Origin of the sequence: Nocardia rhamnosiphila NBRC 108938 (assembly GCF_000720425.1) — a bacterium.
Taxonomy (GTDB): Bacteria; Actinomycetota; Actinomycetes; order Mycobacteriales; family Mycobacteriaceae; genus Nocardia; species Nocardia rhamnosiphila.
In genome coordinates this window covers 56,366-111,810 of sequence record NZ_JOAJ01000010.1, presented here as the reverse complement: position 1 = coordinate 111,810, position 55,445 = coordinate 56,366, and the positions used below count along the sequence as shown (strand labels likewise).

The 55,445-nt window shown below is 68.3% G+C and carries 56 protein-coding genes (2 of these 56 running past the window's edge); 29 read left to right on the top strand and 27 right to left on the bottom strand.

The features are described 5' to 3' along the window. The 3 genes in view from phnC to IG75_RS0129985 are tightly spaced (each overlapping or abutting the next) and all read left to right on the top strand, a layout consistent with a single transcriptional unit that may run on beyond the window. Positions 1-274, top strand: partial view of a phosphonate ABC transporter ATP-binding protein gene (gene phnC, locus IG75_RS0129995; RefSeq protein WP_030524710.1) — the end only. It extends 545 nt beyond the left edge of the window; 274 of the gene's 819 nt are visible here — the last part of the coding sequence; its start codon lies beyond the left edge, outside the window; the stop codon is at positions 272-274. Then, a complete protein-coding gene (gene phnE, locus IG75_RS0129990; RefSeq protein ID WP_030524709.1) occupies positions 271-1,863 on the top strand; it encodes a phosphonate ABC transporter, permease protein PhnE in 1,593 nt (530 codons plus the stop codon). The genes phnC and phnE overlap by 4 nt, the downstream gene beginning before the upstream one ends. Next, positions 1,839-2,852: a zinc-binding dehydrogenase gene (locus tag IG75_RS0129985; RefSeq protein WP_030524708.1), complete on the top strand. Its 1,014-nt coding sequence runs from the start codon at positions 1,839-1,841 to the stop codon at positions 2,850-2,852. The genes phnE and IG75_RS0129985 overlap by 25 nt, the downstream gene beginning before the upstream one ends. 76 nt (positions 2,853-2,928) lie before the next feature. Here the strand turns inward: IG75_RS0129985 and IG75_RS0129980 are convergent, their stop codons facing one another. After that, positions 2,929-3,342 carry a winged helix-turn-helix transcriptional regulator gene (locus IG75_RS0129980; protein ID WP_051715109.1) on the bottom strand — a complete coding sequence of 138 codons (414 nt, stop codon included), beginning with the start codon at positions 3,340-3,342 and terminating at the stop codon, positions 2,929-2,931. Between the two features lie 113 nt (positions 3,343-3,455). Here IG75_RS0129980 and IG75_RS0129975 point away from each other — a divergent pair, with 113 nt between their 5' ends. Continuing rightward, positions 3,456-4,313: an NAD(P)H-binding protein gene (locus IG75_RS0129975; RefSeq protein ID WP_030524706.1), complete on the top strand. Its 858-nt coding sequence runs from the start codon at positions 3,456-3,458 to the stop codon at positions 4,311-4,313. A gap of 39 nt (positions 4,314-4,352) precedes the next feature. Further along, complete coding sequence (locus tag IG75_RS0129970) at positions 4,353-4,850, top strand: VOC family protein (protein ID WP_030524705.1); 498 nt, start codon at positions 4,353-4,355, stop codon at positions 4,848-4,850. Between the two features lie 206 nt (positions 4,851-5,056). On the opposite strand, the gene IG75_RS39380 is transcribed toward IG75_RS0129970, so the two are convergent. Then, positions 5,057-5,521, bottom strand: coding sequence for a hypothetical protein (locus IG75_RS39380; protein WP_156059240.1), 465 nt, complete (start codon positions 5,519-5,521; stop codon positions 5,057-5,059). A gap of 198 nt (positions 5,522-5,719) precedes the next feature. Further along, positions 5,720-7,402 carry a bifunctional metallophosphatase/5'-nucleotidase gene (locus IG75_RS0129960; RefSeq protein WP_030524703.1) on the bottom strand — a complete coding sequence of 561 codons (1,683 nt, stop codon included), beginning with the start codon at positions 7,400-7,402 and terminating at the stop codon, positions 5,720-5,722. Positions 7,403-7,807: 405 nt separating this feature from the next. On the opposite strand from IG75_RS0129960, the gene IG75_RS0129955 reads away from it, so the two are divergent. Continuing rightward, positions 7,808-8,911, top strand: a complete 1,104-nt coding sequence (locus IG75_RS0129955; protein WP_030524702.1) for a class II histone deacetylase — start codon at positions 7,808-7,810, stop codon at positions 8,909-8,911. 159 nt (positions 8,912-9,070) lie between these two features. Here IG75_RS0129955 and IG75_RS36720 read toward each other — a convergent pair whose 3' ends face one another. Next, positions 9,071-9,814: a hypothetical protein gene (locus IG75_RS36720; protein WP_036515562.1), complete on the bottom strand. Its 744-nt coding sequence runs from the start codon at positions 9,812-9,814 to the stop codon at positions 9,071-9,073. Between the two features lie 235 nt (positions 9,815-10,049). Between IG75_RS36720 and IG75_RS39375 the strand changes: the two genes are divergently transcribed. The 3 genes from IG75_RS39375 to IG75_RS0129925 all read left to right on the top strand — a co-directional run bounded on the left by IG75_RS39375 (position 10,050) and on the right by IG75_RS0129925 (position 12,930). Then, a complete protein-coding gene (locus IG75_RS39375; RefSeq protein WP_156059238.1) occupies positions 10,050-10,247 on the top strand; it encodes a hypothetical protein in 198 nt (65 codons plus the stop codon). Positions 10,248-10,479: 232 nt separating this feature from the next. Next, the gene (locus IG75_RS0129940; RefSeq protein WP_081877235.1) at positions 10,480-10,863 is read left to right on the top strand and encodes a nuclear transport factor 2 family protein; all 384 of its coding nucleotides are present in this window, start codon (positions 10,480-10,482) and stop codon (positions 10,861-10,863) included. A 1,047-nt stretch (positions 10,864-11,910) separates the two neighbouring features. Further along, positions 11,911-12,930 (top strand): alpha/beta hydrolase, encoded by a 1,020-nt coding sequence (locus IG75_RS0129925; protein WP_030524700.1) that lies wholly within the window; start codon positions 11,911-11,913, stop codon positions 12,928-12,930. Positions 12,931-12,989: 59 nt separating this feature from the next. Here IG75_RS0129925 and IG75_RS0129920 read toward each other — a convergent pair whose 3' ends face one another. The 6 genes from IG75_RS0129920 to IG75_RS0129890 form a co-directional block, all read right to left on the bottom strand. Further along, positions 12,990-14,432 carry a wax ester/triacylglycerol synthase family O-acyltransferase gene (locus tag IG75_RS0129920; RefSeq protein WP_051715106.1) on the bottom strand — a complete coding sequence of 481 codons (1,443 nt, stop codon included), beginning with the start codon at positions 14,430-14,432 and terminating at the stop codon, positions 12,990-12,992. 611 nt (positions 14,433-15,043) lie between these two features. Then, positions 15,044-17,212: a glycosyltransferase family 39 protein gene (locus tag IG75_RS0129910; RefSeq protein ID WP_030524697.1), complete on the bottom strand. Its 2,169-nt coding sequence runs from the start codon at positions 17,210-17,212 to the stop codon at positions 15,044-15,046. Further along, positions 17,209-18,462, bottom strand: coding sequence for a bifunctional glycosyltransferase family 2/GtrA family protein (locus IG75_RS0129905; RefSeq protein ID WP_030524696.1), 1,254 nt, complete (start codon positions 18,460-18,462; stop codon positions 17,209-17,211). Before IG75_RS0129905 ends, IG75_RS0129910 begins: the two co-directional genes overlap by 4 nt. A 470-nt stretch (positions 18,463-18,932) precedes the next feature. Further along, a complete protein-coding gene (gene thiD, locus IG75_RS0129900; protein WP_030524695.1) occupies positions 18,933-19,772 on the bottom strand; it encodes a bifunctional hydroxymethylpyrimidine kinase/phosphomethylpyrimidine kinase in 840 nt (279 codons plus the stop codon). A gap of 58 nt (positions 19,773-19,830) precedes the next feature. Then, positions 19,831-20,043 (bottom strand): Uma2 family endonuclease, encoded by a 213-nt coding sequence (locus IG75_RS38580; protein WP_081877234.1) that lies wholly within the window; start codon positions 20,041-20,043, stop codon positions 19,831-19,833. Then, the gene (locus IG75_RS0129890) at positions 20,040-20,597 is read right to left on the bottom strand and encodes a TetR/AcrR family transcriptional regulator (RefSeq protein ID WP_030524694.1); all 558 of its coding nucleotides are present in this window, start codon (positions 20,595-20,597) and stop codon (positions 20,040-20,042) included. Before IG75_RS0129890 ends, IG75_RS38580 begins: the two co-directional genes overlap by 4 nt. A gap of 39 nt (positions 20,598-20,636) precedes the next feature. Between IG75_RS0129890 and IG75_RS0129885 the strand changes: the two genes are divergently transcribed. After that, complete coding sequence (locus IG75_RS0129885) at positions 20,637-21,881, top strand: KasA/KasB family beta-ketoacyl-ACP synthase (protein WP_051715104.1); 1,245 nt, start codon at positions 20,637-20,639, stop codon at positions 21,879-21,881. 186 nt (positions 21,882-22,067) lie between these two features. Here IG75_RS0129885 and IG75_RS0129880 read toward each other — a convergent pair whose 3' ends face one another. Beyond that, positions 22,068-22,421 carry a nuclear transport factor 2 family protein gene (locus IG75_RS0129880; protein WP_030524692.1) on the bottom strand — a complete coding sequence of 118 codons (354 nt, stop codon included), beginning with the start codon at positions 22,419-22,421 and terminating at the stop codon, positions 22,068-22,070. Between the two features lie 120 nt (positions 22,422-22,541). Between IG75_RS0129880 and IG75_RS0129875 the strand changes: the two genes are divergently transcribed. Next, the gene (locus IG75_RS0129875) at positions 22,542-23,315 is read left to right on the top strand and encodes a helix-turn-helix domain-containing protein (protein ID WP_030524691.1); all 774 of its coding nucleotides are present in this window, start codon (positions 22,542-22,544) and stop codon (positions 23,313-23,315) included. A gap of 123 nt (positions 23,316-23,438) precedes the next feature. Continuing rightward, on the top strand, positions 23,439-24,062 hold the full coding sequence (locus IG75_RS0129870) for an NAD(P)-dependent oxidoreductase (RefSeq protein WP_030524690.1): 624 nt from the start codon (positions 23,439-23,441) through the stop codon (positions 24,060-24,062). 230 nt (positions 24,063-24,292) lie between these two features. On the opposite strand, the gene IG75_RS0129865 is transcribed toward IG75_RS0129870, so the two are convergent. Then, entirely contained in the window at positions 24,293-25,441 is a 1,149-nt protein-coding gene (locus tag IG75_RS0129865; RefSeq protein WP_030524689.1) for a GTP-binding protein, read from the bottom strand. A gap of 285 nt (positions 25,442-25,726) precedes the next feature. On the opposite strand from IG75_RS0129865, the gene IG75_RS0129860 reads away from it, so the two are divergent. Beyond that, positions 25,727-26,677, top strand: a complete 951-nt coding sequence (locus tag IG75_RS0129860) for a protein kinase family protein (protein ID WP_030524688.1) — start codon at positions 25,727-25,729, stop codon at positions 26,675-26,677. A gap of 151 nt (positions 26,678-26,828) precedes the next feature. Here the strand turns inward: IG75_RS0129860 and thiC are convergent, their stop codons facing one another. After that, entirely contained in the window at positions 26,829-28,457 is a 1,629-nt protein-coding gene (gene thiC / locus IG75_RS0129855) for a phosphomethylpyrimidine synthase ThiC (RefSeq protein WP_030524687.1), read from the bottom strand. Between the two features lie 294 nt (positions 28,458-28,751). On the opposite strand from thiC, the gene IG75_RS0129850 reads away from it, so the two are divergent. Further along, positions 28,752-29,330 carry a Uma2 family endonuclease gene (locus IG75_RS0129850; protein ID WP_245713357.1) on the top strand — a complete coding sequence of 193 codons (579 nt, stop codon included), beginning with the start codon at positions 28,752-28,754 and terminating at the stop codon, positions 29,328-29,330. A gap of 4 nt (positions 29,331-29,334) precedes the next feature. On the opposite strand, the gene IG75_RS0129845 is transcribed toward IG75_RS0129850, so the two are convergent. Genes IG75_RS0129845 through IG75_RS0129835 form a run of 3 tightly spaced genes read right to left on the bottom strand, consistent with a single transcriptional unit; the run spans position 29,335 to position 31,792 of the window. Next, entirely contained in the window at positions 29,335-30,150 is an 816-nt protein-coding gene (locus IG75_RS0129845; RefSeq protein WP_030524685.1) for an exodeoxyribonuclease III, read from the bottom strand. A 51-nt stretch (positions 30,151-30,201) separates the two neighbouring features. Further along, entirely contained in the window at positions 30,202-31,212 is a 1,011-nt protein-coding gene (locus tag IG75_RS0129840; RefSeq protein WP_030524684.1) for an N-acetylglutamate synthase, CG3035 family, read from the bottom strand. Then, on the bottom strand, positions 31,202-31,792 hold the full coding sequence (locus IG75_RS0129835; protein ID WP_030524683.1) for a peptide deformylase: 591 nt from the start codon (positions 31,790-31,792) through the stop codon (positions 31,202-31,204). The genes IG75_RS0129840 and IG75_RS0129835 overlap by 11 nt, the downstream gene beginning before the upstream one ends. Positions 31,793-32,038: 246 nt before the next feature. On the opposite strand from IG75_RS0129835, the gene napA reads away from it, so the two are divergent. The 5 genes from napA (at position 32,039) to IG75_RS0129810 (ending at position 36,549) form a co-directional block, all read left to right on the top strand. Next, positions 32,039-32,386, top strand: coding sequence for a nucleoid-associated protein NapA (gene napA / locus IG75_RS0129830; RefSeq protein ID WP_030524682.1), 348 nt, complete (start codon positions 32,039-32,041; stop codon positions 32,384-32,386). Between the two features lie 70 nt (positions 32,387-32,456). Continuing rightward, on the top strand, positions 32,457-33,014 hold the full coding sequence (locus IG75_RS0129825) for a LytR C-terminal domain-containing protein (RefSeq protein WP_030524681.1): 558 nt from the start codon (positions 32,457-32,459) through the stop codon (positions 33,012-33,014). Between the two features lie 125 nt (positions 33,015-33,139). Continuing rightward, positions 33,140-33,832 (top strand): superoxide dismutase[Cu-Zn], encoded by a 693-nt coding sequence (gene sodC, locus IG75_RS0129820; RefSeq protein WP_030524680.1) that lies wholly within the window; start codon positions 33,140-33,142, stop codon positions 33,830-33,832. A gap of 21 nt (positions 33,833-33,853) precedes the next feature. Continuing rightward, positions 33,854-34,999: a glutamate--cysteine ligase gene (locus tag IG75_RS0129815; protein WP_030524679.1), complete on the top strand. Its 1,146-nt coding sequence runs from the start codon at positions 33,854-33,856 to the stop codon at positions 34,997-34,999. Between the two features lie 89 nt (positions 35,000-35,088). Beyond that, positions 35,089-36,549, top strand: a complete 1,461-nt coding sequence (locus IG75_RS0129810; protein ID WP_081877233.1) for a phosphatase PAP2 family protein — start codon at positions 35,089-35,091, stop codon at positions 36,547-36,549. Here IG75_RS0129810 and mnhG read toward each other — a convergent pair. The 9 genes from mnhG to IG75_RS39370 all read right to left on the bottom strand — a co-directional run bounded on the left by mnhG (position 36,509) and on the right by IG75_RS39370 (position 45,881). Beyond that, a complete protein-coding gene (gene mnhG / locus IG75_RS0129805) occupies positions 36,509-36,856 on the bottom strand; it encodes a monovalent cation/H(+) antiporter subunit G (RefSeq protein WP_030524677.1) in 348 nt (115 codons plus the stop codon). The genes IG75_RS0129810 and mnhG overlap by 41 nt on opposite strands. Next, on the bottom strand, positions 36,853-37,113 hold the full coding sequence (locus IG75_RS0129800) for a monovalent cation/H+ antiporter complex subunit F (RefSeq protein WP_030524676.1): 261 nt from the start codon (positions 37,111-37,113) through the stop codon (positions 36,853-36,855). Before IG75_RS0129800 ends, mnhG begins: the two co-directional genes overlap by 4 nt. Continuing rightward, on the bottom strand, positions 37,110-37,652 hold the full coding sequence (locus tag IG75_RS0129795) for a Na+/H+ antiporter subunit E (RefSeq protein WP_036515609.1): 543 nt from the start codon (positions 37,650-37,652) through the stop codon (positions 37,110-37,112). The genes IG75_RS0129800 and IG75_RS0129795 overlap by 4 nt, the downstream gene beginning before the upstream one ends. A gap of 8 nt (positions 37,653-37,660) precedes the next feature. Then, positions 37,661-39,256, bottom strand: a complete 1,596-nt coding sequence (locus IG75_RS0129790) for a Na+/H+ antiporter subunit D (RefSeq protein ID WP_030524674.1) — start codon at positions 39,254-39,256, stop codon at positions 37,661-37,663. Continuing rightward, on the bottom strand, positions 39,253-39,633 hold the full coding sequence (locus tag IG75_RS0129785) for a Na(+)/H(+) antiporter subunit C (protein ID WP_030524673.1): 381 nt from the start codon (positions 39,631-39,633) through the stop codon (positions 39,253-39,255). Before IG75_RS0129785 ends, IG75_RS0129790 begins: the two co-directional genes overlap by 4 nt. Beyond that, positions 39,630-42,422 (bottom strand): Na+/H+ antiporter subunit A, encoded by a 2,793-nt coding sequence (locus tag IG75_RS0129780; RefSeq protein WP_030524672.1) that lies wholly within the window; start codon positions 42,420-42,422, stop codon positions 39,630-39,632. Before IG75_RS0129780 ends, IG75_RS0129785 begins: the two co-directional genes overlap by 4 nt. A 161-nt stretch (positions 42,423-42,583) precedes the next feature. Continuing rightward, complete coding sequence (locus tag IG75_RS0129775; RefSeq protein WP_030524671.1) at positions 42,584-44,836, bottom strand: AAA family ATPase; 2,253 nt, start codon at positions 44,834-44,836, stop codon at positions 42,584-42,586. 305 nt (positions 44,837-45,141) lie between these two features. Further along, entirely contained in the window at positions 45,142-45,612 is a 471-nt protein-coding gene (locus IG75_RS0129770) for a hypothetical protein (RefSeq protein ID WP_030524670.1), read from the bottom strand. A gap of 107 nt (positions 45,613-45,719) precedes the next feature. Continuing rightward, on the bottom strand, positions 45,720-45,881 hold the full coding sequence (locus IG75_RS39370) for a hypothetical protein (RefSeq protein WP_156059236.1): 162 nt from the start codon (positions 45,879-45,881) through the stop codon (positions 45,720-45,722). 200 nt (positions 45,882-46,081) lie between these two features. On the opposite strand from IG75_RS39370, the gene IG75_RS0129760 reads away from it, so the two are divergent. Continuing rightward, on the top strand, positions 46,082-46,534 hold the full coding sequence (locus IG75_RS0129760) for an SRPBCC family protein (RefSeq protein ID WP_030524669.1): 453 nt from the start codon (positions 46,082-46,084) through the stop codon (positions 46,532-46,534). Here the strand turns inward: IG75_RS0129760 and IG75_RS0129755 are convergent. Continuing rightward, on the bottom strand, positions 46,509-47,555 hold the full coding sequence (locus IG75_RS0129755) for a beta-ketoacyl-ACP synthase III (protein WP_030524668.1): 1,047 nt from the start codon (positions 47,553-47,555) through the stop codon (positions 46,509-46,511). The genes IG75_RS0129760 and IG75_RS0129755 overlap by 26 nt on opposite strands. Positions 47,556-47,814: 259 nt before the next feature. Here IG75_RS0129755 and IG75_RS0129750 point away from each other — a divergent pair, with 259 nt between their 5' ends. The 8 genes from IG75_RS0129750 (at position 47,815) to IG75_RS0129715 (ending at position 53,936) form a co-directional block, all read left to right on the top strand. After that, complete coding sequence (locus tag IG75_RS0129750) at positions 47,815-48,075, top strand: GlsB/YeaQ/YmgE family stress response membrane protein (RefSeq protein ID WP_030524667.1); 261 nt, start codon at positions 47,815-47,817, stop codon at positions 48,073-48,075. Positions 48,076-48,217: 142 nt separating this feature from the next. Continuing rightward, a complete protein-coding gene (locus IG75_RS0129745; RefSeq protein ID WP_030524666.1) occupies positions 48,218-48,943 on the top strand; it encodes a phosphatidylserine decarboxylase in 726 nt (241 codons plus the stop codon). Then, positions 48,943-49,866, top strand: coding sequence for a CDP-alcohol phosphatidyltransferase family protein (locus IG75_RS0129740; RefSeq protein ID WP_030524665.1), 924 nt, complete (start codon positions 48,943-48,945; stop codon positions 49,864-49,866). The genes IG75_RS0129745 and IG75_RS0129740 overlap by 1 nt, the downstream gene beginning before the upstream one ends. Before the next feature lie 59 nt (positions 49,867-49,925). Next, a complete protein-coding gene (locus IG75_RS0129735) occupies positions 49,926-50,684 on the top strand; it encodes a Clp protease N-terminal domain-containing protein (protein WP_030524664.1) in 759 nt (252 codons plus the stop codon). A gap of 171 nt (positions 50,685-50,855) precedes the next feature. After that, entirely contained in the window at positions 50,856-51,149 is a 294-nt protein-coding gene (locus IG75_RS0129730; protein ID WP_030524663.1) for a DUF222 domain-containing protein, read from the top strand. A gap of 375 nt (positions 51,150-51,524) precedes the next feature. After that, positions 51,525-53,150 (top strand): chaperonin GroEL, encoded by a 1,626-nt coding sequence (groL, locus tag IG75_RS0129725; protein WP_030524662.1) that lies wholly within the window; start codon positions 51,525-51,527, stop codon positions 53,148-53,150. A 154-nt stretch (positions 53,151-53,304) separates the two neighbouring features. After that, positions 53,305-53,523: a type II toxin-antitoxin system VapB family antitoxin gene (locus IG75_RS0129720; RefSeq protein WP_030524661.1), complete on the top strand. Its 219-nt coding sequence runs from the start codon at positions 53,305-53,307 to the stop codon at positions 53,521-53,523. After that, entirely contained in the window at positions 53,520-53,936 is a 417-nt protein-coding gene (locus IG75_RS0129715) for a PIN domain nuclease (protein WP_030524660.1), read from the top strand. Before IG75_RS0129720 ends, IG75_RS0129715 begins: the two co-directional genes overlap by 4 nt. 201 nt (positions 53,937-54,137) lie before the next feature. Here IG75_RS0129715 and IG75_RS0129710 read toward each other — a convergent pair whose 3' ends face one another. Then, complete coding sequence (locus tag IG75_RS0129710; RefSeq protein ID WP_030524659.1) at positions 54,138-55,142, bottom strand: SMP-30/gluconolactonase/LRE family protein; 1,005 nt, start codon at positions 55,140-55,142, stop codon at positions 54,138-54,140. A gap of 123 nt (positions 55,143-55,265) precedes the next feature. Here IG75_RS0129710 and IG75_RS0129705 point away from each other — a divergent pair, with 123 nt between their 5' ends. Beyond that, positions 55,266-55,445, top strand: the 5' portion of a protein-coding gene (locus IG75_RS0129705) for a MarR family winged helix-turn-helix transcriptional regulator (RefSeq protein WP_063834212.1). 300 nt of this gene lie beyond the right edge of the window; 180 of the gene's 480 nt are visible here — the first part of the coding sequence; it begins with the start codon at positions 55,266-55,268; the stop codon falls past the right edge of the window.

Below are 55,445 nucleotides of genomic sequence, written 5' to 3'. Positions count from 1 at the left end.
CGCCGACGAACCGGTCGCCTCGCTGGACCCGGAGAACGCCGCGGTGGTGATGGACCTGCTGTTCCGGGTCTGCATCGAGGAGAAACTGACCGTGCTGTGCACCCTGCACCAGGTCGATCTGGCGATGGGCTGGGCGCATCGGCTGGTCGGTTTGCGCGGCGGGACCAAGGTGCTCGACCGCCCGGCCGTCGGGCTCTCCCGCGACGAGGTCATGGAGATCTACCGGCGGGTGGAGCCGGCCACCGCGGGTTCCCACGCGACCGGGTCACGATGAGCACGCTGCTGCGTACCGAGCGCGCCGGAGCGAAACCTCCTGCCCCGGAAGCGATCCGCCGCGTGATGTTGCGGACGCCGGCCGCGGCGGCGGTCCTGGTCACCCTGGCCGGGGCCTGGTACATCGATTTCGCCCCCGCCACCCTGCTCGACGGCCTGGACGAGATCGCCGCGCTGCTGGACCGGATGCTGCCGCCACGGCTCGACGACCCCGGCCGGATATCGGTCCTGGCCGTCGAGACGCTGCTGATGGCGGTCCTCGGCACGGTCCTGGCCGCGGCGGTCTCGGTGCCGCTGGCCTTCCTGGCCGCCCGCAACACCACACCGCACCCGGCCGTCCACGGCGCGGCCCGCGCGGTGATCACCTTCTGCCGGGCCATGCCCGACCTGCTGTTCGCCGCGTTGTTCGTGCGGGCACTGGGGATCGGTGTCCTGCCCGGGGTGCTCGCGCTGGCCCTGCACTCGATCGGGATGCTGGGCAAACTCTTCGCCGACGCCATCGAGCACACCGATCCCGGTCCACGTGAAGCGGTCCGGGCGACGGGCGCGGGCTACTTCCGCGAAATGCTCAACGCCGTGGTGCCACAGGTGATGCCCGCCTGGATCGGCGCGTTCGTGTACCGCATCGATATCAACCTGCGGATGTCGGTAGTGCTCGGTTTCGTCGGTGCCGGTGGGATCGGGTTCGCCCTGCAGGACGCCCTGCGCGGATTGATCTACCCGCGTGCGCTGGGGATCGTCGGGGTGATCCTGGTGATCATCGCCGCCATGGAAGTGCTCACCATCGTCATTCGCCGCACGCTGCTCATCCCTTCGCGCTCCGGGCCGCGCCGGGACCGCCGGACCCGTTTCGCCTTCGGTGCGCTGGCCACCGGAACCTGCCTGGCCTCGCTGGTGGTCCTGGAGATCGATCCATGGGCGCTGTTCACCTGGCCGTGGCAGTCGCTGGGAGTGTTCGGCCGGATGATCCCGCCGGATTTCGGTGCCCTCGGTACCGAACTGTTCGACGCCGCACTGCAAACCGTCGCGATCGGCGTGGTGGCGACCGCGATCGGGGTGGTGCTCTCCGTCCCGCTCGGCGTGGTGGCGGCGGTCAACGTGACTCCGCATCCGGTGATCTACTGGTTCGCCCGCGCCTGGATCCTGGTGGTGCGGGCGGTACCGGAACTGATCGTCGCCGTGGTGTTCGTCGCCGCGCTCGGCCTGGGACCCATCGCCGGGACCTGCGCGCTGGCCATCGGATCCATCGGGTTCCTGGGCAAACTCGTCGCCGACGCGGTCGAGGAGATCGACCCGGGGCCGCTGGAAGCGGTGCGCGCGGTCGGTGGGGGTTGGTGGAAGACACTGTTCGCCGCGGTGATCCCGCAGGCGGTGCCCGCGCTGATCGGCGCGGGGCTCTATCTGCTCGATGTGAACATCCGCACCTCCACCGTGCTCGGCATCGTCGGCGCGGGCGGAATCGGTTATCTGCTCTTCGAATCCATCCGCACCCTGAACTTCGATATCGCGGGCGCGATCGTGATCGTCGTCTTCGTCATCGTCTACACCATCGAAAGGCTGTCCGGATGGATACGGTCACTCGTCGTCTGACCCGCGCGGCGATCTGGTCGGAAGCGGGTGTGCGACTGCGCGATGTGGAGTTGCCCGAACCCGTCCGTGGGGAACTGCTGGTACGCGTGGATCTGGCCACGGTCTGCGGCAGCGATCTGCATACGGTCTCCGGCCGGCGCGCCGCCCCGTCGCCGTCCATCCTCGGACACGAAGCGGTCGGGCGGGTGGTGGCGGCCGGGCCGGACGCCGGCCGGGAGATCGGCGAACGCGTGGTCTGGTCGGTGACCGCCGCCTGTGGGCGCTGCGCCCGCTGCCGGCGCGGTTTCACCGCCAAATGTGCGCGGGTGCGCAAGGTCGGGCACGAGGCGTTCACCGGCGACTGGCCGCTGTCCGGCGGGTACGCCGAACACATCCTGCTGCCCGCGGGAGTCGGCACGGTGGCGGTACCCGACGAGGTCCCCGACGCCGTCGCCGCGCCCGCCGGTTGCGCGACCGCCACCGTCATGGCGGCCCTGGAAGCCGCCGGTGAACTGTCCGGGCGGCGGGTGCTGGTCTGTGGCGCCGGAATGCTCGGCATCACCGCCGTCGCCGCCTGTGCCGATCGGGGCGCGCAGGTCCGGATCACCGACCCCCACCGGGAGCGGCGCGATCTGGCCCGGCGCTTCGGTGCCGCAGCCGATAACGGCGGCCCCGTCGATATCGCGTTCGACTTCTCCGGCTCGACGGCCGCCGTGGCCGCGGCCCTCGGCCGGCTCGACCTCGGCGGGACGCTGGTGCTCGCCGGTTCGGTTACTCCCGGCCCCACCGTGGCCGTGGATCCCGAAGCCGTGGTGCGCGGCTGGCTGACGGTCACGGGTGTGCACAACTACGAACCACGCCACCTGGCCCACGCGGTGCAATTCCTCACCCGCACCCACCACACCCTGCCGTGGCGCGACCTGGTCGCCGAACCGGTCGGGCTGGCCGCGATCACCACCGTCCTCGGACCCACCCCGCGCAATATCCTGCGCGCTTCGGTCGCACCCTGATATCTCGCGTCGCGGCCGAAAGTGGTGCGCCGGTTTCGGGCCGGGAGCGGTCGCCGCGCACAGTTGCCGCGGCAGGTCAGGTGGCGACGTCGCTTCGTGACTCGGCGTGGCGGCGCTGGGCGTCGAGGACTTCGGGCATCCGCGTCTCGAGGAAACCGATGAGTTCGAGGAGCCGCGGCGCGGTATCGGCGCCCAGATCGGTGAGGCTGTACTCCACGTGGGGCGGGATGGCGCGGCGGACCTCGCGGTGTACGAAACCGTCGCGTTCCAGCTGCTGAAGAGTCTGGGCGAGCATCTTCTCGCTCACCCCGTCGATGCGTCGGCGCAGGTCACCGAACCGGAGCGGACCGTCCGCCAGCCCGGCGAGCACCAGGGTTCCCCAGCGTCCGGTGAGGTGTTCGAGCACCGGGCGCGAGGGGCAGGCCCGGGCGAAGACATCGAAGGGCAACGCCGCGGTCGTGCTGTCCGGAGAGGGTTCCGCTACGTCCATACCGTCATGGTAACCACCGGAGAGCACTTACCAATAGTTTGCGCTAACTATTTCACCGTGTACTTTGGTGGTCGGATCCGCGCACTCGAAGCCCGACCGAGAAGGAGCTCCTCATGTTCGTCGTCACCGGTGCCACCGGACAGTTCGGCCGCCTCGCGGTGGACGCCCTGCTGCGGCGGGGCGTACCGGCCGCGCAACTGGCGGTGGCTGTCCGCGATACGACCAGGGCCGCCGACCTGGCCGCCCGGGGTGTCACAGTGCGCATCGCCGACTACGACCGGCCCGAAACACTCGTCCCCGCGTTCACCGATGCCGACAAGCTGCTGTTCGTATCCGCCAACGGTCCCGACGACCTCCGGCTCGTCCAGCACGCCGCCGTGGTCGACGCCGCGGCCCGGGCCGGTGTCGGGCTCGTGGCCTACACCTCGATCGTCGCCGCCGATACCAACCCACTGTCCCTGGCCCGGGTGCACCGCGACACCGAGGCCCGGCTCAGCGCTTCGGGACTGCCCACCGTGCTGTTGCGCAACGGCTGGTACACCGAGAACTACACCGCCGGCCTCGCCGACTCGGTCCGGCGCGGCACCCTCGGAGGCGCCGCGGGCCGGGGCGCGATCGCCTCGGCCACCCGCGCCGACCTGGCCGAGGCCGCCGCCGTCGTCCTGACCTCCCCCGACGACCAGGCGGGCAAGATCTACGAGCTGACCGGTGACACGGCCTGGACGCTGGACGACCTCGCCGCCGAAGCATCCGCGGTATCCGGGAAGAACGTCACCTACACCGATCTCCCCGCCGCGCAGTACGCCGAAATACTCGCCGGTGCGGGCCTGCCCGGGTTCCTGGTCGAACTCCTCGTCGACGCCGATACGCGGATCGCCGAAGGCGCGCTCGCTACCATCGCACCCGATCTGACCGAGTTGCTCGGCCGGCCCGCCACCTCCCTGCACAGCGCCGTCGCCGCCGCGCTCTGACAACTCCGCCCACCAGCGGTCCACACCGAAGGAACCGATATGGCCGTACGCAGGCTGAACCACGCCGTCCTCTATATCCGCGACCTGGACCGCGCAGTCGACTTCTACACCGCCACCCTGCAGTTCGTCGTCGCCCACCGGGTCCCGGGCCGGGCCGCCTTTCTCCGGGCCCCGGACACCGAGAACGACCACGATCTGGGACTGTTCGCGCTGGGTGACCGCGCCCCGGCGCCCCATCCCGGCAGTGTGGGCCTCTACCACCTGGCCTGGGAGGTCGGCACGCTCGGTGAACTCGCCGAAGTCGGGCGCCGGCTGCGGGCCCGGGACGCGCTGGTCGGTGCCTCCGACCATCTGATGTCCAAATCCTTCTACGCGAAAGACCCGGACGGAAACGAGTTCGAGGTGATGTGGCGGGTGCCCCGCGCCGACTGGCCCGATACCGAGGACCTGCGGCCCCACCCGCTGGATCTCGACGCGGCCGTCGAACGCTGGGGCGCGGACCTGGCAACCGGCGCGGCGGCGGGTTCACCGACCTGATCCGCCGCGGGGCGCCGCCGACCGCTTTCGCCGCGGTGGGAGGCTACCGACCTGCTGCGCCGCGGTGGGTACGGCCCTGGATCCGAGACGCCCCCGGGGCCTGATCGCCGGCGGGCCGGGGCGGCACTGCCGCCGGGCGAGGCCCCATAACCACCCGGTGGCAGTGGTCGCGCCGGCTCGGTCACACCCGGCGGCAGCTTCCTCCGCTACTCCGCGGGGCCGTAGTCCTGAAGACTGCTCTGCTGGTCGATGACGGGAGCTTGCTGATCGATGGCCGGTCCCTGCTGGTCGGTGCCGTCCGGTGCCTGCTGGTCGGTGTCGCCCGGTGCCTGCTGGTCGGTGTCGCCCGGTGCCTGCTGGTCCGTGTCGCCCGGTGCCTGCTGGTCGGTGTCACCGGGAGCTTGTTGATCGGTGTCACCAGGGTTCTGCTGGTCGGTGTCACCGGGCGCCGGCTCGTCTTCAGGGTCGTCCTGGACGGGCAGGCCGAGACCCGGAAACAGGTCTTCGATACCGGGAAGGCCCGGAATGCCCAGGAGGCCGGGCCGGCTGTCCTGCTGGTCGACGGTTCCCTCGGTGGGTTGCGCGGTGGCCGCCGGGGCGGCGGCGAGGGCGACCGCGGCGGGGACGGCCAGTGCGGCGAGCGCGGCAGCGGTGGTGGTGCGGATCGACATGTGTAACCCCTTCTCTCTCGGTGATCGGGTGGGAAGTGGTACGCGTGCGGATCGAGCACTCCGGACCATACGGGGAGCCGGGCGCGGTCCGGGGCAGGCCGGTCGGGTCGGCGAGTACGTCCGGAATCGCGCCGCCGGTCCATCGATTTCGCCGGGTCAGGAATAGCTTTCCGGGTTTTCTACGTCTTCGATGCTGCTTCAGCGACGCTGCACGCGTTGCCCGGGCGCGGCTACCGGACCTTCCTCACGAAGATAGGTTTCCAGCGCGTCGAGATCGGTAGGACCGACGGTCGTATCGGTGCCGCGAGTGAAGACCGTGAAACCGTCCCCGCCGGAGGCGAGGAAATTATTGGTGCTCACCCGGTAGGTGGCGAGCTCGTTCAGCGGTTGCCCGCCGATCCGCACCGAAGCGCCGGCCACCTTCGCACCCGGGGCCGCGGACTCGTCGTACGCATAGGAGATACCGGCGACCGAGAGGACCGCCGGTTTGCTCTCGTTGTCCCACTGCTGTTCCAGTAGTTCGAGGAGCTGACGGCCGCTGAGTGTCAGCGTGACGACCTGGTTTCCGAACGGCTGGGTTTCGTAGATGGCGCCGTAGGTGATCGGGCCGGGATCGATATCGGCACGGACCCCGCCGGGGTTCATGAAGGCCGCCACCGCCTGCGCCGACTCACCGGTGACTTCGAGCATTGCGTCGGCGATCACCGCTCCCAGCGGTGATTCACCCGTGGCGCCGGTGCGCGGCAGCGGCGTGGTGGCGGTACCGACCACCCGCCCGGCGCGCGGTGCCGCCTGTCCGGAGAAGAAGTCGATCAGGCCGGTGACCGACGGATCGGGTTCGACATCCCGGGTGACCACCCGGTTCACCGCCGCCGCGGTGACCTTCCCGTCGGCGAAGCGCAGCGTCACATCGGTGATCAGCCGACCGTAGGAGGCGCCCTGGGTCACCACCTTGCCGTCGAATTCGCACACATAGGACTGGTGGCTGTGCGCGGTGAACAGCACCTGGACCGCCGGGTCGGTGCGGGCGGCGAGATCGGGCACTTGCGGGTCGATATCGGCGCAACCGTTGTAATCCGTGGTTTTCGCCGGTGTCCCCTGGGCGCCGCCGTCGTGCACCAGCGCCACCACGGTTTCCGCGCCCGCCTGTGTCATGGCGGGTACATATTTGTTGATCGCCTCGGCCTGATCACCGAACGTGTAACCGCGGATACCTTCGGGAAAAACGAGGTTCACCGTGTCGGGCGTGACGGTCCCCACCACCCCGATCTTGTGCCCGCCGACCTCCAGCATGGTCCAGGGCCGCACCTCCGGGGGCGGCTCACCGCGCGAGTTCGTGAGGTTCGCGGCCAGGAAATCGAATCGGGCCCCCGCGAACGGTGCACCGGGCGAGCATCCGTCCACCGCGCAGCCGCCTTTGCGCAGCCGCGCCAGTTCCATTACCCCGTGGTCGAGTTCGTGATTGCCCACCGCGGATGCCGCCACTCCCGCCTCGTTCAGGAACGTGACGGTCGGCTCGTCGTGGAACAACGATGACACCAGTGGACTGGCGCCGATATTGTCCCCGGCCGAGAGCACGGCACTGTCCGGGTAGGCCGCACGCAACCGGTCCAGGTGAGTCGCCAGATAGGCCGCCCCGCCCGCCGTGTACTCGCCGACCAGACCGTTGCTCGCCTCCGGCGGTTCGAGATGACCGTGCAGATCGTTGAACCCGAACAGATGTACCTCGCCGGGCCCGGCGGCGGGAAGGTCATCGGTGGAGACCAGCGGCACAACCCCCGGAGTCGCGAGGGCGGGCCCCTCCGACCCGGCGCACGCGGCAAGCAGGACGAGACCCAGCCCGGCGGCGCAACCGGCCGCGGCCCGACGCAGAACGCTCATACCGTCCGACTCTGGCACCCCCGCGCGGGCACCGGGCGACGACGCGATGAATTCTGCTCCCACCTGTGTTTTCGAAGAATCTTTCGCGACACCGATGAGTTGCCGTGGCCCGTACCGTCGGTAGCTACCGGGGCGGCGGTCGGTAAATCCGAGATACTCGACCGCCGCCCCGCTCGATTCGGACATGGGTTTACAAGTGCGCGGCTTCGCGCGTTGGTCCACCGGTCCTGGATCGGCGCTTCCGATTGCGGAACTGTCCTCCCCGGGGAGTCCTCCCAACATTCGCGTTCCGGTTGCACGGCCGGACCGGTTGTGGCTCGATGAGCTGGCGCTGTCGATCGATTGCGCGCGGTTTGCCGTCCGGCGCCCGCTCGCGCGGGTAGCGGGACACCAAGGAGTTCGACCATGACAATCGGATATGTCTGGAACACGGTCTACGGATGGGCCGACACCGGTTCGGGGAGCTTGTTCCCCGCCGATGCGACCACCGGACTCCAGCCGATAGGTCACCATCTCGCCCACCCCGATACCAAACGCCGGTTCCACGAACTGGTCGCCGTTTCCGGGTTGCTCGACCGGCTGCGACCGGTGCGGGCGGTCCCGGCCACCGAGGCGGATATCCTCCGCGTCCATACCGCCGAGCATCTGGCCCGGATCAAGGAGGAGAGCCTCCTGCCGAAGGGCGGCGACGCCGGGGACGGTTGTTCGCCGTTCGGGCGCGGGGGTTACGAGATCGCGGCGCTGTCCGCAGGCGGTGCGATCCAACTCGTGGATCAGGTGGTCTCCCGGACCATCGATACCGGTTACGCGCTGGTCAACCCGCCGGGACATCACGCGTACCGGGCCGGTGGGATGGGGTTCTGCATTTTCAACAATATTTCGATAGCCGCCGCCTACGCCAAGGACGTCCTCGGGCTGGAACGGGTGGCCGTGGTGGATTGGGATGTCCACCACGGCAACGGCACTCAGGAGATCTGGTACAGCGACCCGTCGGTACTCACCGTTTCGCTGCATCAACATCTGTGCTTCCCGCCGAACTCCGGCTACCTGGAGGAGCGGGGCACCGGTGCGGGGGAGGGCTTCTCGATCAATATCCCGCTGCCGCCCGCCAGTGGTGACGCCGCCCATGTGCACGCCATGGACGAGGTCGTGCTGCCGGCGCTGCGCGAGTTCCGGCCCGAGCTGATCCTGGTGGCCTCCGGTTTCGACGCGAGCATCATGGATCCGCTGGCCCGCCAGATGGTCACCAGTGCCGGATTCGCCCGGCTCACCCGGCGCGTGCTCGATGTGGCGGCCGAACTCTGCGAGGGGCGGATCGCGTTCGTCCAGGAGGGTGGATACAGCCCGCACTATGTGCCGTTCTGCGGGCTGGCGGTGCTGCGCGAACTGCTCGGCGACCCCTACGAGCCGGACCCGTACAGCCCGATCGTCTCGACGCAAGGTGGGGACGTATTGCTCGATCACGAGGCCGAGGCCATCCAGGCGGCGGCGCACGCTCCCGCGATGTGAGTGGGGCACCCGGCCTCGAGGCCGGGTGCCCCACTCACGCCTCCCGCGGTACTGCGGCCGCATCGGTTACTCGAGTCGACCTCTGGACGACCGGTCGATTTCCCAGCTCCACCGTGTCGAGACCAGTCTCACGATTCGACACGGTGGATCCGATCCGATTCAGGTTCGGTATACGTTCGGTGGAGGACGCTGCTCTTCGACGGCAGCCGCGTGGAGGGCCGACAGGCGAGCCTGCTGCAGCTCGTCCAAGCGCAACTCGTATGCGAAGTTGAGCAGATTATGGGTAGTCGGGAGGGCATCGCCGGTTATCCAGTCGGGGAAGCCGGACCGGGCACTGTCCGCAGTGAACAGGCGTGGGTCACCGCCGGCCGCAGAGACCAGCCGCCAGATCTCGTCCGCAAATGCTGCAGAGGCCAGGCGGTCGGGGTCCCAAAGCATGGTCTTGCTGGGACGGTTCTCCCAGGACGACGCAAGGTCTTCTTCGGCCCAGTATGCGCGGGCCTTGTCCAGCTTTGTCAGAGCACCACCGCGTGGCGCGGTGGTCGGCCGAATATTCGGGTCTCCTCCTTCCTGTGCGGCGTCGGCCCGAGACCTCGGCGTGTGATTCGAGGTCGCGTCGGCGAACCCTCGCTGCTCCCGGACTCCTTTCTCCCATAGGCTCAGCGCCCTACCCCTGGCCGTATCGCCGCCAAGTGCCTGCGCGAGCCGTTCGGCGATGGCTCGGCTCGGCATGGTAGTCCCGGTCAGTGTCTTGTACACCGCCTGATGTGAGTGTCCGATCAGCTTTCCGAGGGCAGGAGTCGACAGATCTCCGTTGTCGGTGACGAGACGCTGCATGAACATGAAGAACTCGTACCGGGCGCCGGGGGGAACGTCAGGGGGTTTGAGCGGTCGCTTCGCCATCTCTTCTCCATGGTGGTTGTCGGCGGGCCGGAGAGCCCCTTTCACCTGTTTTCAACTTCTCTTCACCAGAACATCTTTCGGCGCATGGCGGCTTGACCTGGTGTGAAACCGATTGCAAGACTCTAAGTATCAAGGTTGCGTCATGGTTTAACCATCAGAAACAAACTATCTGTTCATATACAGGCGAAGGTGGCTGAATCTCCGCAATCCAGTTCTCAACCCAAAGGAGTATCGAATGAGCGCATCGCCCGACGTCGAGGCAACTCGTCCTTCGCCGCGAGAGCCACGCCCTGTTCACCCCTTGCTCGCGTTGGTCGTCGCCGTGACGATTGCTGTCGGCGCCGGTGTCCTCGCGGGTTGGGCCGCCGCCGCGACCATCCTGATCGCCATCCTGGGCTTGTTCACCGCGTACCGCGGAGCGAACTTGCCGTAGGTGGACGGGCCGCGCGCCGGAAAGCCCGGCCCGTCCTGCTATCGGGGTTTCCGAGGTTGCGATCTCGGGCTGCCCGGTGTCGACGCGAGAAGTCTGCTCCGTGTGTCGTCGCCGGCCGGCTTTCTCTCCGATCCCTTCGATCCGAGCGCGCTCGCGGTGAACTTCTACTACTGTGTGCTCGCAGTAATCGAAAACCATTCTCTTTTCAGGGAACTCAGCAAGGAGTGGGTTGATGACGTCCGTCCGGAAGGCCGTGGAGGACTACTACGAGCACATCGACTCCGGCCGGTTGGCCGATGCCGTGCAGTTGATGACCGACGACGTGAAGCTGACCTTCGCCAATGCCGACCCCGTGACCGGCCGGGAAGCGGCCTCCGCCTCCATCCGGTACGTGCTCGACCAGACCACCAAGATTCGGCACACCATTTTCCATTGGATGGAGCCGCAGACCGCGGCGGACGGTACGGCCGAGGTCACCTTCGAGATCCGGATCCACTACTGGCTGAAGAACGGTACGGAACTCGATATCCCCGGGGCGGTGTACGCGAGTTTCGACGCGGACACCCAGTGCACCGAGCAGCGGCTCTACGGCGACCTCACCCAGGTGTTCGCCTGAGTCCGCCGCCTACGGTGCGCTGATACGTCGATGGCTCGGACCCGGCCGGTCCGAGCCATCGCCATATCAGCGCCGATTCGTCTCCCGCTCTTGCCTCTCCGGCGTGGCGGGCTGCCGCGTGGTGGATGGGCGTTCTCGCGCCGGGCAGTCCATCGCCTGCCGGTGTGCCGGCACGTTCGCTCGACACGGGCGGCGTTCGCCGTCGAGACCGCCGGGTGGGCTTGTGATCCGGCCCGGGCCGCGTGCCGCAGCAGAGGAGTGCGCAGCCGCTGGGTGAGCCGGGTCGGGTTGTCGCCTGAGGGCGGGGCGGCCGATGCCTTCGAGTGCGGGTTCCGGTGCGGTATCCGACCCAGACACCCGCGGCTTCCTGCGCCTGGCGATGCCGGTTTCTCGCGTCGGCGCCGTGCGTTCGGCGATTTCATCACCGGGCGGCAGCCCCGCCGTGTATCACCCGTCGGGGTTCCGGCGGCGAGCGGAGCGCGTCGCGGTCGGTTGCCAGTTGATTGCCTGTTTCCTGTAACTCAAATTTAGAGGAATTCGTTGCGAGAAAACTGGTCGCTTGTTATGTTGCCTGGGTCACTGCGGGACACCGCGGCCGTGACCGTCCTCTCCGGCTGTAGGCCGGATCCGCGAGGACGTCTCACCCCTCTCGAGGAGTTCACTATGGGTTCGTTGACCGATCTGCTCACCGCGTTGATTCCGGCACTCGGTTCGGCCGTCGCGGGTGACGGCCTCCTCGATGTTTTCATCGGTTCCCTACAGGGAAGCGTCGCCGCCTGATTCGGCGAACGATACACCCACTTTCACCGAAATTCCGATCGGAATTCCGTTAATTCAGCACTGCAAGGAGCACGACATGGGATCTCTCTTCGAAATACTGGGCATGGGCACCGCCAGCGCCGGAGGTGTCGGCACGAGTATCGTCAACGCGCTGATCACCCTGAGCGGGGGCACGCCCGCGCCCGGCAAATAGATCGCCGGTCGGAAAGGGGGTCCACCCGGTCACCACGGGTGGACCCCGTGCTCGAAAGCCACGTATACGAATTGATGATTTCACGTAGCAGGACCGCGCCGGCATATCTGCTGGCAATACTGTTCGTTCTCGCCCTGGGCGCGGCACCACGCGCCGCCGCCACCCCGGGAGCGCATATCGTCTCGCTCGCGCCCGGTGCCGGACGATCGGTCGAGGTCACGGTGTACTCACCGGCCATGCGGCGTGATATCCCGCTGCAGGTCCTGCGCCCGGCCGATACCGGTACCCCCGCGCCGACCCTTTACCTGCTCAACGGTGCCGGCGGCGGCGAAGACGCCGCGACCTGGTCCGCGCAGACCGACGTGTCCGAATTCTTCGCCGGTGAACACGTCAATGTGGTGATCCCCCGCGAGGGGGCCTTCAGCTACTACACCGACTGGCAGCAAGAGGATTCCGGCCTGGCCGCGAAACTGGGCAACAACGGCCGGAACATGTGGGCGACCTTCCTCACCGAAGAACTACCGCCCGTACTCGATGCCGCTTTCGGTACCACGGGCCGGAACGCGATCGCGGGGATCTCGATGGCCGCGACCTCGGTACTCGACCTCACCATCCGCGCGCCCCACCTCTACAGCGCGGCGGCGGCGTACAGCGGATGTGCGATGACCAGCGACCTGCTCGGTCAGGCGTTCGTCACCCTGGTGGTAAGTCTGGGCGGCGGCAACGCCGAGAACATGTGGGGCCCGACCGACGGTCCGGGGTGGCGGGAACACGACCCCTACCTGCAGGCCCACCGGCTCCCGGATATCCCCATGTACATCACCAGCGGCACCGGGCTGGCCGGGCGATACGACAGCGCCGACGACCCACGGCTCGACGGTAATCAGAAGATGCTGTGGAACCAGCTGCTCGTCGGCGGCGGAATCGAGGCCGCGGCCGACTACTGCACCCGGGCGCTCCAGCGCCGCACCCAGGAGCTCGGCCGGACCGATATCGTCTACGACCTCCGTCCTTCCGGCACCCATTCGTGGGGGTATTGGCAGGATGATCTGCACCGATCCTGGCCACTGCTGGCCGGTGCGCTGACCTCCTGAACCCACCGCGGCCGCGGTCTCGCCGGGCCCCGCCGGTATCCGGCGGGGCCCGCGGCGCGTCAGTCGAGGGCTTCCACCAGCTCGCGGAACGATTCCCGCAGCAGCTCCCGGTAGCGGTCGGGGTCCGGCATCATCGCCTTGTCGACGCTGATGGTGAGCACGATCTCCTCGCCCTGGGCCGAGATCAGGTGCCGCAGACCGTCACCGTCCATCGGCGGCAGGACACCGAACGCCCGCAGCACCGGCGCGCCGCGGAAGGTCAGCCCGGCACCCAGCGGCGGGACATTGCTGATCGTGGTGTTGTGCAGCGGTACCGAGGACAGATCGGTGAACGAGCGATGTGCTCGCGCCCGGCCGGCCACCCGCAACAACCACGCCGGCGCGGTCTCGACCCGCGCGGCGTGCCGGAGTACCGCCGGATCGCTGTTCCGGCGCCGTTCCCGGCGTACCGACTCCCGGATCGCCGCCAATCGCGCACGTGGATCCCGGTGACCGGTATGCAGATCGACCGTCATCTGGCACAGCTGATTCGCCGAATCCCATTGCGCGATCCCGCGCATCGACATCGGAACCATCGCCGCGAGTCCCTCCGGTGGCGTCTCACCCTTCTCGTCGAGGTAGGCGGCGAGCGCACCGGACACCACGGTCAGCATGACATCGTTGACCGTGACGCGTTCGGCGGACCGGTCGCGCAATGCCGTCACCTCGGGCAACGGCAGGAACACCTGCTCGATCAGTACGGTCGGGCCGATCGCGCGGTTGAAGCGGGTCGCGGGGCGTACGGGCGCCGGTTCGTGCAGCAGGCCGGCCTCGATCCGGGCGCGCGCGGTGGCGTTCGCCGCCCGGGTACGCGACAGTCCCATTGCGAAACGGCCTATACGGTAGGGAAACAGCGCGGCGGCACGTAACCCCGCCGCCGATCTCGACCACCGATTCGCCGTCGGTGCGGCCGGCGCCTCCCGGCCGCCGAAGAGTTCCAGTTCGAGTTCCCGGGTCGCCACACCGTCGCAGGCGCTGTGGTGGAATTTCAGTGCGACGACCGTGGCCTCTCCCGGGATCTCCGGAACGGCCCGGACTCGGTCGAACACCTGGATCTGCCATGGCGGTCGTGTGAGATCCATACGCGCCATGGTTATTTCCGCGAGCCGGGCGCGCACGGTGTCCCAGTCGGCTCCCGACGGTCCGGCCACCACGTGCTCGGCGATATCGAATGCCGGATCGGGAACCCAGTACGGCAGGTCCAGATCCAGTGGGACACGTCGCAATCGTCGCTGGAACAGGGGTGCGAAGCCCAGCCGTGCCCGCGCCCAATCTCGCAACGCGGCGGTATCCACCGGTTCGGCCCCGGTGGCGTCGAAAACATAGACCGCAACGATATTGGTCGGGTGCCGCTCGGTTTCGTCGTAGACGAACACCGCGTCACGGGGCGCCAACTGCTCTTTCGCCACAATGCCTTTGGCCTTTTTCGTGGCGAGAACTCCACTGTTCCCGTATATCACCATGTTTCCTGCCCAGCGGTACCGATATGAAGAATTGCCTGGTCGTGACAGGCAGCTCGGTCGATCCTAGCGTTCCGGCGCGCGGCGTCCAGGGGAATCCGGCTGTCCGGAACGTCGAAATTTCAGAACTTGGTGAATTATAGGCAATGCGCGGGCGCGTGCCGCTCGGAATTTCCCGCTGTCTCGGACGGCCTGTCGAATAGTGCATTCCGGTCGGTTTTCGGAATTGGGTCCTTGTTTCACGCCCGCGGGCATTATCTCGTTCGCCGGGTGGTTCGATGCCGGCCGGTGCCGCCCGTGGGATCGCCGTTCCCCTGGCGGACGGAGAACCTCGCGTAATAGCGGAGAAGAATCAATCGGAGCAGATCGCCGGATATTTGCTCGAGTCGGCATTGGATCGTGGAAACCTCTGCACCACAGTCTCGTTCCGATAGGCGGTGCGGAGCGCGCCCTGTCCGGCCGGGTCCGCGAGGTCCGACTCGGACAATCGAGCCGGCAGTGGCGCTACGGCGCCTCCGCCGAGTGTTCCGCGGGCCCGACCGGCACGGCGCGTCGGAACGCCGATGGCCCGGACCCGATACGGAACGGTCCAGGCCATCGGCGTCGAGGCCGGCTCACTTCGGCGCGGTGAGGTCGTAGAGCGTGACCCCGTCCACGTCCTTCGCGGTGAAGTTGTCCGCGACCCATTGGGATATCGCGGAGGACGTGCCCTGCCGACCGCCCGGCCCGGATCCGCCACCGATGAAGTAGTGGATCTGCCCGGCGGCCACGTACTGCTGGAACTGCGCCGGCGTGGGGGAGGGGTCGCTGCCGTTGAACCCGCCGATCGGCATGACCGGCAGTTCGGTGGCCAGCTGATATCCGGCGGCGCCGTTGGAGGAGATGGTGGCCGCCGCCCAGGTGTAGGCGTCGCCGTTCTCCCGCAGCAGCGCCACCAGCGCATCGCTGGGACTGCTCGCGTTCAGGAATCCGCCGCCGGGCCCGCCCCGGCGGTTGCCGTCGCGACCACCGTCACCGCCGATCGCGCCCCCGGCGGGTCCGGTCCCGCCGCCGGTCGTCGTCCCGGGCATGCCGCCGGGTCCGCCGTCCATACCAGGCATCCCACCCGTACTGCCGTCGATATTCGGCATCCCCGCGGGTCCGCCGTTCATCCCGGGAAATCCGCCGGTTCCATCGTTCCTGCCGGGGGGCATCCCAGCGGGGCCGCCGGCGATCCCCGGCATCCCGCCCGGACCAGCGTCCATTCCGACCGGGAATCCCTCGCCGCCCATACCTGGCGGCCGCATACCGCCGAACATCCCCGTGTTCGGCCCAGCGGTCGGAATCGCGCCGGCGTGGCCGGTGTTCAGCGTGTCCACTGTGTAGGCGACCGGTCCGGCCAAGCCCACCGCCGCGGCGAGAACCGCCGCCGCCACGGTAGCTCGGCCGGGCAGCGGTACGAGAAGCGCGATCGTCGCGACGATACCGCCGGCCAGTACCGCCCACCGCAGCCACGGCAGGAACTCCGCACTGCGCCAAAGCAACATCCAGGCCGTGGCGGTGGTCGAGCCGACTGCGAGCGCGGCCGCCACACGCACCCACCACCGGGACCGCTCGCGCCAGAACAGCACCGCGCCGATACCCACCAGCGCGGCGACAGCCGGGGCCAGCGCCACCGTGTAGTACTGGTGGAAGATCCCGGCCATGAAGCTGAACACCAGCCCGGTGACCAGCAGCCAGCCACCCCACAGCAGCACCTGCGCGCGGGGAGCGTCGGTGCGGGCCGCCCGGCCGCGCAGCAGCAGTCCGGCGACCAGCGCGACCAGTGCCGCGGGGATCAGCCAGGCGATCTGCCCGCCCTGCATCTGGTCGAACATCCGGGTTATCCCGGTCCGGCCCCACATACCGTTGCCGCCGGGCGGCAGTTCACCGCCCGGGCCGACACTGCCCGTCTCGTTACCGTTCAATCGCCCCAGCCCGTTGTAGCCGAGGGTCAGTTCGATGATCGAATTGTTCTGCGAACCACCGATATACGGGCGCGAATCGGCCGGCCACAGTTCCACGGCCAGAATCCACCAGCCCGCGGCCACCACCATGGCGGCACCGGCGGCGAAGAGTTGCGCGATACGTTTGCCGAGTCGCGGTGGTCCGGCGAAAAGATAGACCAGCGCGAGGACGGGCACCACCAGCATGACCTGCAACTGTTTGGCCAAAAAACCGAATCCGATGAAGGTCCCGGTGAGTACCAGCCAGCGCCCGCGTCCGTCGTCCAGCGCGCGCGTCATCGCCCACACCGCGGCGACCATCAGCAACACCAGCAGCGCGTCCGGATTGTTGAACCGGAACATCAGCGCGAACACCGGGGTCACCGCCAATGCCAGCCCGGCGATCAATCCGGCCGCCGGGCCGAACGAACGCCGCACGATCGTCCGGACCAGCGCCACCGTCGCCACCCCCAGCAGCACCTGGGGCACAAGGATGCTCCAGCTGCTCAGACCGAACAGGCGCACCGACAGCTCCATGAGCCACAGCGATGCGGGCGCCTTGTCCACGGTGATGGAATTCGCGGCATCGGAGGAACCGAAGAAGAACGCCTTCCACGACACCGAACCCGCCTGGATGGCGGCCGAATAGAAGGAGTTGGCCCAGCCGTTGGCACTCAGGTTGTACAGATAGGCGAGTCCGGTGGCGAGCAGCAGCGCCGCCGCCGCGGGGTACTCCCAGCGGTTCGCGCGTGCCGGTCCGGTAGCGGTCGTGGTTGCCGGGGGCGCCCCGGTTCCGGCCGCGGCGGCGGTCGCCGTCATCGAGCGACCTCCTCGGCTACCGGTGCGGGGCGGCCGCTCCCACGGAACACCCAGCGCAGCCCGACGAACCGCGCGAGAGTGGCGATAAGGTTCGCGACGACCAGGACGAACAACTCCAGCTGCACCGCGGCGCCGGGCGCCCAGTGGTGCAGGACGAACAGCGAACCGCTGGTGACCAGCAGCCCGAACCCGAAGATCAGCAGACCCTGGAACTGGTGCGACACCATCCCGCTCTGCCCGCGCACCCCGAAGGTGAATGCCCGGTTGGCGGCGGTATTGCCGACCGCGGTGATCAACAGGGCCGCGAAATTGGCGACCTGCGCACCGGTCATCGGTTGCAGCAGCAGGTAGAGCAGCATGTAGGCGAGGGTGGAGCCGACCCCCACCAGCGCGAACCGCACCAGCTGGCCCACCATGCCGAGCGGCACCCCGGGCACCAGCGGCTCGCGGCCCACCGCCGTGCGGAGCTCGGCCAGCGGAAGCGACCCGGTGGCCAGCGCGCGGCCCATCCGCCAGATGCCGCGCAGGTCCTTGTAGGCGGTATCGACGATATCGACGCGGCTGTCGGGGTCGTCGATCCAGTCCACCGGGACCTCGTGGATCCGCAGCCCGGCGCGTTCGGCGATGACCAGCAGTTCGGTGTCGAAGAACCACTCCCCGTCCTCGACCAGCGGGAGCAGTTTGCGCGCCACCTCGGTGCGCATGGCCTTGAAACCGCACTGGGCGTCGGAGAAGTGTGCCCGCAGTGAAGCCTTCAGCAGCAGGTTGTAGCAGCGGGAGATGAATTCGCGTTTCGGTCCGCGCACCACCCGGGACCCGGAGCCCAGCCGGGTACCGATCGCCAGATCCGAATGACCGGAGACCAGTGGTGCGACCAGCGGCAGCAGCGCATTCAGATCGGTGGAGAGATCGACATCCATATACGCGACGACCTGCGCGTCCGAATCCTGCCACACAGTGCGCAGCGCGCGCCCGCGACCTTTGGCGTCCAGGTGGACCACCCGGACACCGTCCAACTCCCCGGCGAGCAGTTCGGCCACCGCCAGCGTGGAATCGGTGCTGGCGTTGTCGGCGACGGTGATCCGCGCCGGGAACGGGAGCCCGCTGTCGAGGTAGTCGTGAAGCCGGCGCACACACACGCCGAGATCGGTTTCTTCGTTGTACACGGGAACGACCACATCCAGCACCGGCGGCGCCGCGGTGTGTTCCCTGAGGTCCGCCGCTGCGGCGAGGGTCACGGTCTCGGTCATGTGGACCAGAGTCGGTGGGCGGGCTGGGGCCCGGCTCCAGCCAACCTGGGAGGTAGCTGTGTTTATTTGCGGCGCCTTCGGCGCCGCGGGTCGGGGCCCTGTGACCCCGATTCTTCCCTCCTGCGCTCAGTCGCTGCGCTCCTTCGCTCCGTCGGTCCAGATCGGGGGCGGGCCCCGACCAGCGAGGTGGACGATCCGGAATGGGCAGAAGGTCTGTCGGCCGAGGTCACGACCAGTGCGGTTGGGTTGACAGCACTGTTATTGCTCGGTGGACGCCGTACCTGTCGGCGCCGGGCGCCGGACACGGCCGATCGTGAATGCGGATCAGGCGGGAAGGCGGCGCGCCGGGGCCGACCCGTCCGGTGTCACTGATCGAACGTCGTTGTTCCGGTCTCCACGCCATTGTGGGGATGTTCGTGACACCTCGAGTATGGACCCGCCCACCGACAGGTTCGCCGACTCGGCCGACGTCAGCTCAGCCGCCACAGCGGGGAGACCGGACCGTGGCCTTTGCCCAGGTCGTAGGCGGCTTCCAGGCTGCGCCGGGTCCATTCCTTGGCGAATTCGAAGGCGTCGGGGACCGAGTAGCCGTGGGCCAGCGCGCAGGCCAGGGCCGCGGCCAGGGTGTCACCGCCGCCGTGATCGTTGCCGGTCTCGATACGCGGGGCGGTGAACTCCAAGAACCGGTTGCCGTCGAACAACAGATCAGTGCTCTGCGCCGAGGTGCGCAGGTGGCCGCCCTTCACCACGACCCAGCGCGGTCCGAGCCCGTGCAGCGCCTCGGCGGCGATGCGCGCGGATGCCGCGTCGGTGACCTCCACCCCGGTCAGCAATCGCACCTCGTCCAGGTTCGGGGTGACGATGGTGGCCAGTGGGAACAGCGTGTACCGCACGGCATCGAGTGCTTCGGTGTGCAGCAGCGGGTCGCCGTGCATGGAAGCCGCGACGGGGTCGACCACCAGCGGCACCTCGGTGTCGTGCCCGATGCCGACCTCGCGGCAGACTCCGGCCACGGCCTCGATGATGTCCCCGGAGGCGAGCATGCCCGTCTTCGCGGCGCCGATACCGATATCGCCGGCCACCGAGCGCACCTGGTCCGCGACCACCTGCGGGGGAATCTCGTGGAACCCGCTCACGCCCACTGTGTTCTGCACGGTCACCGCGGCCACCGCCACCAGGGCGTGTACCCCGCACAGGGCCATGGTCCGGGTATCGGCCTGGATTCCGGCCCCGCCGCCCGAATCGGTACCGGCGATGGTGAGCACCCGGACCGGGGTCTGCCCGGGGGGCGTCAACGGCAACAATCTCACCCGGTCACCCTACGTGGGCGGGGTTCGCGCCCGGGTGGGTGTCTCGAGTCGGCGAGCCTCAGACCCAGGCTTTGAGCGGTTCGGTGTCCAGGGCCAGACCGACAGGGTCGGGCAGGTCGACGCTGTCACCGATCGAGACGGTCACCCGGCGCTGGTAGCGCGCGCCCGAGGGTTGGCTGAACACCGTGATCTCGCCGAATTCCCGGTCGATCAGAAGGTAGATCGGAATCCCGGTGGCCGCGTAGGCGATCGGCTTTGCCCGACGAGTCAGCGGATGGTGTGGTCGATGATCCGGCGGGCCGCCCGGTCGGTGCGTTCGGTATCGCCGGTGATGAGCCGGTCCTGCAGGATGCCGCGCAACCCGGAGACCAGCACGGTGGCCACCACTTCGGGTTCGTCGTCCGGGTTCAGTGCGCGCAGGCCCGCGGTGAGGGCGGTGACGAACGCCGCGGTGGCCTGGTCGGCGTAGCCGGCGTAGGGGCCGTGGGGCGCGCAGGCCGCGCCGAGGACCTGGAGCATCACCCGCACGCTGACCGATCCCGATCCGGTGGTGTTCGAACGCCAGAAATCCCAGAGCCGTTCCCGCAGCGTGGCGGCGTCGTGTACTTCGGCGAATACGGCCGTGAGATCCGGGCGATGGGTTGCCAGAGCCTGGACCAGCAGTTCTTCCTTGGTTCCGAAGTAATAGATCAGCATTCGAGAACTGGTGCCCAGGGCGGCGGCCAGGGGACGCAGCGAGAGGTCCGCGAGTCCGCGTTCGGCGATGTAGCGCACCACCGCGTCGAGGATCTCGGCGCGTTTGGCGTGGTCGAGTGGACGGGCCATGGGTTGACTGTAGCGAACGCTACAGGTATTCATGATCCCGTGACTGTACCGATCGCTTCAGAAACTCCGTCGGCGGCGCAGGTGGTCGTCACCGGGTACGCGGGCGCCACCTCGATCGCCGGCGATATGGACGAGACCTGGTCGGGCCTGCTGGACGGCCGGACCGGTATCACCACCCTCGACGACGATTTCGTCGCCGAATACGACCTGCCCGTACGTATCGGTGGCAAGCTCGCCGCGCATCCGGGTGCGCAGCTCACCCGGGTCGAACAGCGCAGGCACTCCTATGTCGAACAGCTCGCCCTCGTGCTCGGACGGCAGGTCTGGCGCGCGGCGGGCCGACCGGAGGTGGAGGGCGAACGGCTCGCGGTGAGTATCGGCACCGGGCTCGGCGGCGGCGACGCGCTCATCGACGCGGTCGACGCGATGCGCGCCGGTGGCTACCGCAAGGTCTCGCCCATGGCGGTGCCCATGGTCATGCCCAACGGCCCGGCGGCGGCCGTCGGCCTGGAAATCGGCGCGAAGGCAGGGGTTTTCGCGCCGGTCTCGGCGTGCTCGTCCGGTACCGAGGCCATCGCGCAGGCCTGGCGGCTGATCGCCACCGGCGAGGCGGATGTGGTGGTGGCCGGTGGCGTGGAGGGCCATATACACGCCGTACCGATCGCCGGTTTCGCCATGATGCGGGCGATGAGCACCCGCAACGACGATCCCGTCGCCGCCTCGCGGCCGTTCGACCGGGACCGTGACGGTTTCGTCTTCGGCGAAGCGGGTGCGCTACTGGTGCTGGAATCGGAGCGCCACGCCCGCGCCCGGGGCGCCCGTGTCCATGCCCGGGTGCTCGGTGCCGGCATCACCTCCGACGCCTATCACATCGTCGCTTCGGATCCGGCGGGCGAGGGCGCGGCGCGCGCCATGCGCAAGGCGATCGCCGTCGCGGGTCTCACGCCCGCCGATATCGGGCATATCAACGCCCATGCCACCTCGACATCCATCGGTGACGCCTCGGAAGCGGCCGCGATCGAGGCGGTTACGCCCGACGCCTCGGTCTACGCCCCCAAATCGGCGCTCGGGCATTCCATCGGTGCGGTCGGCGCCCTGGAAACCATCCTCACCGCGCTCACCCTGCGGGAACAGGTCGTACCGCCCACCCTCAATCTCGAGAACCCGGAGGTGGACCTGGATATCGTGCACGGCCGGGCCCGGCCGCAGCGGATCGAGTACGCCCTGACGAATTCGTTCGGGTTCGGCGGTCACAATGTGACGCTGGCGCTGGGCCGCGCCTGACGCGACGGCCGGCGGAGGCGCCACCGGGGGCCGCGCCGACCTCTTCGACCGAGCGCCGCAGCGTGCGGGGCCGGACGCGTTTCGTGCGTACGGCCCCGGACTCGTCACCGCGGAAGGCCGGGCCGGCGCAGGTGACGGCCGAATCGGCGCCCGGCCGCCACCGGGCGCGGATCGGCCGTCCGGGGATCAGCCCGGCACCTTGTCCAGGAAGCCCAGCACCGTTTCGATCCGGCCCTGCTCGTCGGTGACCAGAACATCGAAACCGATGATCACCGGCTCGGCGCCCGCGGGCCCCAGGCCCCACTGGAACCGGACCTGACGGTGGTGGGCATCCGGGTCCCCGACCGGGGTGAAGACGAACCCGGGGAATTGTTCGTGCACCGCGCCGATGGTCGCGCCGATCGCGTCGAGGCCGGCCGCCTCGGCCAGCGGATCGATGTAGGACGCTTCCGGGGCCCAGTGGGTGTTCAGCAGTTCTTTCCGGACAGCCGCATCGGTGGCGTTCCAGGTCTGCAGGTAGGCGGTGACGGTGTCTTTCATCGGAGTTCCTTCCGGGGTTGTGTGAACCAGGTGCCATAAGCATCACCGGGATCGGCGGCCCCGACGATTACCTCGGAGGTAATGGGATCGGTTACTGCGGCGGCTACGATTTCGGATGTGATGATCTCGGATACCGAACCCTCGGTCGGCGGCCTACTGCGGTCCTGGCGGGAGCGGCGCCGGTTGAGTCAGTTGCAGCTCGCGTCGGAGGCCGAGGTGTCCACCCGCCATCTGAGTTTCGTGGAGACCGGCCGCTCCCGGCCCACGCGCGAGATGGTCGAACGACTGGCCGGGCACCTGGACGTCCCGCTGCGCGAACGAAACGAACTGCTCCTCGCGGCCGGTTACGCGCCGAGTTACGGCCAGCGCGAGGTGGACGCACCGGAACTGCGGTCGGTGATGGACGCCTTCCGGCTCCTACTCGACGCGCACCTCCCGCATCCGGCCCTGGTGCTGGACCGGTGCTGGGATGTGGTCGACCGCAATGCCGCCACCGACGCGCTGCTCGACGGTTGTGCCCCCGAGCTGCTGGAACCGCCTGTCAATGCCATCCGTATCTCATTGCACCCCGGCGGCCTCGCGCCCCGGATCCGCAACCTCGGTCAGTGGCGCAACCATCTGCTCGGCCAGGTGCGCGGGCGGTTGGAAGCCACCGGCGACAGCCGGCTGAAAGCGCTGCTCGACGAGGTATCCGCCTATCCGTGCCACGCCGGCGGCGCCCGGGCCCGCACCGATGTGGTGGTGCCGTTGCAGTTGCGGGTGGGCGACGCGGAACTCTCCTTCTTCAGCATCACCGCCTCGGCCCTGTCGGCCACCGACGTCACCATCGACGAACTCCATATCGAAGCCTTCTACCCCGCCGACGAGGCGACGGCCCGGCTGTTCCGCACCTGAGCCGCCACCCGGAGCCGTAGACGCTCGCTTATGCGGGCGAGCGTTCGAGCCATGGTTCGTCCAGCTCCTGATTGCTGTACTGGAACCAGCCACAAGGCAGAGGTTTTCGAGACAGGAGCAATCATGCGAATCGCGGTTTTCGGAGCGACCGGCACGGTCGGACGGCACATCGTCGAGCAGGCGCTGGCGCGCGGATACGAGGTCACCGCGTTGACCCGTGACGCCGGCCGGATCACCCGCACCCACGAACGCCTGCACATCGTGGAGGGGGATGTGCTCGATCCGGGTGCGGTCGAGCGCGCCGTCTTCGGCCAGGACGCCGTACTGGTGGCACTGGGCAACGGGCGCAAGGGCGTGGTGCGGGCGGAGGGCACCCGCACGGTTATCGAGGCGATGAACCGTACCGGCGTGAAACGGCTGATCTGCCAGTCCACGCTGGGTGTCGGCGACAGCCGTGCCAATCTGGATTTCCTCTGGAAGTACATCATGTTCGGCCTGCTGCTGCGCCCGGCCTACGCCGACCACCAGCAGCAGGAGTCCCATGTCCGGGCCAGCGATCTGGAGTGGACCATCGTGCGGCCCAGCGCCTTCACCGACGGCCCCCGCACCGGCGCCTACCGGCGTGGCTTCGGTGCCGACGAGACCGGGCTGAGCCTGAAGATCGCCCGTGCCGATATCGCGGAGTTCCTGCTCGATCAGATCACCGACCGGACCTATGTGCACCGGGCGCCCGGGATCTCCAACTGAACGGCTCCGGAAGTGGTTGCGGTGAGGTCTGCGGGCCAGGCGAGTACCGGATCCGCTGTAGTCGCGGTCCGTTCCGAGCCGAGCCCGCCACCGGGGTCGGGCTATCGCACGGGCGCGCCCGCGACGCCTGGCGGGCCCGGCGCGCGGAATATCTCCGGTGCCGCCGGCAGGTAGCCCGGTGGGTGGAATCAGGGAGACATCGACCGGGGAGGCCGAGCGCATGGCCCGGTTCAGCTGTGCTCGTGCAGCGTGTCCCAGGTGGGGAAGGGGTCCGGGTAGCGCACCCACGCGCGCGGCCCGGCGGCGTATTCGGCGTCGGTGAGCAGGGCCGCGTCGAGCGCGGCGCGCAAACTTTCCCGGTCCAGTGTCACTCCGATGAATACGATCTCCTGTCCGGCCGGGATCTCCAGTGCCGACCACCGGGCCGCGGGTTCGAAGGTGAGGTTCGGCCCGGCCTGCGACCAGACCGCGGCGATCTCGGGACGGCCGGCGATCCAGCAGAAACCTTTGCTGCGCAACAGCCTGCGCAGCCCGGCGAGGACGTCGGCGAGGCGTTGCGGGTGGAACGGCCGGTCGGCGGTGTAGGTGAGACTGCTGATGCCGTATTCCTCGGTTTCGGGAGTGTGCCCGCCCGCCAGTTCCGCGTCCCAGCCTTCGGCGGTGGCGGCGACGGCCGGGTCGTAGCGGCCGGTGTCGAGTACCTCGGCCAGTTCGACGATCCCCTTGCTGGTGCGGATCAGTCGGGCGCGCGGATTCATTCGCCGTAGCGTCGCCTCCACCGCGCCGGCCACCGCCGGGCTCACCAGATCGATTTTGTTGAGCAGTAGAACGTCGGCGAATTCGACCTGATCGGAGAGGAGTTCGGCGATACCGCGTTCGTCCCCGGCGCCGGCCTCCAGATTCCGGGAGGCGAGGGTCTCGCCGCGGGTCACCTCGGTGAGGAAGGTCGAGGCGTCCACCACGGTGACCATGGTGTCGAGCCGGGCCAGCTCGCCCAGGGAGAACCCGTCCTCGAATTCCCATTCGAAGGTCGCCGCCACCGGCATGGGCTCGGAGATGCCGGTGGATTCGATGACCAGCTGGTCGAAGCGCCCGTCGCGCGCCAGCCGGCCCACCGCCTCGATGAGGTCCTCGCGCAGGGTGCAGCAGATGCAGCCGTTGGTGAGCTCGACGAGCTTCTCCTCGGTCCGGTCGAGATGGCCCTGCCCCGCGATCAGCGCCGCGTCGATGTTCACCTCGCTCATATCGTTCACGATCACCGCGACGCGCCGCCCTTCCCGGTTGGCGAGTATGTGGTTGAGCAGGGTGGTCTTGCCGGCGCCGAGGAACCCCGACAGGACGGTTACGGGCAGGGGGTGGAGTGGTGCGGTCGCGTTCATCAGTTAATGGTAACCATTGTCAATAAGGCGCGACTCTGTGCGGTGGGTGGTCTCGTGCTCGTCGGATTAAGATCGGGCGCTATACGTCCCGACGGTCCGGAGGGAAACGGCCGCCAGGACGGACTACGTATGGACACTCGCAGGAAATGATTGCCGTACTTGGTTCCGCTGGTGATCAGATGCGAGGAGGGCCGGGCTTCCGATGCTCCGCGATATGACGGCCCGTGCTCGCGGCGTACGCAGAAGGCGTACCCGATCAGGGTGAGCGGCGCTCTACAGGGGCTCATGGCCCGTATCAAAAACCTGCTCATCCGGGACACCGGGGATATCAGCCGCGTCGTTTCGGCGCAGCCCGAAGGTGCCGGCAGGAGGCTGGTCTCAGCAGACGAGCTCTGGCGCGGACAGGACCGCCCGGACCTGCCCGCGTCGGAAACGCGGTGGCGACTCGACGACAGGGGCGGACCGGGGCCCTGGGCACGCCGCTCATCGGTTTATCGGCCGGACGAGGCGGAACTGCGGCTACAGAACGCGCATCTGACGCCCGACGTCGAGCGGACGCTGCAACTGCCCGACTCCGTGAACGAGGTGCAGGTCATGCGGACACGCGACCCGTTGCCGGGCCGCGACGGGGAAGGCCTGGTCGTTTTCAAGCCCTCCTCAGGAGAGGAATTCGGCAAGAAGAATTGGTTGCCGCACACGCCGGGAGCGCTCGCCCGACGCGAAGTCGCCGCCTATCGAATGGACCGGCTCTTCGGCTTCGGGCTGGTACCGCCCACCGCGCTCGTCAACACACAGGGCAGGGAAGGGATGGTCCAGCAGTTCGTGGATTTCGGTCCCATGACCTGGGTCAACGGATTCGACGACGCACAACGGCAACGGGCGGCGGTGCTCCACTATGTGATCGGTGCGGGCGACGGACGGCGCGGCAACTACCGGCCGGATCGCAATGGGAACCTCGTCCTGTACGACCACGGATATTCCTTTCCGGAGCCGGCACATCCGACGAGAGGAGCCGACGAGCTCGGCCCCGGCACGGATTTCGTTCTGCGCTCCGACTTCGTCACATTCGACCCGAAAACCCAGCTCGATGACGACGTACTCCGCGCCGTGGACGCGATCGACCATCGGGACATACGCAGTGCGCTGGCGGATCTCGACCTGGACCCGAGGGCCATCGACGGGGTGCTCCAGCGGCTGAACGAGATACGGGAACTTCGTACGATACCGGGCATATGAACCGGCCGACGTGTTCGGCCCCCACCGATCGTCGGCGGGGGCCGAACACCTCATCCACCCGGCCGCCCCCGGCGACGGGCCCGCCCCCGGCCTTCGGAGCTCGAGGAAACCCGAGGTTGCCCGACTGTGAGCGCTGGCACAGGAGTCGGCGTCATCGGGCCATGGGTAAGTACACCCGCTTCCCTTTTTCGGTGAACTCGGCCGACTTCTCCGCCATGCCCGCCTCGATGGCATCGACATCCGTCAGATTGTGCTGCTCCGCGTACTCGCGTACGTCCGCGGAGATGCGCATGGAACAGAATTTCGGACCGCACATCGAGCAGAAATGCGCCGTCTTCGCCGGTTCGGCGGGCATCGTCTCGTCGTGATATTCACGCGCGGTATCGGGATCCAGTGACAGCGCGAACTGGTCGCGCCAGCGGAATTCGAACCGGGCCTTGGACAACTCGTCATCCCGGAGCTGAGCGTGCGGATGGCCTTTGGCCAGGTCGGCGGCGTGCGCGGCGATCTTGTAAGTGATGACGCCGGTTTTCACATCATCACGGTCGGGCAGGCCGAGATGTTCCTTCGGTGTGACGTAGCACAGCATCGCGGTCCCGGCCTGCGCGATGATCGCCGCGCCGATGGCCGAGGTGATGTGGTCGTAGGCGGGCGCGATATCGGTGGCCAGCGGACCGAGGGTGTAGAAGGGGGCTTCTTCGCACAGCTCTTCTTCCAGCCGCACGTTCTCCACGATCTTGTGCATCGGCACGTGGCCGGGGCCCTCGATCATCACCTGGACACCGTGCGATTTCGCGATGGTGGTCAGTTCGCCGAGCGTACGGAGTTCGGCGAACTGCGCCTCGTCGTTGGCGTCGGCGATGGAACCGGGCCGCAGCCCGTCACCCAGCGAGAAAGTGACGTCATAGCGCGCCAGGATTTCGCACAGCTCCTCGAAATGGGTGTACAGGAAAGACTCCCGGTGGTGGGCCAGGCACCACGCGGCCATGATCGAACCGCCGCGCGAGACGATTCCGGTGACCCGTTTCGCGGTCAGCGGCACGTAGCGCAGCAGTACCCCGGCGTGCACGGTCATATAGTCGACGCCCTGCTCGCACTGCTCGATCACGGTGTCGCGGTAGATATCCCAGGTGAGCGCGGTCGGATCACCGCCGACCTTCTCCAGAGCCTGATAGATCGGCACCGTGCCCACCGGGACCGGAGAGTTGCGCAGGATCCACTCGCGGGTCTCGTGGATGTTCTTGCCGGTGGACAGATCCATGATCGTGTCGGCGCCCCAGCGGGTGGCCCACACCATCTTCTCGACCTCCTCGGCGATCGAGGACGAGACGGCCGAATTGCCGATATTGGCGTTGATCTTCACCAGGAACTTCTTGCCGATAACGGTCGGCTCCAATTCCGGATGCCGGTGGTTGGCCGGGATCACCGCGCGGCCGGCGGCGACCTCCGCACGCACGAGCTCCGCCGGTACGCCCTCCCGGGCGGCGACGAAGCGCATCTCCGGGGTCACGATCCCCGCCCGGGCCCAGGCGAGCTGAGTACGCGGGCCGGGCACATCCGGTTTGTCCCACTCGTTCCGGAGCGCGGGCAGACCCGCCTCCAGATCGATCGTCGCGGTGTCGTCGGTGTACGGGCCGGACGTGTCGTAGACATCGAAATGGTCACCGTTGGTCAGCTCGATCCGGCGCACCGGAATACGTAGGCCGTCGATATCCCGATAGTGCTTGACGCTGCCCTCGATCGGACCGGTGGTCACCGAATCGACAGGTGTGATCGTCATATTTCCTCCCTACGCCGGCATTACCCGGTCAGGTTCATACGGTCGACAGCCCTGAGCGCTCCGTGGAGCTAGCCGTCCTCTCAGCCCGCTGGTGCGAGCCCCCGTTGGCATGTGAAATTTTCCGCCGCCGACCATACCCGCCCGCGAACCGTCTCGGTCCCGGACGGCGAACTCCGCCGGTTCCGGCGTCCTACCGTCACCGCCGGGCCCCGCCCGCGGCCCGCCGGAAGCGGGGCGGATAAGCACAGAGTGTTCGGTGCGGCTGTTGTGGACTGCGAGAGATAGGGTCTATCCGTGACCCTCTCGCATGGATCGCTGATGACCGTCGACGAGTTCGAGGAACTCGACGCGGCGGCCCAGCGGATTTCCGAAGGGCTGCGGCTCGAATATCTGAACGGCCTGCTGGCCGCGAAGGCACGACCGGATACCAACCACACCCGGGTCGTGCAGTGGCTGGCGCGGTTCCTGGTGCCGCGCCGGTCCGAACTGTGGCTTTTCGCCGATCGCGGCCTGCGGGCCGGGCGTACCGGCGGCAGCCGGGTGCGACCCGACGCCATCCTCGCGCCCGCGTCGGCCTTCGCCGGTGAAGGTGAATGGTCGGACCCGCAGCCGGTGTTCATGACCATCGAGATCAGTTCCCGGGCCCAGCACACCGAACTGCGGGATCGGCTCGACAAGCCGTTCCTGTACGCGGCCACGGGTATCCCGCTCTACTTCCTGATCGACCGCGGCGCCGCGGAGGTGAGCGTGTACAGCGAGCCCGAGGACGGGCGCTACAGCACCAAGGTGACCGTGCCGTTCGGCACCGATATCGAAATTCCCGAGCCGCTCGGTGTCTTCCTCGCCACCGATCCGCTCGCGGACTGGCTGTAACGCGTCACAGGGTGAATTCGGCGATCACCGGAGCGTGGTCGCTGGCACCCTTGCCCTTGCGTTCCTCCCGGTCCACCCCGGCGTCTACCACCGTCGCGGCCAGGGCCGGCGAGGCCAGCACGAAATCGATCCGCATCCCTTCCTTACGCGGGAAGCGCAGCTGGGTGTAGTCCCAGTAGGTGTACACGCCGGGGCCGGGAGCGAAGGGCCGCATGACATCGGCGAAACCGGTATCGGTGATCGCGGTGAACGCGTCCCGTTCCGGTTGCGAGACATGGGTTCTGCCGGCGAACAGTTCCGGTGACCACACATCGTCGTCGGTGGGCGCGATATTCCAGTCCCCGACCAGAGCCGTCTTCGTCTGCGGGTCGGCGGCCAGCCAGCGGGCGGCGTTGTCGCGGAGCGCGGCCAGCCAGGCCAGTTTGTACTCGTAGTGCGGATCGGCCAGCGCGCGCCCGTTGGGTACGTACAGACTCCACACCCGGACTCCGTCGCAGGTGGCGCCCAGGGCCCGCGCCTCGACGGTCGGTGAGGGGATGAGCGTATCGGCGGCGTCCCGGTCGAATCCGGGCTGGTCCGGGAACCCGATCTCCACCTCGTCGAGACCGACCCGCGACGCGATCGCCACCCCGTTCCACTGGTTCAACCCCACATGCGCGACCTCGTAGCCGGCCTCGGCGAAACGCTCGAAGGGGAACTGGTCGTCCCGGCATTTGGTCTCCTGGATCGCCAGCACATCGATGTCCTGGCGATCCAGCCAGGCCAGCACCCGGTCCTGCCGGGAGCGGATCGAATTGACATTCCAGGTGGCCAGGCGCAACAAATTACCTTTTCGCGAGTCGGGTGAACCGTAGTCCGGGGTGTACCGGCGTTACGGTCCGGCCACCCCGGAACTGCCGGGGACGGCGTAGCGGTAGCTGTGGTGATCGACGAACCCGAGTTCGCCGAACAGCTCCAGGGCGTCCACATTACCGGCCTCGACCTGGACGTACGCATGTGTCGCGCCACGATCGCGACCCCAGCGCAGCAGTTCCCCGCAGACGAGTGCGGCCAGCCCGTGCCGGCGATGGGCGGCCACCACCGCCACACAGGTCAGGCCGACCCAGCGGCGGCCGTCGGAGGCGGAGGTGAGTGCGCCGCGGGCGATGGCGATGGGATTGGGCAGGCCCAACGAGGCGAAACCCAGCTGCCCGTCGTGCACGGCGGAGAGCACTTCGGGCAGCGGGACCGTGGCGGAGTGGCCGCTCGGTTCGTCGCCGCGGTAGCGGTGGATCTCCAGCCACGCGATATCGGGTTCGGGCGCGATACGCACCATGGACGGGCCCTGTGGGAGGACGAAATTCTCCAGGTCGATGCCCAGGACACGGGTTTCGCCCCAGCTGTTCCAGCCCGGCGGCACGGTGGCCAGCCGGTCCGGAAGTGCCAATTGCAGCGGCAATCCCTGGGCGGCATACCAGGCGCCGATCCGGTGCAGGGTGTCCGGAGTGATCCGGGCCGGCCCGTTCGAATCACCTATGGGCACCGCGGAATTGGCGCGGCGGGTGTAACCGTGTCCGGCGCGCAGCAGCCAGCCGTCGATCCAGGCGGATTCCGTGCCGGGCCAGCCGAACGCCGCCGCGGTCTCCAGCGCGCGGATCTCCGAGGTGCGAATCGGCCTGGGAGCCAGCGATTTCAACGCCACCACGCCGGCCGCCGGGATCATCACCGGATGGCCGTCGGCGGCCAGGATGGTCAGCGGATTCGTCTCCACCACCTCACCGATCACATCGGTGAGCGGCGGGGTGCTGCCCTCGGGGAGCCGGTATCGCACCACGACCCGCTCGCCGAGCGGGATCTCCGTGATCGGGATGTCGCCGTCGTGGTCGTGCGGATCAGTCGTCATGTCCGAAGGGGTCCGGATCGCTGCCGGGCAGCCAGGTACGGCCGGGAATGCCCCAGCCGTTGCGTTTGACGGCCTTCTTCGCCGCCCGCGCGTGGCGTCCGACGAGGACGTCGATGTAGAGGTAGCCGTCGAGATGGCCGACCTCGTGCTGCAGCATGCGGGCGAAGAAATCGGTGCCCTCGACGGTGACGGGTTCGCCGTGCTCGTCGGTGCCGGTCACCCTGGCCCACTCGGCCCGGCCGGTGGGGTACTGCTCGCCGGGGACCGACAGACAGCCCTCTTCGTCGTCGTCGGGATCCGGCATGGTCTCCGGGATCGCCGAGGTCTCCAGTACGGGGTTGATCACCGCTCCCCGGCGTCGCACCACCGTACCGTCCTCGGCCCGGTCCGGGCAGTCGTAGACGAAGAGGCGCTTGGACACTCCGACCTGGTTGGCGGCCAGGCCGACGCCGTTGGCGGCGTCCAGGGTCTCGTACATATCCGTGATCAGCCCGGCCAGTTCCGCCGGCGATTCGGTCACCGGCGCGGTGGGGCCGTGCAGCACGGGGTCGCCGACGATCACGATGGGCAGGATTGACATGACACGAGCTTATTGGGGGCGGCGGCGGCCGGTGAAAAGGGCCTGCTCTGCGTGGCCGCCGGTACCGATCCGGGCAGGTGGAACGGGTTCTCGCACAATATGTGGTACTACCGTACCGGACACGCCGGACGTCGACGCCAGCGCTCGTCCGGACGGCGTGGTTGAATATCGCAAGGCAGTAACACGGTGACCCGATCGTGCCCTGATACGGCGATCGCGTCCGGTGGTAACTCGGCGAGGAGCAAGATGGACGGCGCAGCAGCGCGGGATCTTTCCGCAATCCAGGGCGGTCCTCCGGCCAACACAGCGAATACGAATCCCGAAGGGGCTCGAGATCCCGAGAGCGGCCTGAGTCGCCGCGAACACGAGATCCTGGCCTTCGAGCGACAGTGGTGGAAGTACGCGGGCGCCAAAGAAGAGGCGATCCGCGAACTGTTCGCGCTGTCACCGACCCGTTACTACCAGGTGCTCAACACCCTCATCGACCGGCCCGAGGCCTTGGCCGCCGACCCGATGCTGGTGAAGCGCCTGCGCAGGCTACGCGCCAGCCGGCAGAAATCCCGAGCGGCGCGAAAGCTCGGCTTCCAGGTCTAGGACGTGATGATCCGGGCGGTGGCGCCGTGCTTGCGCCCGTCCGGGCGGTCCAACCGCTAGGCTCGGGCGGGTGAGCAATTCGAACCCTGGCTCCGGTGGACCGCCGCTGCGTGCGACGGCAATGGTTCTGATCGCCCTGTCGATCGTTTTCGCCGGTCTGGGCGCGATGTCGCTGTCGAGTGCGGACTCGGAGAGTTCGGACAATGCCGAGAGCACGGCGGCCTCGTCGACGACCGCGCTGGCCGCGCCGCGCGCCGGCACCACCACCGCGGCCGCGCCCACCACCGCGGCCGTCGAATCCGGTACCACCACCACCGCCGCGCCGAGCACCACGGCGGCGGCCGGCGGGGTCGATCGATCGGCCCCGGTCCGGGTGCTCAACAACAGCATGGTCGCGGGTCTGGCATCCACGACCGCGAACGAGCTCACGGCACGCGGCTGGACCAACACCTCCACCGGCAACTACGCCGCCACCACGCTCGAGAACACCACCGTGTACTACGGTCCGGCGCCGGCCGACGAGGCCACCGCCGCCGCGGTCGCCGCGGATATCGGCGCCACCACCGCGCCGATGATCCCGGGTCTGGGCGACGGGTCGGGAGTCGTCGTGGTGGTGACCGGTCGGTGACACGCGTCTCCCGAGATCGGGGGTGTCCCGGTCGGACCGGGGCGGCGTGGCATTATTTTGTGCGTCGAAAGATCGTTGTCGAAACGCTCTACCCCTAAACTCGGTACTCGTAAAGGAGTTCCCTGATGGCACAGTCCACTTCTCGTCGCCGGTCTTGGCGGAGCGTGACCCCGGTGCTGGCTGTCGCGGCTTTCGGCCTCGTTGCCTGCACGAACAGCCAGGAATCCAGTGACGTGACGGGGACGACTCCGCCGGTGTGGACCTCGTCCCCGGCCCCGGCCGGTGCGGGCGAGTCCGGTGAGCACGGAGAAGAGCAGAAGTCCCCGGCCGGTTCGGGGACCGAGGTCGAACTGAAGTCGCCGAGCGGCGCCAAGGTCGGGACGGCGAATATCGCCGACGAGGGCAACCATCTGCGGATCACCGTCGACACAACCGGTTTGACCCCCGGTTTCCACGGCCTGCACATCCACCAGGACGGCAAATGCGAGGCGAATTCGGCCCCGCCCGCCGGTGGGGCGCCCGGTGACTTCCTGTCCGCGGGTGGGCATCTGCAGGTCGGCGGTGCCACCGGGCACCCCGCCAGCGGTGACCTCACCTCGCTGCAGGTCCGCAAGGACGGTCACGGTTACCTGGTGACCACCACCGACACCGTCACCCTGAGCGATATCCGGGGCAAGGCGATCATTGTGCACGCCAATTCGGACAACTTCGCCAATATCCCGGACCGTTACAGCCGCGAGGGTGGCGCCGGCCCGGACCAGCAGACGATGAGCACCGGTGACGCGGGCGGCCGGGTCGCCTGCGGCGTCATCGGTTAGACGCAAGACGGAGGGGCCGATATGGGTGGGGCGCGGATCGAGCCGGTGCCGTTCCGCGGTTCGCCTCGGCCGACCGTGGGGATCGAATGGGAGATCGCGCTCGTCGACAAGACGAGCCGCGATCTGTCCAATACGGCGGCAGCCGTTTTCGACGCGGTGGGTGAGCTGCGGGCGCACGACGGCACCCCGCAGGTGACCAAAGAACTGCTCCGCAACACCGTGGAACTTGTCACCGGGGTGCACGAAACCGTCGGGGCCGCTGTGGCGGATCTCTCGGGCACCATGGATACGGTGCGCCGGGCCGCCGACGAACTCGGCGTGGATCTGTTCTGCGCGGGCACGCATCCGTTCGCGCAATGGTCCACTCAGCAGCTCACCCGGTCGGAGCACTACGACGAACTGATCGAACGTACGCAGTGGTGGGGTCGGCAGATGCTGATCTGGGGCGTGCACGTGCACGTCGGGGTGTCGCACCGGGACAAGGTTTTTCCCATTCTCAACTCCCTGCTGCTGTCCTATCCGCATCTGCTGGCGCTGTCGGCCTCCTCACCGATGTGGTCGGGTTCGGACACCGGGTACGCGAGCAATCGCGCCTTGATGTTCCAGCAGTTACCCACGGCGGGACTGCCGTTCCAGTTCGAGAACTGGAACGAATTCGAACGCTATGTGCACGACCAGATGAAAACCGGTGTGTTCGAACAGCTCGGCGGTATGCACTGGGATATCCGGCCCGCCCCGAAGTGGGGAACCATCGAGGTGCGTATCTGCGACGGTATCTCCAACCGGGCGGAACTGGCCGCTCTCGCGGCGTTCATCCACTGCCTGATCGTGCATCTGGACGAGCGGGTGGAACGCGGTGAGTCGCTGCCCACCCTGCCGCCCTGGCATGTGCAGGAGAACAAATGGCGGGCCGCGCGTTACGGGTTGGACGCCATCGTGATCGTGGGTGACGACAACCGTGAACGTCTGGTCACCGAGGACCTCGACGATCTGCTGACCCGGCTGGAGCCGACCGCGCGGCGCCTGGATTGTGTGGCGGAACTCGCCGCGGTGGCCGATATTCCGCGGCGTGGGGCCAACTATCAACGGCAGCGGCAGGTGGCGGCGGCCGCGCAGGGGGATCTGGTCGCGGTGGTGGACGCGCTGGTCCGCGAACTCGATAGCTGACCCGGGTCGGTACGCTGCTGTTCAGCAGCCCGGTGACCTGCCGTTCACGTGCCGTTTACGATGGTCGGGTGCTAGTCGAAAACCCGAATATGGGAGCTGGAGCAGCGGCGCACAGTGCTGTGCCGCGCCGGGGGGTTCGGGTCGCCGCCGTCGCCGCGGTACCGGTACTGCTGCTGGTGTTGCAGGGCGTGGCGATGTGGCGGGATTTCGAAGGGCCGCTGACGAGCCTGGCCCGCGACTACATCGGCACCCCCAAATCCATGACCGTGCCCTGGGCGGGCCTGGTGCTCGCGCTGGTCGGTATCCCGGCCCGGCGCCGGTGGATCGCCGCGGGGGCGGCGGTACTGATCGATCTGGCGTACGCGGGCGTGCGGCTGCTGCTGGGGGGACCGTTCACCGTGGGCAACGGGCCGGTCCTCGTGCTCACCGCGCTGGCGCTGGTGGCCTGGTTGCGCTGGACGGGTGCCGAACGGCGCAACGCGCTGCACGCGGCCGCGCTGGGCGCGCTGCTGATCCTCGCGACCAAGGTCGGTGACGTCTGGTTGCACATCACCGTGGACCTGCGGCCACAGGTACTGGACCAGTACGTGATGCTGGCCGATCACGCGCTCGGTGATCCGGCGTGGGTGATGGGCCGGGTACTGGAAACCTTGGGACCGATACCCGACGCGGTACTGCACTGGGTGTACATCGAACTGCCGGCGGCGGCCATCGTGGTGGCGGTCTGGCAGCTGCGCTCGGTGGCGGCGGGCGGCCGGTGGCCGAATCACTATCTGGTGCGCACGTTCCTGGTGCTCGGTCTGGTCGGACCGCTGGTGTACATACTGTTTCCGGTGGTCGGACCGATGTTCGCCTACGGGGTCGACGGGAACGGCTTCCAGCTCGGCAACTTCTGGCCCGATGTGCTGCCGCCGCTCGACCGTGCGCCGGAAGCGATGGCCTTCGACTCGTTCTCCCCGCGCAACTGCATGCCCTCGATGCACACGGCGTGGGCGCTGGCGCTCTTCCTGCACACCCGCCGCAACCCCGACGGTTCGCTCGCGCCGACCTGGTTGCGCTGGGGTGGGATGTTCTGGCTGCTGTGCACGCTGGCCGCGACCCTCGGTTTCGGCTACCACTACGGCGTGGACCTGGTCGCCGGGGCGGTGCTCTGCCTGACCGTGGAATCGGCGCTGCGGGAACCCGAACGCGGCTGGGGCCGGTTCCGGATCCGGCTGGTGGCCGGTGGGGCGGTGATACTGGTGACGCTGCTCGTCGGCTACCGGTATCTGGCGGTGCACATGGCCGACTATCCGGTGGTCGCGGGTTCGGTCGTCTCGGCGCTGCTCGCGGCGATGGCGGCGGGTTTCCACGCCACGTGGTTCGCCCGGCGGCGCCGCGAGCGGCCGGTTCCGGCCGGGGTCGCGACACTGCCGGCTCGCGCCGCGGACGCGGTGGTCGCCACGGCCGACCCGCTCGATACGGCGGCCCTCGATACGGCAGCGGTGGCGGCCCACGGCACCGCCGAGGTCACGGCTGCGGCCGATCCAGTTCGTCCTCGAGTTCGTTGACCACCAGCAGGTCCTTGCGGTGCAGCTGCTCCCGGTAGGCGGTGCGGCCGATCAGATGGGCGATCACCGGTGCGGTGAGCAACGTGAACAGGCCCACCAGCACCAGCATCCACACATTGGGGTCGTCGTAGACCCGGATACAGGTGCCGGCCAGCACCGAAATAAGACCGATGACCTGTGGTTTGGTCGCGGAGTGCATACGAAACAGGGTGTCCGGGAACCGGACGATGCCGACAGCCGCGGTCAGCGCGAGTACCGCACCGAAAATGATCAGGATGCCGGAGATCCAGTCGAATACGGTGTTCATCGGTCGTCCCGGACCCGGAAGCGGGTGACGGCGGCCGAACCGAGGAAGCCCACCAGCGACAGCGCGACGATGGCGGGCACCACGCTGGTGTCGCGGCTGTAGGCCGCCCACACCGCGAGACCGCAGATTGCCATCGCGATGATCGAGTCGATCCCGACCACCCGGTCGAGGGTGTCGGGGCCTGCGAGTATGCGGTAAGCGGTGATCAACGCGGCCGCACTGAGCAGGACCGCGGCCACCACGGCCACGACGATCACTTGGTCACCTCCTGACCGGTCGGCGGGGGGAGCGGAGTGGCACGACGTTCCAGCCCATCGATCAGCAACCGCTCCAGCACCCGGATGGTGCGGTAGAACTCGGCCACCGCCTCCGCACTGCTCACATCGATGACGTGCACGTAGGCCGCACAGTGTTCGCGATCGATCTCCAGCACCATGGTGCCCGGGATCAGATTTATCAGGTTGGTGCACAGCACCATGACCAGATCCGACCGGAACGCGAACTGCACCTTCAGCACGCCGGAAGGGGGCGGCGGCCCGGGCCGCACTGCGAACCAGGCCAGTTGGAAACTGGATTCCAGGGCGTAGTAGATGCTGACCGCCGTCAGTTTCACCAGCGGGACCGGCCGTAACCGTCCGCGCGTCGGTATCCAGGGCAGTGGGAGGGCCACCATGATGACCACTCCGACGCCGGCGCCCGCCAGCACATTGGCGACGCTGACCTGGCCCCACAGCGCCACCCACACCGCGGTCAGCCAGATCAGGACGCCGACGCGCAGTACATTGTCGCGGTTCATCAGTTTGCTCATTGCGACCCCCCGCCCAGGACCGCGCCGATATAGACGCCCCGGTCCTGCAGTTCGGCCGCGGCACGGTCGGCGATCCCCAGGACCGGGCCCGCCCATACCGTCAGCGCCAATCCGACCGCGACCAGCGCCGCGGTCGGCAGCACCATCATGGTCGGCAACCGGCCCGGATCGGTGCGTTCGTCGTAGAGCATGTCGGTGTTGTCCTCCACCAGCGACGGCAGGGTGGCGGCCACCAGGTGGCCCTCGGGGGCCTGTTCGCGGGGCCGCCAGAACGCCTTGCTCCAGGTCCGCGCCATGACGTACAGGGTCAGCAGACTGGTCACCACCGACCCGGCGACCAACACCCAGGCGAGTACGCTGCCGTCCTGCGCGCCGGCCTGGAGAAGCGCCACTTTGCCGATGAAACCGGAGAAGGGCGGTATCCCGCCGAGGTTCAGCGCCGGGATCAGGAACAGACCCGCCAGGAGTGGGCTTGCCGCGGCCAGCCCGCCCACCCGCCGCAGCGAGGTGGAGCCCGCCTGGCGTTCGATCAGTCCGGCCACCAGGAACAGCGCCGTCTGCACCAGAATGTGGTGCGCGATGTAGTACACCGTGCCCGCCAGCCCGATGGAACTGGCGATGCCCACCCCGAACATCATGTAGCCGATATGGCTGACCAGCGTGAAGGAGAGCAGTCGCCGGATATCGCTCTGCGCGATGGCACCGAATATGCCGATCAGCATGGTGAGCAGGCCGCTGATCATCAGCAGATTGTCGAATCCGCCGTCCGGGAAGAGCAGTGTCTGGGTGCGCACGATCGCGTACACACCGACCTTGGTGAGCAGGCCGGCGAACACCGCGGTGACCGGTGCCGGCGCGGTGGGGTAGGAGTCGGGCAGCCAGTTCGACAGGGGGAACACCGCGGCCTTGATACCGAAGGCGACCAGCAGTACGGCGTACACCGCCTGGCGGATGCCATCCGGGATGGCGTCCATCCGCTGGGCCAGTTGCGCGAAATTGAGGGTGCCGGTGGCGCCGTAGGTGACAGCGGTGCCGATCAGGAAGATCAGCGACGACACCATGGAGACCATCACATAGGACACCCCGGCGCGGATACGTTCCGCCGTCGCGCCCAGGGTGAGCAGGACGAACGAGGCGACCAGCAGTATCTCGAAACCGACGAACAGGTTGAACAGGTCGCCCGCCAGGAAGGCCATCGCCACACCCGCGCTGAGGATCAGGTAGGTGGGCCAGAAGATGGAGGTCGGCTGGCGGACCTGGGCGTCGCTGATGTTCTGGCCGGCGCCGTAGAGGGCGACCGCGAGCAGCACGATCGCCGAGACCAGCAGCATGGCCGCGGAGAGCCGGTCCACCACGATGGTGATACCGATGGGGGTTTCCCAGCCGCCGACCTGAACGGCCACCGTCCCGTCGCGGTCGGCCAGATACAGCAGCACCCCGCAGACGGCCACCGCGGCGCTCAGCGCGACCGTCGCCAGGATCCGCTGGACGCGGGCGCGCCGCCCGGCCACCAGAGTCGCGGCGGCGGCCAGCAGCGGGATGAGCACCGGCAGCGGGGCGAAGGCGGGGACCAGATCGGGGGACAAGCTCATTCTTCGGGTTCCTCCGGCCGGCGCGCGGCGATCCCGACATCCTCCGGGTCGTTCTCGACTTTTTCGCTCGTGGTCAGGATGTAGGAGCGATAGGCCAGGGCCAGCACGAACGCCGAAACACCCATGGTGATGACGATGGCGGTCAGCACCAGCGCCTGGGCCAGCGGGTCGGCCATGGTGCTGTGGGCGATATCGTCCGTGCCCCGGATCGGTGCCGCTCCATCGGGTCCGCCCATGGTGAGAATGAGCAGGTTCACCGCATTGCTGAACAGCAGGATGCCGAGCAGCATTTTCGTCACGGTGCGTTCGAGCAGCAGGTACACACCGCAGGCCACCAGTACGCCGACGACGATCAGCAGGGTCAGATTCGCGCTCATGACTGCACCAACTCGTCGTCGAGGCGCGCGCCGAGGCTGCGCAATACGTCCAGCACGAGACCCACCACGATCAGGTAGACACCCAGGTCGAAGAACAGCGAGGTCACCAGTTTGACGTGGCCGAGCAGTGGAACCGTGATCTCCAGGATGGCCGAACTCAGCGGCGGCGCCCCCAGCAGCAGTGAGGCGCTGGCGGTACCGGCGGCGAGGATCAACCCGGCGCCCAGCAGATGGCCGGCCTCCACCGGTAGTGCCTCACCCAGTTCGTACTGGCCGCCCGCGAGATAACGCAGCACCAGCGCCAGCCCCGCGATGAGACCACCGGCGAAACCGCCGCCGGGCGCATTGTGGCCGGAGAAGAAGAAGTAGACCGACAGCACCATGATGGTGGGGAACACCAGGCGGGTCGTGATCTGCAGGACCATGGAGCGGTCGCGGCGGTCGACCAGCCGGCCCGCGGGCAGCCAGCCCACCTTGCCGCCGGGCCGGTAGTTGGGTGCGTCGGCGGCGCGCGGCGGCAGACCGAACCGCCGGCTGCGGAACACCAGCGAGGCCACGCCGGTGGCAGCTACGACCAGCACCGATATCTCGCCGAGCGTATCCCAGGCACGGATATCGACCAGCAGCACATTGACCGCGTTCTTGCCGCCGCCGAACTCGTAGGCCGCGTCCGGGATACGTTCCCAGATGGGCCGGGTGTTGCGCGCCGTCGCGGCGAATGCCGCCAGCACCGGCACCGCGATACCGGCCGCGATGGCGATCGCCGCCCGGCCGACCTGGAAGCCGGCCTGCTGTTCCGGTCCGATCTCGGCCGGGAAGGCCCGCAGGACCAGAACGAACACCACCAGTGTCAGCGTTTCCACGAGGAACTGTGTCAATGCCAGGTCGGGCGCGCCGTGCAGGGCGAAGACGACACCGCATCCGTATCCGGTGAGCCCGACCACCAGCACACTGGCGAGCCGGTTGCGCAGTACGGTCGCGCCCAGCGCCATGGCGATCATGATGGCGCCGATCACCATTTGCAGCGGGGAGTCCCACAGGCGAAGTTCGACCCCGGCCCGGGTACCGACCGCCAGTACCACCGCGGGCACGATCACCAGGGTGCCGAGGATGACCGCTTGAGTGAGCGGCAGCGAACCGCGCTGGACGGCACCGGTCATGCGCAGCGAGAGCCGGTCGGCCGCCCGCAGCGCGGCATCGTAGCCGCGGTCGGCGTTGCCCAGCAGGGTCGCCGATTCACCGAACCGGTCCCGTGCCGCGAACAGGGCGAGGCCACCGGCGATGATCACGACGGTGAGCAGCAACGGCCAGGTCAGGCCGTGCCAGAGTTGAAGGTGACCGGTCAGGGTGCCGGGCAGGGTTTCGGCATAGGGTGCCAGCAGACCGTCCATCCAGGGAGCGGCGAGTCCAGCGCCCAGCGAGCCCACGGCCAGCAGCACGGGCGCCGCGCTCAGTCCGATACCCGGCGCGTGCCACCCCGGGACCGGGACTCCGGGCTTGTCGGCGAAAGCGCCCCAGACGAAGCGCGCGCTGTAGGCGACGGTGAGCATGGACCCCAGCACCAATCCGGCGGCCAGCAGCAGCCGCACGGTGGGTGAGAGCGGCGCGGCGTCGAGTTCGGCGGCCAGCGCCGACTCCTTCGCCACGAATCCCCAGAGCGGTGGGATGCCCGCCATGCTCAGCGCGGCAAGCGACGCGGCACCGAAGAGGACAGGTGAGCGCCGGCCCAATCCGGAGAGTTCGCGCAGGTCTCGGGTGCCTGCCCCATGGTCGATGATGCCGACCACCAGGAAGAGCGCGGCCTTGAACAGCGCGTGCGCCACCACCAGGCCGATACCGGCGAGCGCCGCATCCGGGGTGCCCAGGCCCACCATGGTCACCAGGAAGCCCAGCTGACTCACGGTGCCGAAGGCCAGAACGAGTTTCAGATCGGTGACCTGCATCGCGCGCAAACCGGCCAGCAGCATGGACGCCAGGCCGAGAGTGAGGACGAGCGGTCGCCAGACCGGTTCGTCGGCGAACGCGGGTGCCAGGCGCGCGATCAGGTAGACGCCGGCTTTCACCATGGCGGCGGCGTGCAGGTAGGCGCTGACCGGGGTGGGGGCGGCCATGGCGCCGGGCAGCCAGAAGTGCAGCGGCACGATGGCGGATTTACTCAGTGCGCCCACCAGGACGAGGACCACCGCGACCTGTATCGCGAGGCCGCCGGGCCGGTCGGTGGCGGCCAGCAGATCCGACAGCAGGTAGCTGCCGTACGCCTCGCCGAGGATGACGATGCCGGCGAGCATGGCCAGGCCGCCCGCACCGGTGACCAGCAGGGCCTGGAGAGCCGCGCGGCGGCCCGGCACGCTGTCGGAGTTGTGGCCGACCAGCAGGAACGACAGGACGGTGGTCACTTCCCAGAAGGTGAACAGCAACAGCATGTTGTCGCTGGTGACCAGGCCGAACATGGCGCCGGAGAAGGCGACCAGCCAGGCGGCGAAGGAGCCGAGCTTCGGTTCGTCGTCGGTGAAGTAGCGGGCGCAGTAGGCCAGGACCAGGGCGCCGATACCCAGGACGAGCGCGCTCATCACGGTGGCCAGGGAGTCGAAGCGCAGGTCCAGGCTCAGATCGATGGTCGGAGCCCACTGCATCCGGACCTTTATCTCGTCGTTCCAGTGGGCGATCACCCAGCCGAGGCAGCCCAGCGGTACCAGCGCCAGCGGATAGAACGCGTTGCGGCCCAGTACTCGCACGGCGGAGGGCGCGATCAGCGCGGCCAGGGCGTGTGCGAGCAGAATGGCGAGCAAGCGTTACCTCCGTCGAGATAGGGGCGGCGGGGTATTGCGCGCTCATCATATGCGAGCACGAACTGGGACAATCGTACAGATTAAGCGATGCGCGCTCGCATCCGGCTACCCTCGGGCAACGATTTCACCAGGTCAGGCATATCGGACAGAACGGGAGCGAGTCAGCGGCGGGACTCCGCGTACCGGCGCAGCGACTCCACCTGATCGGCCTCCAGCGAGGGGCGCACCGCCCGGCGGGCGGCGTCGATATCCGCGGCCGTCACATCCGCGGCATCCACATCACGGCGCATGGCCGCCAGCGCCGCCTCGCGCAGCAGTGCCGCGCAGTCCGCGGCGGAGAAACCGTCCAGCTCGGCCGCGAGCCGGTCCAGGTCCACCGACTCCGCCAGCGGGACCGCGCGGCCGGTCGTACGCAGAATGGCCGCCCGGGCCTCGGCGTCCGGTGGGGGCACGAACACCAGCCGTTCGAGCCGCCCCGGTCGCAGCAGGGCCGGATCGATCAGTTCCGGCCGGTTCGTGGCGCCCAGGACCACCACATCGCGCAGCGGTTCCACTCCGTCCAACTCGGTGAGCAGCGCCGCCACCACCCGGTCGGCGACTCCGGAATCGGAGCTCTGGCCGCGGCGCGGCGCCAGCGCGTCCACCTCGTCCAAGAAGATCAGCGAGGGCGCCGAGTCCCGGGCCCGCTGGAACAGCTCGCGCACCGCACGTTCGGAGGAGCCCACCCATTTGTCCATCAGCTCCGCGCCCTTGACGGTGTGGACGCTCAGCTGCCCGCTACCCGCCAGCGCCCGCACCAGGAAGGTTTTCCCGCAGCCGGGCGGCCCGTACAGCAGCACCCCGCGGGGCGGCTCGATACCGAGCCGCGCGAACGAATCGGGGTGCCGGAGTGGCCAGAGAACCGATTCGGTCAGTGCCTGCTTGGTCTCGGCCATATCGCCCACATCGTCCAGACCGAGACTGCCGATCGCCAATTCCTCGGTGCCCGAGCGCGACAGCGGACGGATGACCTGCAGGGCGCCGCTGAGGTCCGCGTGCTCGAGCAGTGGTTCGGTGCCGTCCCGGCTTGCCCGCGCAGCCGCCCGCAGGGCCGCCTCCCGGCACAGCGCGGCGAGATCGGCGACCACGAACCCGGGGGCCGACGACGCGATCTCGTCCAGTCGTAGCTCACCGGTGGGCACCTTGCGGAGCAGCTGTTCGAGCAACGCCCGGCGCATCCCGGCGGTGGGCAGCGTGAGCGCGACCTCCCGGTCGCACAGATCGGGCGCCCGCAACCGCCGGTCGATCGCCGCCGGATGCGCGGTGGTGGCCAGCAGCGCTACGCACGGTTCGGCCAGCGCCGCCCGCAACTGATCCAGGATCAGCGTCGCGACCGGTTCGGCCGGTTCGGGTAGCAGCGCGTCGATATCGGTGATCAGCAGAATGCCGCCCCGGCCCGAACCCACGGCCGCGGCCGCGGCGGCGACCGCGCGCAACCGGGCCCCGCTCTCCGCCGCGCCGACCGAGGGCCCGTCCAGTTCCACGATCCGGCGCGGTGCCACGACCGCTCTGGCCAGCGTGGTCTTACCCACCCCGGCCGGGCCGGTGACGAGCACACCCAACCGCGGGGTCGCGCCCAGCGCCTTCAGCAATTCGGGTTCGTCCAGTGCCAGGCTCAGCCATTCCGCCAGCTTCGCCGCCTGCGGTTGCACCCCCGCCAGATCCTCCACTTTCAGTTCGGGAGGCGGCGCTGTCCCGACCGGAACGGATCCGGGTAGGTCGCGGCCTGTCACCGTGTCGAGGTGGCTCGGCGCCAGCGCCTGTTCCGGACCGGGATATTCGTTCACCCGGACAGGAACCGGCTCGTCACCGGTGGCGACCCCCGCCGTCCACTCGACCGCGGTGTTCGGTTGCACGCTCACCGGCGCACCGGGTGGATCGGTGGTGACCACGGTGAGCAATTCGGAGGTCCAGGCGATTCCGAACGCCCGTGACAACGCCTGACTCGCCACCGACGACGGAATATCGGGTCCCAATTCCCGGGGCAGCAGGGATACCGTGTCACCCACGGTCACCACCTTGCCGAGCAGTGCCTGGCGCAGCGTGGCCGCCGGAATCGACTGCGTGGCCTGCCGGGATCCGCTCACGGTGACACGGCGGGCGCCGTACACCACGGCCGGCGCCACCACCACGCCCGCATTCTCCCGCAGGCCGGCATTGGACAGGGTCACATCGTCGAGGAGCGCGGTACCGGCCGGAGTTCCCGCGGGCGCCCGGCCCACCACGGCCGCGGTACGGCGTGCGCCGATGAGTGAGACACCGTCCCATTCGCGTAAACCGAGGGCGGTAAGCGCCTCGGGATGCAGCCGGACCACCCCGCGCCGGGCGTCGGCGGCGGAGGGATTCAGACGAACGGTCAACGCCAACTCAGCCACCGTGCCATTCTGCGCCGCTTTCGGGAAGGCCGGGGCGCGGGCCCGGTGACCGGCTACGCACCCCGGACGTCCGAGGCCGGGAACGGGCGACGAGCGGTTCTGTCGATCGTGCCCCGGGGGTTGGCCCGGGTTCTCGGGTCGGTCCCGGTGCACGGTGAGCGCCACCGTTGATCTCGGTGACGGCGTGTCCCGCGAAATATCACGATCGATACCGGCGGCGATACCGCTGGCCTCACCCACCGCAACGACTAGATCTCGGTGATCGGTAGCTGAAAGTGTGCGGCCACGGCCGGCCGCACTCTCTCTCATCCGTTGACGACGATCCCCGCGACCACGGCGACCTTCTGATCGGCCAGCTTCTGGGAGTTGCACACCAGTTTGGCGGTGCCGAGTGCGGCATTGGGGTTGCCCACGAACGCGCTGTCGGGATTCTCGGCGAGGATCTGGCCGATGAGTTGCTGCTGTTGCGGTTCGTCGAGCTGTGCGAACTGGCCGCAGGTGGTGTCGGAGGGGCGGTCCGCGGCAGGGGCGTCGCCGGCGGAATCGTCCGCGGTCGCGGTGGTTTCCGGCGACTGCGCGGGGGGTTGTGCCGCGCCGGGGGCGGTGGTTTCGGCGGTGGCGCCCTCGCCGGATTCCGTCTGCGGCGCCGTCTGCGCGGTCGCGGTGTTCTTGCGCAGGCCCGACGCTTCGGCCGGCTCATCTTCGGAAGAGCAACCCGAAAGCACCAGCGCCGCGGCGGCGGCAGCGGCGAGCACGGCAGTTGAGATTCGCTTCATTACGCATTCCCCGGTGGTCAGCCACGCCGGAGCCTCCGGCGCGACCAGCAGCGTACCGGGTGGCGCGCGGCCACCCCGGCCGCAGCCGGGGCTCCGGACGCCGGGGTTCAGACTCGGTGGTGCAGGACCATATCCAGTTCGGTGGGGGTGAGCAGACGTTCCAGCCGTTCGTCGATCCTGGCGGTTCCGGAGGGGTCATCGGGTTCGAGTGCCGGGAGTTGCGGCAGTCCCCCGGGGGTCTGGCGGCGCAGTAGCGAGCGAAGGTTCACGGCCCATCACCTCACGGTAGCTGTGTATTTGCTGGCGACGCGTCTTGCTGGCGGTGGCGTGTACGGCAACCGATGGGGTCCCGCAATCGATTCTGCTTCCGGATCGGTGATATCGATACACGGCGCGGGAAAATGTGACCGAGCCGTCGCCTATCGCTACTCTTTCTGATACTTGGAGTTTCATCTACCCGGAGGCAACGTTGCCGAAAAACCTCGAAGCCAGCATCGAAATCGCCGCGCCACCGGAGCGGGTCTGGGCGGTGCTCGCCGACCCGAGCCGGATGCCGGAGTTCAGCCCCCAGTGTGTCCGGATGGTCCCGATCGGCAAGCCGCGAGCGGGCACGCTGACGATCAACCTCAACCGGGACGGTTGGAAGTTCTGGCCGACCACCTCGCGCATCCTGCGCTACGAAAAGAACAGCGCGCTGGCCTTTCGCGTGAGCCAGAACCGGACAGTATGGACCTACACGCTCGAGCCCACCGAGAACGGGACCCGGCTCGTCGAACGCCGGGACGTCCCCAACGGCACCACCTGGGTATCGCGGACCCTGATCGACGCGGTGCTCGGCGGGGAGCCGGCGTTCGAGGAGAACCTGGTGGCCGGGATGAACGAATCGCTGGCGAAGATCAGGACAGCGGCCGAGGCGAACTGAACTTCGGCAGGTTCACGACCTGGGCCGCGTAGGAGAGCCCGGCGCCGAAGGCGATGAGCAGTGCGGTATCGCCGGGCCGGGACTGCCCGGTGCGCAGCAGGGTCTCCATCGCCAGCGGAATCGAGGCTGCCGAAGTGTTGCCGGCCTCCTCGATATCGTTGGCCAGCGCGCAGTTCTCCGGCAGTTTCAGCACCCGCGCCATGATCTCGATGATCCGGCCGTTGGCCTGGTGCGGGATCATGGCGTCCAGGTCGTCGGTGGACAGGCCGGCGCGGTCGATGGCGTCGCGGCAGACCTTCTCCAGGGAGTGCGCTGCCCACCGGAACACCGCGGTGCCCTCCATGGCCAGGTAGGGACGGACGGCGTCGGTGCCCTTCTCCTCGATCTCGGCGAAGAACTCGACCCAGTCCTTGTCCTGGCGGATGACCCGGTGCTGGGTGCCGTCGGAACCCCAGACGGTCGGCCCGATGCCCTGTTCCTCGGCCGCGCCCACCACCACCGCGCCCGCACCGTCGGCGAACAGGAACGCGGTACCGCGGTCGGCCGGGTTGACGGTGTCGCTGAGTTTTTCCACCCCGATGACGAGCACATGCGAGGCGGTGCCCGCGCGGACCAGGTCCGAGGCCATGGCCAGGCCGTGGCAGAAGCCGGCGCACCCCGCCGAGATATCGAAGGCCGCGGCGCCGCCGGTGCCGAGTTCGGTGGCGATCCGGGGGGCGGCGGCGGGAGTCAGCAGCAGATGGGTCGAGGTGGCGACGATGACGCAGTCGACCTGGTCGCCGGCGATCCCGGCCGAGTCCAGGGCGCCGCGACAGGCGGCCACGCTCATCGAATGAATGGTCTCGGTGTCGTCGGCGAAGCGGCGGGTGCGGATACCCGAACGGGTCCGGATCCACTCGTCGCTGGAATCGATCGGTCCGGCTACCTCGTCGTTGGTGACGACGCGCGCCGGGCGGTACACACCCAGCCCCAGGATCGCGGTGTGCTGGGCCCCGGTTGTCTGGGCGATCTGAGTAGCCATGGTGCTTCTCCTATGTACCTGCGGCTGGGCCGCCGCGAGGGTGGACCCGATTTCGATGTGGATTCCTCACCCGCCGGCCGCGTGGTCGCGGTCACCGGGCAATCCGGAGACATGAGGCACCCTCATATTATCTCCAAGTTCGGGCGAGGGCATCGCTTATTCGATATTCGCCGGGGTTATCGAGATCGACTCCGGGTATTGCGGCGATACACGCCCGCGGCCGCGGGTGGGTACCCGGAGAACAAGCGAGGAAAAACTCATGCTCGGACTCGGCATCATCGGCTGGATCATCATCGGCGGTATCGCCGGCTGGATCGCCAGTAAGATCATGAAAACCGACGCCCAGCAGGGCATTCTTCTCAATATCGTGGTAGGTATCGTCGGCGGCCTGCTCGGCGGCTTCCTGCTCTCGGCATTCGGTGTCGACGTGAACAGTGGAGGCTGGTGGTTCAGCTTCTTCACCTGCCTGGCCGGCGCCGTCATCCTCTTGTTCCTGGTGAAGTTGGTCGTACGGAGGTAGGCCTCGGTTCGACACCCGGTGCCACCGGCCTGTTCGGCGTAAGGTGTGAACGCTTGCGCCGACAGGTTCGGCCGGCCCGTGCGCGGTGACCGGTCGCCACCCGGAGTCCGCGCCGATCGAACCGAGTACGAAAGAGGAATCAGTGGCACGCCGTCCCACGCCGCCCGGCACCCCGGAAACCACCGGCCCGGCCCATCTGGCCGATCTGGTGCGCAGTGCGATCCCGCCGATGCATCCGGCCGGATTGCCCTTCGTGGCCGTTCCGCTGGGGGTCGCCGTCCTGGGCCGCAGGCGGCGCTGGGTCCGCCGGACCGCGCTCGCGGCGGCCGCGGCGAGCGCCGCCTTCTTCCGGCATCCCCACCGGGTCCCGCCGAATCGGGCCGGAGTGGTGGTCGCCCCCGCCGACGGTGAGGTCGCCCTGGTCGACACGGCGGCGCCCCCGCCCGAGCTGGGTTTGGGCGATCAGCCGCTGCCCAGGGTGAGCATCTTCCTGTCGGTGCTGGACGTGCACGTACAGCGCACGCCGGTCTCGGGCGTGGTGCGCGATGTGCGCTACCGGCGCGGGCAGTTCAAATCCGCCGACCTGGCCGATGCCAGCGAGGTCAACGAACGCAGCAGCATGCTGATCGATACCGCGGACGGGCAACAGGTGGTGGTGGTCCAGATCGCCGGTCTGCTGGCCCGGCGCATCGTCTGTGACGCCGCCGCCGGTGACCGGATCACCATCGGCGACACCTACGGCCTGATCCGTTTCGGGTCGCGCGTGGACACCTACTTCCCGGCCGGGACCGAACTGCTGGTGAACATCGGCCAGCGGACGATCGGGGGGGAGACGGTGCTGGCGATCCTGCCGTCGGCAGGCGCGTGATGGAGCAGGTCATCGAAGGCAGGCGGCGCCGATCGATCCGGCTGCTGCCCAGTATCGTCACCATCCTGGCGCTGTGCTCGGGACTGTCCGCGGTTCGGTTCGGCCTGGAGGGGGAACTGAAGATCGCGCTCGCCATGATCGGCGCGGCCGCGGTCCTGGATACCCTCGACGGCCGGCTGGCGCGGTTGCTGTCGGCGACCACCAAGATCGGCGCGGAGCTGGACTCCCTCTCCGATGCCATCTCTTTCGGGGTGGCGCCGGCGCTGGTGCTCTATGTGGTGCTGTTCAACGGTGCGAGCAGCGGCTCGGGCTGGATCATCGCGCTGCTCTTCGCGGTGAGCATCGTGCTGCGGCTGGCCCGGTTCAACACCCTGCTCGACGACGACACCCGTCCCGATTGGGCGCGCGAGTACTTCGTCGGGGTCCCGGCTCCGGCCGGCGCGCTCATCGCGATGGCTCCCATCGCGGTGTACGTGCAGTTCGGCGACGGCTGGTGGACGAGTTTCCCGGTGGTCGCGGCCTGGACGATCTTCGCCGCGGCGCTGTGCGTGAGCACCATTCCCACACTGGCCCTGAAGTCGGTCTCGGTCGCCCCGCAGGCCGCCGCCGGCCTGCTCGTGCTGGTCGCGCTGGCCGGCGCGGCGCTGATCACCTACCCCATCGTGCTGTTGCTCGTACTGATCGTGCTGTACCTGGGGCACATCCCCTTCGCGTGGTACTCGCGGCGCTGGGTGGCGGCCCGGCCCGAGACCTGGCAGTACAAACCGTCCGAGCGTCGCGCGCAGCGCCGGGCCGACCGCCGGTTGACCGTCCTGCGGCGCCCGGAGATCCGGCGGCCGGTGCTGCGCCGCCCCGATATCCGGCGGCCCGCGCTGCGGGGCGATTCGCGGTTGCGGTTGCGCCGGCCGGGTGGGCGGAACTGACGGGTCATTTCGTCAACTTGTGGTTGACGATAAGTCATGCGTCAACCTATAGTTGACGCATGACAACAGTACGTCTGGACGACCTCATCGAGGTCATCAAGAAGGCCCGGCCCGACAACGCGCTGGATCAACTCTCCGACGCGGTGGTCACCGCGGGGCATCTCGGTGAGCTGGCCGACCATCTGATCGGTCATTTCGTGGATCAGGCCCGCCGGTCGGGCGCCTCGTGGACCGAGATCGGCGCCAGTATGGGTGTGAGCAAGCAGGCGGCCCAGAAACGCTTCGTGCCCAAACCGCCGGGCGATCCCTCCGCCGAGATGGACCCCAATGCCGGATTCGGCAAATTCACCCCGCGCGCCCGCACGGTCGTGGTCGCGGCCCAGGAGGCCGCGAGTATCACCGGCAGCGCCGAGATCTCCCTCGGTCATCTGGTGCTGGGCCTGCTCAGTGAGGCGGACGGTCTCGCCGGTCAGCTGATCGTGGAACAGAGGGTCGCCCTCGCGGATCTCGCGAGCGCGGCGCTGGCCGCGGTCGGCGGCGACGCGACAGCCGGGCCGGAGGCCCTCAAGGCCGCGACCGCCGCCGGCAAGATGAGCGGACTCATCCCCTTCGGCGCCGACGCGAAAAAAGCACTGGAGCTGACCTTCCGTGAGGCCCTGCGGCTCGCGCACAACTACATCGGCACCGAGCACATCCTGCTCGCCGTGCTCGAATTGGAGAACGGCTCGGGCATCCTGAGCGATGCCGGATTGCGCAAGGAGCCGATCGAGACCCGATTGCTCGAATTGCTGCGGCAGATCGTCGCCGAGAAGGAATAGCGTACGCCCGGCCGCGGAGGCGCCCGGGACTCCGCGCCGTGCGATCACCGCGATTCGAACCGGTCCGCAGTGCGTCCTGTGCCGGGCGGCGCCCGTCCGCCGCGCTGGTGTTACCGCAGGCGGGGGCTCCGATGCGCCCGATCCGGGCCGGTGTCCCGGTAATCTATAGCAATGGCGGATGAAACGGACTCCGACCTGGTGGCCGGTGAGCACCGGGATGATCTGCTGCGCGCATTGACCTACGTCTCCACCGAATCGTTGTCGGACGGGAGCTATGTGGTCAACGGTGATCTACCGCCGGAGGTCGCGCCGCCGTTCATTCGCGCCATCATGCGGGTCGAGGCCGAGCTGCTGCTGCACGATGCCGAATTCGTCACAATCGACGAGGGGGAGCCGCGCACCCCGGAGGAGCGTCGTGCGGATGCCTTTCTGGCTCTTGCCCTGCGGGTCACCGACAGTCTCTGAGTTTTCGGCGCCGCCTCCGGCGGCGCAGGGTCCGGGGTGCCTCGGTCTCCATTCTTCACTCCGCCGATCGGTCGCAGTGTTTCTTCGCCCTGTCGCTCCGGAATCGACACGGGCGCCGGACTTATTCGGGTAGCCGTATCGGGGTCGTTGCATTCTTCGTGTCGACCGACCTTGCACTCGGCACCGGCGAGTGCTAAAAATGGCTTTGGCACTCCCCACCGGAGAGTGCCAAGGTCGGGACGGTGAGATCGGGTACCACGACACCCCTGGTCGTCCGTCGCGGGCACCGAACCTGGCCACAAGCGTAGCTAAAGGGTGACCCGACAATGCGGTCATCCTGTGTGTCAGCCTCATTACTTGGAGGATCTCACCGCAATGGCCAAGACAATTGCGTACGACGAAGAGGCCCGTCGCGGCCTCGAGCGGGGCCTCAACAGCCTCGCCGACGCGGTCAAGGTGACGCTGGGGCCGAAGGGCCGCAACGTCGTGCTCGAGAAGAAGTGGGGCGCCCCCACGATCACCAACGATGGTGTGTCCATCGCCAAGGAGATCGAGCTGGAGGACCCGTACGAGAAGATCGGCGCCGAGCTGGTCAAGGAAGTCGCCAAGAAGACCGACGATGTCGCGGGCGACGGCACCACCACCGCCACCGTGCTCGCCCAGGCGCTGGTGCGCGAGGGTCTGCGCAATGTCGCGGCCGGCGCGAACCCGCTGGGCCTGAAGCGCGGCATCGAGAAGGCCGTCGAGGCCGTCACCGCCAAGCTGCTCGACTCCGCCAAGGAGGTCGAGACCAAGGAGCAGATCGCCGCCACCGCCGGTATCTCCGCGGGCGACCCGTCCATCGGTGAGCTGATCGCCGAGGCCATGGACAAGGTCGGCAAAGAAGGCGTCATCACCGTCGAAGAGGCGCAGACCTTCGGTCTGTCGCTGGAGCTCACCGAGGGTATGCGCTTCGACAAGGGCTACATCTCGGGCTACTTCGTCACCGACCCCGAGCGTCAGGAAGCGGTCCTCGAGGATCCCTACATCCTGCTGGTCGGCTCGAAGGTCTCCACCGTCAAGGACCTGCTGCCGCTGCTGGAGAAGGTCATCCAGGCCGGCAAGCCGCTGCTGATCATCGCCGAGGACGTCGAGGGCGAGGCCCTGTCGACCCTGGTCGTGAACAAGATCCGCGGCACCTTCAAGTCCGTTGCCGTCAAGGCCCCGGGCTTCGGTGACCGCCGCAAGGCCCAGCTCGCCGATATCGCCATCCTCACCGGTGGCGAGGTCATCAGCGAAGAGGTCGGTCTCTCCCTGGAGACCGCCGGCGTCGAGCTGCTCGGCCAGGCGCGCAAGGTCGTCGTCACCAAGGACGAGACCACCATCGTCGAGGGCGCGGGCGACGCGGAGGCCATCCAGGGCCGCGTGGCGCAGATCCGCACCGAGATCGAGAACTCGGATTCGGACTACGACCGCGAGAAGCTGCAGGAGCGCTTGGCCAAGCTGGCCGGCGGTGTTGCGGTCATCAAGGCCGGTGCCGCGACCGAGGTCGAGCTCAAGGAGCGCAAGCACCGCATCGAAGATGCCGTGCGTAACGCCAAGGCCGCCGTCGAAGAGGGCATCGTCGCCGGTGGTGGCGTGGCCCTGCTGCAGTCGGCCCCGGCTCTGGAGGACCTGAAGCTCGACGGTGACGAGGCGACCGGTGCGAACATCGTGAAGGTGGCGCTCTCGGCTCCGCTGAAGCAGATCGCCTTCAACGCCGGCCTCGAGCCCGGCGTCGTCGCGGAGAAGGTTTCCAACCTGCCCGCGGGTCAGGGCCTCAACGCCGCGACCAACGAGTACGAGGACCTGCTCGCCGCCGGTGTCGCCGACCCGGTCAAGGTCACCCGCTCGGCCCTGCAGAACGCGGCCTCCATCGCGGCCCTGTTCCTGACCACCGAGGCCGTTGTCGCCGACAAGCCGGAGAAGGCGGCCGCCGCGCCGGCCGATCCGACCGGCGGCATGGGCGGCATGGACTTCTGAGTCCCGCCACCCGGCAATCCTTTTCGAATCGAGGGCCGGCCCACCGTTACGGTGGGCCGGCCCTCGGTCGTTATCCAGCTGTGTAGACGAGGCGCTAGAGGTACCCTGGATACCCGTATTTCATATATCAGACGTCCATCAGAGGTGGGTGACCATGGGATCTTCCAAGACGCCGATCGAGATCGATGACGAAGCGCTGGCGATCGCCGCGGAAGTGCTCGGTACCAAGACCAAGAAAGACACGGTCAATGCCGCCCTACGAGAAGTCGGCCAACGATTGGTCCGCATGCGGGCTCTCGCCCGCCTCGGCGAGATGGCCGACGGAGGAGACTTCGACGAGTTCCTCGGCAACAAGGCGGCCTACCGCCGTTGAGCCCCGCCATCTACCTCATCGATACTTCCGGACTGTTCCGGATCCTCCAGGAGCCCTACCGGAAGGCGTGGGCAGATCAGCTGGCCGCGGGAGTGATCGCTACCTGTCCGATGGTGGAACTCGAATTCCTGTACTCGTCCCGATCCCTGGCCGATCGGCTCGAGAAGCGGCGGCTACTGAATGATCTGTTCGGTTGGACCCCGATGTCGGACCGGGCGTACGAGCGCGCCGAGGAGGTCCAGCAGTTGATGACCGAGCACGGGACTCACCGTTCGGCCGGCCCGGTCGACCTCCTCATTGCGGCGACCGCCGAACACGGTCGACTCACAGTCCTGTGCGATGACAACGATTTTGCGACTGTGGCCCGAATTACCGGGCAACAGGTGGCTTTTGTGACCGGCACTTCCGCCTGACCACCGCAGGGGCTGATCGAGTGGTGTCGAGTCGGGCCACACGGCGCCTCATTTTCGAACCGAAGGCCGGGCCGCCGGTCGCGGCCCTCGGCCTGTTCGCGTACGCGACCGGTCGGCACGATGGGCGTCCGGGCCTTGGCTACGAGCGGAAGTCGGCCCGCCTTCGGCGGGCCGACCTCCGGTGTTCTGATCGGCCGGTACTCAGAGGCCGGTTACCGCGAGCACACGGAACGGGGCGGTGGGTGTGCCGGTGCCCAGTGGACCGCCTTTGTCGAATTGCGAGGCGACCACGAGTACGCGGTCTCTGTCGTGGACCAGGGTGGTGGGAACGCCGAGGGCGTCGTCGTGGTATTCGGCTGTCCGGGTGGCGGTGTCGCCGGTATCCGACAGTGTCCAGGTGCTGACGATGTCGTCGGTGTTGTGGGCCGCCCGCAGGGTGGTGCCGTCCAGATCGAGACCGTCGGCGAGGGTGAGTTCGCCGCCGACGAGATTCACTCGGCGGATCGGAGTGGGGCCGGGGGTGAGGGCGACCCGGTAGAGGTCGCCTCCGGTGGTGTCCGCGGTGAGCAGATAGGCGCCGGTGGGGTCGGTGACTATTCCGTTGAGGGTGTAGGCGTCGGGGCCGTGGGGTTCCAGGGCGGACGCCAGATCGAAGGCCCGGCCCAGTTCCCCGTGCCCGTCCCCGGTCAGTGCCCGGTCCAGGTCTGCGGGGGTGACCTGGTAGATGAGGTGGCGTCGGCTGTCGGTGAGGTAAGCCGTCCCGTCGGGGCCGAAGGCGATGTCGTTGACGAAGCGGTCGCCGGTTCCCGGTACGTCGAATCGCGCGCGTAATCGCCGTGACCCCAGGTCGTAGACGGCTGCTCCGGCGGTCGAGTCGAGGACCCACAGCCGTCCGGCTCGGTCGATTCGAAGACCGTTTGCGGTCCGGCGGCCGTCGGTTCCGGGCGGTAGGAAGACTTCGGCGCGGGTCGCGCCGACGGTGTTCCGGTAGATCGTCCCGTCGGCGTAGGAGCCGACATAGACGTCCCCCGTGTGTTCGTCCACGGCTACGCCCTCGGGATAGACGCGGTCGCCGGGTAATTCGAATGCGGTGTCGATGCGGGGTGCCGGGGCGGGTTCCGCCGGGCGCCCGCAGCCCGCCAGGACAAGGCCGGCGGCCGCCGCGAGAACGGTGGTGGACCAGCAACGGCGGGTGGTACGAGACATGGCTCCTGCTCTTTCTGCACGCATTACGTTCGGCCTGACAGTACAGTGTGAAGGCTAAGTTAGATTAGAGTTCTAATATTCGTCAAGACTCTAACGTCATGCGGGCATGGATACCATGCCTGCATGACGTCAATGCCCGCCGAGGAGCGCATCGGTTCGTATGTCAAACGCGCCGAACAAGCGCGGAACGCGGCCAAGAGCGCTGCGCTCAAACCCATCGGCGTCACCGAGGCGCAATACGCGGCGCTGTTGTTCCTCAGCGATAATCCCGGTATTTCGGCGGCGGCGCTGGCCCGGCTGTGC

Bases quoted from the DNA above. Each gene is read 5' to 3' on its own strand.
- phnE (WP_030524709.1), top strand. From the start codon at position 271: ATGAGCACGCTGCTGCGTACCGAGCGCGCCGGAGCGAAACCTCCTGCC.
- IG75_RS0129985 (WP_030524708.1), top strand. From the start codon at position 1,839: ATGGATACGGTCACTCGTCGTCTGACCCGCGCGGCGATCTGGTCGGAA.
- IG75_RS0129980 (WP_051715109.1), bottom strand. From the start codon at position 3,342: ATGGACGTAGCGGAACCCTCTCCGGACAGCACGACCGCGGCGTTGCCC.
- IG75_RS0129975 (WP_030524706.1), top strand. From the start codon at position 3,456: ATGTTCGTCGTCACCGGTGCCACCGGACAGTTCGGCCGCCTCGCGGTG.
- IG75_RS0129970 (WP_030524705.1), top strand. From the start codon at position 4,353: ATGGCCGTACGCAGGCTGAACCACGCCGTCCTCTATATCCGCGACCTG.
- IG75_RS39380 (WP_156059240.1), bottom strand. From the start codon at position 5,521: ATGTCGATCCGCACCACCACCGCTGCCGCGCTCGCCGCACTGGCCGTC.
- IG75_RS0129960 (WP_030524703.1), bottom strand. From the start codon at position 7,402: ATGAGCGTTCTGCGTCGGGCCGCGGCCGGTTGCGCCGCCGGGCTGGGT.
- IG75_RS0129955 (WP_030524702.1), top strand. From the start codon at position 7,808: ATGACAATCGGATATGTCTGGAACACGGTCTACGGATGGGCCGACACC.
- IG75_RS36720 (WP_036515562.1), bottom strand. From the start codon at position 9,814: ATGGCGAAGCGACCGCTCAAACCCCCTGACGTTCCCCCCGGCGCCCGG.
- IG75_RS39375 (WP_156059238.1), top strand. From the start codon at position 10,050: ATGAGCGCATCGCCCGACGTCGAGGCAACTCGTCCTTCGCCGCGAGAG.
- IG75_RS0129940 (WP_081877235.1), top strand. From the start codon at position 10,480: ATGACGTCCGTCCGGAAGGCCGTGGAGGACTACTACGAGCACATCGAC.
- IG75_RS0129925 (WP_030524700.1), top strand. From the start codon at position 11,911: ATGATTTCACGTAGCAGGACCGCGCCGGCATATCTGCTGGCAATACTG.
- IG75_RS0129920 (WP_051715106.1), bottom strand. From the start codon at position 14,432: ATGGTGATATACGGGAACAGTGGAGTTCTCGCCACGAAAAAGGCCAAA.
- IG75_RS0129910 (WP_030524697.1), bottom strand. From the start codon at position 17,212: ATGACGGCGACCGCCGCCGCGGCCGGAACCGGGGCGCCCCCGGCAACC.
- IG75_RS0129905 (WP_030524696.1), bottom strand. From the start codon at position 18,462: ATGACCGAGACCGTGACCCTCGCCGCAGCGGCGGACCTCAGGGAACAC.
- IG75_RS0129890 (WP_030524694.1), bottom strand. From the start codon at position 20,597: ATGGCCCGTCCACTCGACCACGCCAAACGCGCCGAGATCCTCGACGCG.
- IG75_RS0129880 (WP_030524692.1), bottom strand. From the start codon at position 22,421: ATGAAAGACACCGTCACCGCCTACCTGCAGACCTGGAACGCCACCGAT.
- IG75_RS0129875 (WP_030524691.1), top strand. From the start codon at position 22,542: ATGATCTCGGATACCGAACCCTCGGTCGGCGGCCTACTGCGGTCCTGG.
- IG75_RS0129870 (WP_030524690.1), top strand. From the start codon at position 23,439: ATGCGAATCGCGGTTTTCGGAGCGACCGGCACGGTCGGACGGCACATC.
- IG75_RS0129865 (WP_030524689.1), bottom strand. From the start codon at position 25,441: ATGAACGCGACCGCACCACTCCACCCCCTGCCCGTAACCGTCCTGTCG.
- IG75_RS0129860 (WP_030524688.1), top strand. From the start codon at position 25,727: ATGGCCCGTATCAAAAACCTGCTCATCCGGGACACCGGGGATATCAGC.
- thiC (WP_030524687.1), bottom strand. From the start codon at position 28,457: ATGACGATCACACCTGTCGATTCGGTGACCACCGGTCCGATCGAGGGC.
- IG75_RS0129840 (WP_030524684.1), bottom strand. From the start codon at position 31,212: ATGACGACTGATCCGCACGACCACGACGGCGACATCCCGATCACGGAG.
- IG75_RS0129835 (WP_030524683.1), bottom strand. From the start codon at position 31,792: ATGTCAATCCTGCCCATCGTGATCGTCGGCGACCCCGTGCTGCACGGC.
- napA (WP_030524682.1), top strand. From the start codon at position 32,039: ATGGACGGCGCAGCAGCGCGGGATCTTTCCGCAATCCAGGGCGGTCCT.
- sodC (WP_030524680.1), top strand. From the start codon at position 33,140: ATGGCACAGTCCACTTCTCGTCGCCGGTCTTGGCGGAGCGTGACCCCG.
- IG75_RS0129815 (WP_030524679.1), top strand. From the start codon at position 33,854: ATGGGTGGGGCGCGGATCGAGCCGGTGCCGTTCCGCGGTTCGCCTCGG.
- IG75_RS0129810 (WP_081877233.1), top strand. From the start codon at position 35,089: ATGGGAGCTGGAGCAGCGGCGCACAGTGCTGTGCCGCGCCGGGGGGTT.
- mnhG (WP_030524677.1), bottom strand. From the start codon at position 36,856: ATGAACACCGTATTCGACTGGATCTCCGGCATCCTGATCATTTTCGGT.
- IG75_RS0129795 (WP_036515609.1), bottom strand. From the start codon at position 37,652: ATGAACCGCGACAATGTACTGCGCGTCGGCGTCCTGATCTGGCTGACC.
- IG75_RS0129790 (WP_030524674.1), bottom strand. From the start codon at position 39,256: ATGAGCTTGTCCCCCGATCTGGTCCCCGCCTTCGCCCCGCTGCCGGTG.
- IG75_RS0129785 (WP_030524673.1), bottom strand. From the start codon at position 39,633: ATGAGCGCGAATCTGACCCTGCTGATCGTCGTCGGCGTACTGGTGGCC.
- IG75_RS0129770 (WP_030524670.1), bottom strand. From the start codon at position 45,612: ATGAAGCGAATCTCAACTGCCGTGCTCGCCGCTGCCGCCGCCGCGGCG.
- IG75_RS0129755 (WP_030524668.1), bottom strand. From the start codon at position 47,555: ATGGCTACTCAGATCGCCCAGACAACCGGGGCCCAGCACACCGCGATC.
- IG75_RS0129750 (WP_030524667.1), top strand. From the start codon at position 47,815: ATGCTCGGACTCGGCATCATCGGCTGGATCATCATCGGCGGTATCGCC.
- IG75_RS0129740 (WP_030524665.1), top strand. From the start codon at position 48,943: ATGGAGCAGGTCATCGAAGGCAGGCGGCGCCGATCGATCCGGCTGCTG.
- IG75_RS0129735 (WP_030524664.1), top strand. From the start codon at position 49,926: ATGACAACAGTACGTCTGGACGACCTCATCGAGGTCATCAAGAAGGCC.
- IG75_RS0129730 (WP_030524663.1), top strand. From the start codon at position 50,856: ATGGCGGATGAAACGGACTCCGACCTGGTGGCCGGTGAGCACCGGGAT.
- groL (WP_030524662.1), top strand. From the start codon at position 51,525: ATGGCCAAGACAATTGCGTACGACGAAGAGGCCCGTCGCGGCCTCGAG.
- IG75_RS0129720 (WP_030524661.1), top strand. From the start codon at position 53,305: ATGGGATCTTCCAAGACGCCGATCGAGATCGATGACGAAGCGCTGGCG.
- IG75_RS0129710 (WP_030524659.1), bottom strand. From the start codon at position 55,142: ATGTCTCGTACCACCCGCCGTTGCTGGTCCACCACCGTTCTCGCGGCG.